This window comes from Mycobacterium sp. ABE4_509 (assembly GCF_056160785.1).
In genome coordinates, this window is record NZ_JBSWXU010000011.1 from 1 (window position 1) to 57,671 (window position 57,671).

At 65.3% G+C, this 57,671-nt stretch carries 48 protein-coding genes and 2 pseudogenes; 25 read left to right on the forward strand and 25 right to left on the reverse strand.

Annotation, left to right across the window (positions count from 1 at the left end; genetic code table 11):
• From ACXAID_RS04185 to ACXAID_RS04200, 4 genes are all read right to left on the reverse strand, one after another.
• Positions 1-162, reverse strand: a 162-nt coding sequence (locus ACXAID_RS04185) for a hypothetical protein (protein WP_475020986.1), incomplete at its 3' end; no start/stop codon positions are given.
• A gap of 324 nt (positions 163-486) precedes the next feature.
• Complete coding sequence (locus ACXAID_RS04190) at positions 487-2,709, reverse strand: hypothetical protein (protein WP_475020927.1); 2,223 nt, start codon at positions 2,707-2,709, stop codon at positions 487-489.
• Positions 2,710-3,045: 336 nt separating this feature from the next.
• On the reverse strand, positions 3,046-5,931 hold the full coding sequence (locus ACXAID_RS04195; protein ID WP_475020928.1) for an MMPL/RND family transporter: 2,886 nt from the start codon (positions 5,929-5,931) through the stop codon (positions 3,046-3,048).
• On the reverse strand, positions 5,928-6,326 hold the full coding sequence (locus ACXAID_RS04200) for an MmpS family transport accessory protein (protein WP_475020929.1): 399 nt from the start codon (positions 6,324-6,326) through the stop codon (positions 5,928-5,930). The genes ACXAID_RS04195 and ACXAID_RS04200 overlap by 4 nt, the downstream gene beginning before the upstream one ends.
• 223 nt (positions 6,327-6,549) lie before the next feature.
• Between ACXAID_RS04200 and ACXAID_RS04205 the strand changes: the two genes are divergently transcribed.
• The 9 genes from ACXAID_RS04205 (at position 6,550) to ACXAID_RS04245 (ending at position 15,001) form a co-directional block, all read left to right on the forward strand.
• Complete coding sequence (locus ACXAID_RS04205) at positions 6,550-7,218, forward strand: TetR/AcrR family transcriptional regulator (RefSeq protein ID WP_475020930.1); 669 nt, start codon at positions 6,550-6,552, stop codon at positions 7,216-7,218.
• A gap of 49 nt (positions 7,219-7,267) precedes the next feature.
• Positions 7,268-8,653 (forward strand): WS/DGAT/MGAT family O-acyltransferase, encoded by a 1,386-nt coding sequence (locus ACXAID_RS04210; RefSeq protein WP_475020931.1) that lies wholly within the window; start codon positions 7,268-7,270, stop codon positions 8,651-8,653.
• A gap of 164 nt (positions 8,654-8,817) precedes the next feature.
• Positions 8,818-9,627 (forward strand): DUF1206 domain-containing protein, encoded by an 810-nt coding sequence (locus ACXAID_RS04215; protein ID WP_475020932.1) that lies wholly within the window; start codon positions 8,818-8,820, stop codon positions 9,625-9,627.
• A 79-nt stretch (positions 9,628-9,706) separates the two neighbouring features.
• A complete protein-coding gene (locus ACXAID_RS04220; RefSeq protein WP_475020933.1) occupies positions 9,707-10,549 on the forward strand; it encodes an EspA/EspE family type VII secretion system effector in 843 nt (280 codons plus the stop codon).
• A 32-nt stretch (positions 10,550-10,581) separates the two neighbouring features.
• Positions 10,582-10,902 carry an ESX-1 secretion-associated protein gene (locus ACXAID_RS04225; RefSeq protein WP_475020934.1) on the forward strand — a complete coding sequence of 107 codons (321 nt, stop codon included), beginning with the start codon at positions 10,582-10,584 and terminating at the stop codon, positions 10,900-10,902.
• A gap of 12 nt (positions 10,903-10,914) precedes the next feature.
• Positions 10,915-11,418 (forward strand): hypothetical protein, encoded by a 504-nt coding sequence (locus tag ACXAID_RS04230; RefSeq protein ID WP_475020935.1) that lies wholly within the window; start codon positions 10,915-10,917, stop codon positions 11,416-11,418.
• A 37-nt stretch (positions 11,419-11,455) separates the two neighbouring features.
• Entirely contained in the window at positions 11,456-12,862 is a 1,407-nt protein-coding gene (locus ACXAID_RS04235) for a hypothetical protein (protein ID WP_475020936.1), read from the forward strand.
• Positions 12,828-14,234, forward strand: a complete 1,407-nt coding sequence (locus ACXAID_RS04240; protein ID WP_475020987.1) for a hypothetical protein — start codon at positions 12,828-12,830, stop codon at positions 14,232-14,234. Before ACXAID_RS04235 ends, ACXAID_RS04240 begins: the two co-directional genes overlap by 35 nt.
• A complete protein-coding gene (locus tag ACXAID_RS04245; protein WP_475020937.1) occupies positions 14,234-15,001 on the forward strand; it encodes a hypothetical protein in 768 nt (255 codons plus the stop codon). The genes ACXAID_RS04240 and ACXAID_RS04245 overlap by 1 nt, the downstream gene beginning before the upstream one ends.
• A 42-nt stretch (positions 15,002-15,043) precedes the next feature.
• On the opposite strand, the gene ACXAID_RS04250 is transcribed toward ACXAID_RS04245, so the two are convergent.
• The 4 genes from ACXAID_RS04250 to ponA2 are packed head-to-tail and all read right to left on the reverse strand — an operon-like array spanning position 15,044 to position 20,521.
• Complete coding sequence (locus ACXAID_RS04250) at positions 15,044-15,502, reverse strand: protein-tyrosine phosphatase family protein (RefSeq protein ID WP_475020938.1); 459 nt, start codon at positions 15,500-15,502, stop codon at positions 15,044-15,046.
• Positions 15,499-16,503: a hypothetical protein gene (locus ACXAID_RS04255; RefSeq protein WP_475020939.1), complete on the reverse strand. Its 1,005-nt coding sequence runs from the start codon at positions 16,501-16,503 to the stop codon at positions 15,499-15,501. The genes ACXAID_RS04250 and ACXAID_RS04255 overlap by 4 nt, the downstream gene beginning before the upstream one ends.
• Before the next feature lie 47 nt (positions 16,504-16,550).
• Positions 16,551-18,104, reverse strand: coding sequence for a GMC oxidoreductase (locus tag ACXAID_RS04260; RefSeq protein WP_475020940.1), 1,554 nt, complete (start codon positions 18,102-18,104; stop codon positions 16,551-16,553).
• Positions 18,062-20,521 (reverse strand): transglycosylase/D,D-transpeptidase PonA2, encoded by a 2,460-nt coding sequence (gene ponA2 / locus ACXAID_RS04265; RefSeq protein WP_475020941.1) that lies wholly within the window; start codon positions 20,519-20,521, stop codon positions 18,062-18,064. The genes ACXAID_RS04260 and ponA2 overlap by 43 nt, the downstream gene beginning before the upstream one ends.
• Positions 20,522-20,651: 130 nt before the next feature.
• On the opposite strand from ponA2, the gene ACXAID_RS04270 reads away from it, so the two are divergent.
• A complete protein-coding gene (locus ACXAID_RS04270; RefSeq protein ID WP_475020942.1) occupies positions 20,652-21,458 on the forward strand; it encodes a lysophospholipid acyltransferase family protein in 807 nt (268 codons plus the stop codon).
• A gap of 133 nt (positions 21,459-21,591) precedes the next feature.
• Positions 21,592-22,056: a hypothetical protein gene (locus ACXAID_RS04275; RefSeq protein WP_475020943.1), complete on the forward strand. Its 465-nt coding sequence runs from the start codon at positions 21,592-21,594 to the stop codon at positions 22,054-22,056.
• A 131-nt stretch (positions 22,057-22,187) separates the two neighbouring features.
• Here ACXAID_RS04275 and ACXAID_RS04280 read toward each other — a convergent pair whose 3' ends face one another.
• The 3 genes from ACXAID_RS04280 to ACXAID_RS04290 all read right to left on the reverse strand — a co-directional run bounded on the left by ACXAID_RS04280 (position 22,188) and on the right by ACXAID_RS04290 (position 24,624).
• Positions 22,188-23,300, reverse strand: a complete 1,113-nt coding sequence (locus ACXAID_RS04280; protein ID WP_475020944.1) for a plasmid pRiA4b ORF-3 family protein — start codon at positions 23,298-23,300, stop codon at positions 22,188-22,190.
• Positions 23,297-24,352 carry an SEC-C metal-binding domain-containing protein gene (locus ACXAID_RS04285; protein WP_475020945.1) on the reverse strand — a complete coding sequence of 352 codons (1,056 nt, stop codon included), beginning with the start codon at positions 24,350-24,352 and terminating at the stop codon, positions 23,297-23,299. The genes ACXAID_RS04280 and ACXAID_RS04285 overlap by 4 nt, the downstream gene beginning before the upstream one ends.
• A gap of 80 nt (positions 24,353-24,432) precedes the next feature.
• Entirely contained in the window at positions 24,433-24,624 is a 192-nt protein-coding gene (locus tag ACXAID_RS04290; protein WP_475020946.1) for a hypothetical protein, read from the reverse strand.
• A gap of 177 nt (positions 24,625-24,801) precedes the next feature.
• Between ACXAID_RS04290 and ACXAID_RS04295 the strand changes: the two genes are divergently transcribed.
• Positions 24,802-25,791 carry an ERCC4 domain-containing protein gene (locus ACXAID_RS04295; protein WP_475020947.1) on the forward strand — a complete coding sequence of 330 codons (990 nt, stop codon included), beginning with the start codon at positions 24,802-24,804 and terminating at the stop codon, positions 25,789-25,791.
• Between the two features lie 79 nt (positions 25,792-25,870).
• Here the strand turns inward: ACXAID_RS04295 and ACXAID_RS04300 are convergent, their stop codons facing one another.
• Positions 25,871-26,269 (reverse strand): type II toxin-antitoxin system VapC family toxin, encoded by a 399-nt coding sequence (locus tag ACXAID_RS04300; RefSeq protein WP_475020948.1) that lies wholly within the window; start codon positions 26,267-26,269, stop codon positions 25,871-25,873.
• Positions 26,266-26,535, reverse strand: coding sequence for a hypothetical protein (locus ACXAID_RS04305; protein ID WP_475020949.1), 270 nt, complete (start codon positions 26,533-26,535; stop codon positions 26,266-26,268). Before ACXAID_RS04305 ends, ACXAID_RS04300 begins: the two co-directional genes overlap by 4 nt.
• A 227-nt stretch (positions 26,536-26,762) precedes the next feature.
• Between ACXAID_RS04305 and ACXAID_RS04310 the strand changes: the two genes are divergently transcribed.
• Positions 26,763-27,548, forward strand: a complete 786-nt coding sequence (locus ACXAID_RS04310) for a hypothetical protein (RefSeq protein ID WP_475020950.1) — start codon at positions 26,763-26,765, stop codon at positions 27,546-27,548.
• 4 nt (positions 27,549-27,552) lie between these two features.
• On the opposite strand, the gene ACXAID_RS04315 is transcribed toward ACXAID_RS04310, so the two are convergent.
• Genes ACXAID_RS04315 through ACXAID_RS04325 form a run of 3 tightly spaced genes read right to left on the reverse strand, consistent with a single transcriptional unit; the run spans position 27,553 to position 29,761 of the window.
• On the reverse strand, positions 27,553-28,035 hold the full coding sequence (locus ACXAID_RS04315; protein WP_475020951.1) for a hypothetical protein: 483 nt from the start codon (positions 28,033-28,035) through the stop codon (positions 27,553-27,555).
• Positions 28,026-28,754, reverse strand: coding sequence for an SLC13 family permease (locus ACXAID_RS04320; RefSeq protein ID WP_475020952.1), 729 nt, complete (start codon positions 28,752-28,754; stop codon positions 28,026-28,028). The genes ACXAID_RS04315 and ACXAID_RS04320 overlap by 10 nt, the downstream gene beginning before the upstream one ends.
• Positions 28,661-29,761: an SLC13 family permease gene (locus ACXAID_RS04325; RefSeq protein ID WP_475020953.1), complete on the reverse strand. Its 1,101-nt coding sequence runs from the start codon at positions 29,759-29,761 to the stop codon at positions 28,661-28,663. Before ACXAID_RS04325 ends, ACXAID_RS04320 begins: the two co-directional genes overlap by 94 nt.
• Before the next feature lie 287 nt (positions 29,762-30,048).
• On the opposite strand from ACXAID_RS04325, the gene ACXAID_RS04330 reads away from it, so the two are divergent.
• The 5 genes from ACXAID_RS04330 to ACXAID_RS04350 all read left to right on the forward strand — a co-directional run bounded on the left by ACXAID_RS04330 (position 30,049) and on the right by ACXAID_RS04350 (position 40,205).
• Positions 30,049-31,911 carry a hypothetical protein gene (locus tag ACXAID_RS04330; protein ID WP_475020954.1) on the forward strand — a complete coding sequence of 621 codons (1,863 nt, stop codon included), beginning with the start codon at positions 30,049-30,051 and terminating at the stop codon, positions 31,909-31,911.
• A complete protein-coding gene (locus ACXAID_RS04335; RefSeq protein ID WP_475020955.1) occupies positions 31,908-33,185 on the forward strand; it encodes a hypothetical protein in 1,278 nt (425 codons plus the stop codon). Before ACXAID_RS04330 ends, ACXAID_RS04335 begins: the two co-directional genes overlap by 4 nt.
• Complete coding sequence (locus ACXAID_RS04340) at positions 33,182-38,242, forward strand: FtsK/SpoIIIE domain-containing protein (protein WP_475020956.1); 5,061 nt, start codon at positions 33,182-33,184, stop codon at positions 38,240-38,242. The genes ACXAID_RS04335 and ACXAID_RS04340 overlap by 4 nt, the downstream gene beginning before the upstream one ends.
• 181 nt (positions 38,243-38,423) lie before the next feature.
• On the forward strand, positions 38,424-38,885 hold the full coding sequence (locus tag ACXAID_RS04345; protein ID WP_475020957.1) for a very short patch repair endonuclease: 462 nt from the start codon (positions 38,424-38,426) through the stop codon (positions 38,883-38,885).
• A gap of 54 nt (positions 38,886-38,939) precedes the next feature.
• Complete coding sequence (locus ACXAID_RS04350; protein WP_475020958.1) at positions 38,940-40,205, forward strand: ATP-binding protein; 1,266 nt, start codon at positions 38,940-38,942, stop codon at positions 40,203-40,205.
• A gap of 16 nt (positions 40,206-40,221) precedes the next feature.
• Here the strand turns inward: ACXAID_RS04350 and ACXAID_RS04355 are convergent, their stop codons facing one another.
• Positions 40,222-42,228: a DNA cytosine methyltransferase gene (locus ACXAID_RS04355; protein ID WP_475020959.1), complete on the reverse strand. Its 2,007-nt coding sequence runs from the start codon at positions 42,226-42,228 to the stop codon at positions 40,222-40,224.
• A gap of 299 nt (positions 42,229-42,527) precedes the next feature.
• On the opposite strand from ACXAID_RS04355, the gene ACXAID_RS04360 reads away from it, so the two are divergent.
• Positions 42,528-42,773 (forward strand): hypothetical protein, encoded by a 246-nt coding sequence (locus ACXAID_RS04360; RefSeq protein WP_475020960.1) that lies wholly within the window; start codon positions 42,528-42,530, stop codon positions 42,771-42,773.
• A gap of 189 nt (positions 42,774-42,962) precedes the next feature.
• On the opposite strand, the gene ACXAID_RS04365 is transcribed toward ACXAID_RS04360, so the two are convergent.
• The 7 genes from ACXAID_RS04365 to ACXAID_RS04395 form a co-directional block, all read right to left on the reverse strand.
• Positions 42,963-43,100, reverse strand: coding sequence for a hypothetical protein (locus tag ACXAID_RS04365; RefSeq protein WP_475020961.1), 138 nt, complete (start codon positions 43,098-43,100; stop codon positions 42,963-42,965).
• Positions 43,097-44,689, reverse strand: a complete 1,593-nt coding sequence (locus ACXAID_RS04370; protein WP_475020962.1) for an MFS transporter — start codon at positions 44,687-44,689, stop codon at positions 43,097-43,099. The genes ACXAID_RS04365 and ACXAID_RS04370 overlap by 4 nt, the downstream gene beginning before the upstream one ends.
• A 36-nt stretch (positions 44,690-44,725) precedes the next feature.
• Positions 44,726-45,073: a type II toxin-antitoxin system PemK/MazF family toxin gene (locus ACXAID_RS04375; RefSeq protein ID WP_475020963.1), complete on the reverse strand. Its 348-nt coding sequence runs from the start codon at positions 45,071-45,073 to the stop codon at positions 44,726-44,728.
• Positions 45,060-45,290 carry an antitoxin gene (locus ACXAID_RS04380; protein ID WP_475020964.1) on the reverse strand — a complete coding sequence of 77 codons (231 nt, stop codon included), beginning with the start codon at positions 45,288-45,290 and terminating at the stop codon, positions 45,060-45,062. The genes ACXAID_RS04375 and ACXAID_RS04380 overlap by 14 nt, the downstream gene beginning before the upstream one ends.
• Before the next feature lie 290 nt (positions 45,291-45,580).
• Complete coding sequence (locus ACXAID_RS04385; protein WP_475020965.1) at positions 45,581-46,270, reverse strand: hypothetical protein; 690 nt, start codon at positions 46,268-46,270, stop codon at positions 45,581-45,583.
• Between the two features lie 74 nt (positions 46,271-46,344).
• Positions 46,345-47,574, reverse strand: coding sequence for a hypothetical protein (locus ACXAID_RS04390; protein WP_475020966.1), 1,230 nt, complete (start codon positions 47,572-47,574; stop codon positions 46,345-46,347).
• A gap of 399 nt (positions 47,575-47,973) precedes the next feature.
• Positions 47,974-48,546, reverse strand: coding sequence for a Uma2 family endonuclease (locus ACXAID_RS04395; protein WP_475020967.1), 573 nt, complete (start codon positions 48,544-48,546; stop codon positions 47,974-47,976).
• A 218-nt stretch (positions 48,547-48,764) separates the two neighbouring features.
• Between ACXAID_RS04395 and ACXAID_RS04400 the strand changes: the two genes are divergently transcribed.
• The 5 genes and pseudogenes from ACXAID_RS04400 to ACXAID_RS04420 all read left to right on the forward strand — a co-directional run bounded on the left by ACXAID_RS04400 (position 48,765) and on the right by ACXAID_RS04420 (position 53,369).
• Positions 48,765-49,754: a hypothetical protein gene (locus tag ACXAID_RS04400; RefSeq protein ID WP_475020968.1), complete on the forward strand. Its 990-nt coding sequence runs from the start codon at positions 48,765-48,767 to the stop codon at positions 49,752-49,754.
• Positions 49,755-49,854: 100 nt separating this feature from the next.
• A complete protein-coding gene (locus ACXAID_RS04405; RefSeq protein WP_475020969.1) occupies positions 49,855-51,615 on the forward strand; it encodes a DUF6398 domain-containing protein in 1,761 nt (586 codons plus the stop codon).
• Between the two features lie 5 nt (positions 51,616-51,620).
• Positions 51,621-52,160 (forward strand): annotated as a pseudogene (locus ACXAID_RS04410) (hypothetical protein); the annotation flags it as partial.
• A 592-nt stretch (positions 52,161-52,752) separates the two neighbouring features.
• Entirely contained in the window at positions 52,753-52,950 is a 198-nt protein-coding gene (locus ACXAID_RS04415) for an antitoxin Phd (protein WP_475020970.1), read from the forward strand.
• Complete coding sequence (locus tag ACXAID_RS04420; RefSeq protein ID WP_475020971.1) at positions 52,947-53,369, forward strand: type II toxin-antitoxin system death-on-curing family toxin; 423 nt, start codon at positions 52,947-52,949, stop codon at positions 53,367-53,369. The genes ACXAID_RS04415 and ACXAID_RS04420 overlap by 4 nt, the downstream gene beginning before the upstream one ends.
• Here ACXAID_RS04420 and ACXAID_RS04425 read toward each other — a convergent pair.
• A pseudogene (locus ACXAID_RS04425) lies at positions 53,252-55,765 on the reverse strand (SEC-C metal-binding domain-containing protein); the annotation flags it as partial. The gene ACXAID_RS04420 and the pseudogene ACXAID_RS04425 overlap by 118 nt on opposite strands.
• Positions 55,766-55,914: 149 nt before the next feature.
• On the opposite strand from ACXAID_RS04425, the gene ACXAID_RS04430 reads away from it, so the two are divergent.
• A complete protein-coding gene (locus tag ACXAID_RS04430) occupies positions 55,915-57,570 on the forward strand; it encodes a nuclease-related domain-containing DEAD/DEAH box helicase (protein WP_475020972.1) in 1,656 nt (551 codons plus the stop codon).
• Positions 57,571-57,671: the final 101 nt, after the last annotated feature.

The window sequence follows — 57,671 nt, forward strand, 5'->3', positions numbered from 1 at the left end:
GCCGGGGCCCACGTCCGCGGCGGCCAGCCCGCCGGCGATCCGCCGGGCGCGCTCGTGCACCTCGGCCCAGGACTGGCGCAGCGGCGCGTCGGGTTCGCCGGTGAAAAAGCCCCGGGTGCTGCGGTGGGCGTTGGCGTACATCGTCTGGGTGAATCGGCTCATGGCGGTCCTCTGCGTCGGCGCCGGATGGAGACGTTGGGTGAGCCGCTGGAGTTCGACTGTGTGCTGAAGCGTGGTCCCCTCTACCACTCCAGGTGGTTGTCGGGCAGTTCGACTGTACCGAGCGCGGCGTTGGCGGGGCGAGGGAACTCGCCGGCCGAGGCCTCGTGACTTGCCGGTGGGAAATGGCTGAAGGGCCCCTTGAGCCAGGGTGAGCGGGGTAGGCATTGAGCGCGTGGGTGCGGAGGCGTATGTGGACCGCATCGATACCTGGACCGTTGGTACCGCGGCGCCGGGACGTGAGCCGTCCCGGCGCCGACGGGCAACTCAGAACAACGGCGTGAAGTCGTAGATGTCGAACCACAACAGCAAGGAAGGGATGCCGGCGTACCTGGACCGGACCTGCTGTTGACGTTGCGCGATCTGCTGGATGCGTTCCCACCTGCTCACATACTTGGTGTCGGCAGGCAGCACACTGGGCAGATCGTCCAGGTCGACAAGCTGAACGGTCGGCATGTAACCCACGGGAATCTCTGATGGCAGCCCCTGCCAGCGGATCTGCAGCAGGCCGGTGGGGTGCCCGGCCGGGTCGAGCCAGTTGGCCACTCCAGGATCCTTCAGTGACAGCACGTAGGTGTATGTCCCGTCGGCGTTGGCGTACGCCTGGTCTGCTGACAGGCTCGAAGTGTGGTTTGCGTAGTTGATCGACGTGTACCAATCGGTGCCGACCTCGAAACCGAGGTATTCGGCGTCGAATTGGTCCACTGTGATCACCAGCGCCTGGTCTTCGTTGAGCGAGAAGTTGCCAACCGACGAGCTCTGGTTGGCCAACCCACCAGCGGTGGTGCTTGCCGGAGCCAGGAAGTTGGCCGGCAGCAGTCGGTAGTAGCTGGCGAACCCGTACCAGTAGGGAGCGCCGGAAACTATGTCGGCAGCGGTCTTGGCCGCCATCTCCTCGAAGGTCAGCTCCGATCCTTGTGGATCACCAGAGACGATCTCCAAGCTCAATGCGGAGGGGGCCTGGTCCCAGTCGTTGAGAGTGTCGCGGATGATGAGCTGTACGGCAGTGGGATCCAACTGCATGTAGTTCGGCTGTCCGCTGGGGGCGTCGGGTCCGAGCCACAGTTCGAAAGTACCGTCCGCGGCGATCTCCATCTGGGTGGTGTCCAGCACTGCGAGCGAACTTGGAGTCTGGCCGTTCTCGCCGTAGAAGCCGTCTGTGATCTGGAAAACGACGTACGGGGAGGTGTTCATGCTCCCGCGGATCACGTAGGTAGCGGTCGGATCGAGATTGAAGCCTCGGTAGAAGGTATCGGGGTTGTCCAAGCCGTACCGCTCACCGATGTAGGCTGCCGACGACATCACCGATCCGATGTTCTGGTTGACAACCTGCGTTGCCATGGCGTTGGCGAACTCGCGAACCACCTGGTCGAGTATTTCCCTGTTCTGTTCTGCTCCCGGCGAGGTCGTCGCAGACGGGGTGGCCGCAAGATATTCGATCGCGGATTCGATCGCTGCCTGTACTTCAGGAGTGTCGACCAGGTCGGCCGTGAGTCGCCGGATGGCGATCATGTCCGCAGTGGCGATCGGATTTGCTTCGACCACGCCGAGGTCGATGAGCAGGCCACGAGACACGGTTGCGACGGTGTACTTCACCGACTGGATCGGGTCGAAGATCATCTTGACTGGGTTGTGCAGGAAGGACGAAATCACCTGTCCGACTGCGGTAAGCGTGTAGTGCAGGGGACTCAGTTCTCGGTAATACGGCGCAAGCACGTCGCTCGTCTGTGAGTCCAGTTGGGATGTGATCGAATTGGCGACGGCGGTGAAGGATGCGCTGCTGTCGGACGTCGCAGCTGGTTCGACGGTGTCATCGGGGAGTTGAGTCCCGTCCGTGGCAGCGGTGTCAGCACTGGTGTATTCATCGCTGCGAGCCGATGCCAGTGCGCTGATGGTCGCGACGACCGCCGGGGTAGGCGCTGGGGCGTCCGGCTCGATCGGGTCGACCGACTGCGGCTCGGCTAGCTCGATGGCGGCCGTCGTTGCCGAATCGTCGGCGGAACTGTCGGTATACGGTGTTTCGACGTTTTCGTCGTGGACGAGATCAGCGGAGTCGACGTCTTCATCGTCCATGAGGTCGATGGCGTCGTCGCCTCCGTCGTCGATGTCGTCGGCGTCGTCGATGTCGTCGGCGTCGTCGGCGTCGTCCCCTTCGTCGTCGAAGTCTTCGGCGTAGCCCTCTTCGTCATCGAGGTCGTCGCTGAGTTCGTCCGATTCCGTATCTTCCGAACCTGGATCGTCGGATTCTGCTGGGTCTTGGGTGGATTTTGCCGTACCGGTGGACCCGCCCGTTGACTGCGAGTCTGCTGGGTCTGTCGAGCTGGAGGATCTGTCCTGGCTGGATGGCCCGTCGGTCGACGATGAAGCGGAGGTCGACGATGAAGCGGAGGTCGACGACGAGCCGCTCGAGCCGTCGGTGTCGGCGTCCGCTGCTGCGGCGGGCGCCGCCACGGCAGCTCCTACGCCGAGGAACAGTGCCAGCGCGCCCACGCGCCCGATGAACTTCGAGCTTCCTTCACTTCTGCGCCGGGGGCCACCATCCGGCGAGGCGCTGACTGCGCCGTGCGTAGCTCGCAAACGTACGTCGCTCCGTTGATAGTAGTGCCTCACGCGGGGTCCTTTCCCTCGATGAGTGGGTGGACAGAGGCAGCGCACCTCGCTCGAGCCTCTTTGTCATTACACTGTGTCAGTACAGTCTGACATGACAAACTGTAACGACTATTTGGCGCATGGTTGTGAGTTTTCGAAAGAATCTCGATCCTGCGGTGAACTCGGTCGAAACCTCTGCTAGACGGTCGCCGGGTCCTTCCAGAGTGCCCGCCGGGCCTATGCAGGTCTGTCTGCCGGCAGTGCGGTGTCAGCGGCAGCCCTCGGAGCAACGGGAGCGGGCCAGGGTTGGGGACGGGGACGCATTCGCACGTGCTGCGGCCACCAGAACCAGCGGCCCAGCAGCGCCGCGATCGACGGCGTCATGAACGAGCGCACCACGAACGTGTCGAACAGCAGACCGATGCCGATCGCGGTCCCGACCTGGCCGATGACGATCATGTCGCTGACCGTCATCGAGATCATCGTGAACGCGAACACCATGCCGGCGGCGGTGACGACCGAGCCGGTACCGGCCATCGCGCGGATGCTGCCGGTCTTCAGCCCGGCATGCAGCTCCTCTTTCATCCGTGAGACCAGCAGCAGGTTGTAGTCGGCGCCGACGGCCAACAGCACGATCACCGACAGCGGTAACACCATCCAGTGCAACGGAATACCGATCAGGTGCTGCCACAGCAGGACGGACAGCCCGAACGAGGTGCCCAGGCTGAGCACCACGGTGCCGACGATCACCGCCGAGGCGACCACGGCGCGGGTCAGGATCAGCATGATGACGAAGATCAGGATCAGGGCGGCGGTCGCGGCGATCAGCAGGTCGTAGTCGGCGCCGTACTGCATGTCCTTGTACAGGGCCGCGCTGCCGCCGAGGTAGATCGACGACCCGGCCAACGGGGTGCCCTTCACCGCGTCCTCGGCGGCGATCTTGAGTGCGTCGATGCGTGCGGTGCCTTCTTCGGTGAGCGGGTCACCCTGGTGGATGATGGTGAACCGCACGGCGTGGCCGTCCGGGGACAGGAACAGTTCGAGCCCGCGCTGGAATTCGTCGGTCTGGAACGCCTCGGGTGGCAGGTAGAACGAGTCGTCGTTCTGTGCGGCGTCGAACGCCTCGCCCATCGCGGTGGCGTTGTCCTGCATGGCCATGGTCTGATCCTGCTGCGCCTTCTGGATCTGGTACTGCGTCAGCATGATTTCCTTCTGGTGCTTCATGGTCTCGATCATCGGATCCATGAGCGCGACCATCTGCGGCATCAGGTCGGCCATCCGCTCGAAGTCGGGCACCATCGCGGCGAAGTCGTCGGACATCTGGCCGATGCCGTCGAGGCTCTCGAACACCGAGCGCAGCGCCCAGCACACCGGGATGTCGAAACAGTGTGGTTCCCAGTAGAAGTAGTTGCGGATCGGCCGGAAGAAATCGTCGAAGGTGGCCAGGTCGTCGCGGACCTCGGCGATGTTGGCGCTGGTGTCCTTCATCTTGTCGACCATGCTGTTGGTGATCTCGGACATCTGCTGGGTCAGCGACTTCATCTTGGTCATCGAGTCGATGCTGACCTGTATGTCGTCTGCCTGGGCGAGCACGTTGTCCAGCATCTGCTGGACGTAGTCGTTGTTCATGATCTGGCCGGTGCTGTTGGCGCTCAACGTATACGGGATCGTCGAGTGTTCGATCGGTTTGCCCTCGGGACGGGTGATGGTCTGCACCTCGGCGATGCCGCGGACGTCGACCAGCGCCTTGGCGATCTTGTCGATCACCAGGAAGTCGGCGGGGTTGCGCAGGTCGTGGTCGCTGTGCACCATCAGCAGATCGGGGTTCATCGTCGCCGACGAGAAGTGCCGGTCGGCGGCGGCGTAGCCGACGTTGGCCGAGACGTCGTCGGGCAGATAGACGCGGTCGTCGTAGATGGTGTGGTAGCCGGGCAGGGTCAGCAGTCCGACCAGACAGGCGACGATCGCGCCGGCCAGGATCGCGCCGGGCCAGCGCACCGTGGCGGTGCCGACCCGGCGCCAGCCGCGTGAGCGGGTCATCCGCTTGGGTTCGAGCACCTTCCCGAAGCGGGTGGCGATCGAGATGACCGCCGGTCCGAGCGTCAGCGCGGTGGTGACGACGAACGCCATGCCGACCGCCAGCGGGATGCCCATGGTCTGGAAGTAGGGCAGCCGGGTGAAGTACAGGCAGGCGGTGGCTCCGGCGATGGTCAACCCGGAGGCCAGGATGACGTGTGCGGTGCCACCGAACATGGTGTAGTAGGCCGACTCCCGGTCTTCGCCGGCGCGGCGGGCCTCCTGATAGCGGCCGACCAGGAAGATGCCGTAGTCGGTGGCCGCGGCGATGGCGAGGGTGACGACCATGTTGGTGGCGAAGGTGGTCAGGCCGAACACCTCGTGGTAGCCGAGCAGCGACACGACCCCTCGTGCGCCCATCAGGCCGAGGACCACCATCGACAGCACCACCGCGGTGGTGACCACCGAGCGGTACACGATCAGCAGCATGATCGTGATGACCACGAAGGTGACCATCTCGATGGTGCGCATGCTGGCGTCGCCGACGGCGCGCTGGTCGGTCGAGATCGCCGCCGGACCGGTGACGTAGGCCTGCACACCGTCGGGCGAAGGCGTCTCGGCGATCAGCGTGCGCACCGCTTCGACGGAGTCGTTGGCCAGCGTCTCGCCCTGGTCGCCGGCGATGTACACCTGAACGTAGGCGGCCTTGTTGTCGTTGCTCTGCGCGCCGGCGGCGGTCAGCGAGTCGCCCCAGAAGTCCTGGACGTGCTGGATGTGGGTGGTGTCGGCGCGCAGGTCGGCGACGATCTGGTCGTAGTAGGCGTGGGCGTCGGGGCCGAGGTCCTGGTCGCCTTCGATCACGATCATCACCGAGCTGCTGGTGTCGAACTCGTCGAACACCGCGCCGACCTGCTTGGTGGCGATCATGGCCGGTGCGCTGTTGGGGCTCATCGACACCGCGCGCATCTCGCCGACGTCTTCGAGCTGCGGTACAACGACATTGAGTGTGACGATCAGCGCGATCCAGGCCAGGATGACCGGCACGGCCAGCACGCGCAGGGCTCGGGGCAGCCAGGGGCGTCGGGTGGTGGTCGAGTGTGCGCTCATGCGGACTTCACCACGCAGGAGGTCTGGGCGTTGACGCCGGTGGAGGTGTTCTCGCGTTCGAGTTCGCCGTCGACGAGGATGCGGCAGGTGACGGTGTCGCCGTCACTCTGGGCCAGGATGTTGGCGCTGACTGCGGGCACCGTCGTGCTCAGCGTCAGCGACCAGGGCAGCGCAGCGGCCTCGACGCGTTGCGGGATGCCGTCGAGGTCGACGTAGTTGATCACGCCGGTGGTTCCGGAGCCGACGACCTCGTAGGTGACGACCTTGGGGCTGAAGGATTCGGCCTTGTCGTTCCCGGTGGGGGTGACCAGGACCGGGTCGGCGCCGAACGCCTCGCGCAGCTGGCCGACCGTGGCCGCGCCGATGACGACGGCCACCACAATCAGGACGGGCATCCAGATTCGCTTGACCAGTGCATTCACCGTGCGGCCTCGGGGTTTCCGGGCGGGCGGGCGCGGAACGGGTGGATCACGTGCGAGGCCTTTCACCAAGAATCGGCCCGCCGGGTTCCGGAGGGCGGAAGGCCGGATAGGCGACCTAACGAACTAAGTGGATAGTTCCAATCCAAATGGATGATGTCAATCCAGTTCCTCTGTGACGGTCCGTACACTCGGTGCCATGAATGCGGGCGAGTCGCAGGCGACGGGTCTGCGCAGGGATGCCGAGCGCAACCGGCGCCGGATCATCGAGGCCGCTCGCGACCTGTGTGCCGCACGGGGGCTGGAGGCCACCCTCAACGAGGTGGCCCACCACGCGGGCCTGGGTGTCGGCACCGTGTACCGCCGGTTCCCGACCAAGGAAGAGCTGTTCGAGGCGATCTTCGAGGACGGCATCGACCAGCTGGTGGCGCTGGCCGAAACGGCGTTGGAGGCCGAGGACTCCTGGGAGGGGCTGTCCTGGTGGGTGTGGCAGATGTGCGAGCTGACTGCCACCGACCGGGGTCTGCGTGAGGTGGCGTTCAGCAGGGCCTATTGCGGGGGCCGGGTCGACGCCGGCCGCACCCGGCTGGACCCGAAGCTGTCGGCGCTGGTGGAGCGCGCCAAGCGCGACGGGTATCTGCGGCCGGAGATCTCGGCAACCGACATGCCGCTGTTGGGGCTGATGGCCGGCACGGTCAGTGAGTACGCCGACGAGGTGTGTACCGGTCTGTGGCGCCGCTATGTCGCAATTCTGTTGCAGGGCATGCGGTGTCAGCCCGGCCAGGAGCGTCTGCCGGTGAGCCCGCTGAGCAAGGACGAGTTGCAGACCGCGATGCACACCTGGCCGGTAGGGGGAGCCCAGGCCTGAGCCGGCCCCGGGGTTTGACGCGAGTGTGACGTGGGGTACACCGCCGGGCATGGAACGGCTGAGTGGGCTCGATGCGGGACTGTTGTACAGCGAATCGTCCACGGTGCAGCTGAACATCTGCTCGATCGTCGAGCTGGACGCGATGACCATTCCCGGCGGCTACGACTTCGACCGCTTCGCCGAGCATCTCGCGACCCGGATTCCGGCTCTGCCGGAGCTGCGCTCCAAGCTGGCCGACAGTCAGCTCAACGTCGACCACCCGGTGTGGGTGGAGGACCCCGACTTCGACCTGTCCCGGCACCTGAACCGCATCGCGCTGCCCACCCCGGGCGGACGCGAGGAGTTGGCCGAGGTGTGCGGCCAGATCACCGGGGTGCCGCTGGACCGCGACAAGCCGCTGTGGGAGATGTGGGTGATCGAGGGGGTCGGCGGCGGTCCGCCGGCCGACACCGGGCGGCTGGCGCTGATGATGAAGGTGCATCACTGCGCGGTGGACGGGGTGTCGGCGGCCAACCTGCTCAACCAGCTGTGCGATCTCGAGCCCGAGGCCCCGGCGCCTGAGCCGGTGGACGGCCCCGGCGAGGCGTCGCGCTGGGAGATCGCCGCCGACGGGCTGGCACGTTTGGCGACCCGGCCGTGGCAGCTGACCAAGGTGATCCCGATGACGGCCTCGCTGGTGGCCAAGACGGTGAACCGGGCGGTGAGTGGTTCGGCGATGGCGGCGCCGTTCGCTGCGCCGGCGACGCGGTTCAACGCGGAGGTGACTTCGCAGCGTTGCGTGGCGATGGCGCAGCTGGAGTTGCAGGACGTCAAGAACGCCAAGAACCGGTGCGGGGCCAAGGTCAACGACGTGGTGATGGCGGTGTGCGCCGGAGCGCTGCGCGGCTACCTGGCTGATCGTGGTGAACTGCCCGACGATCCGTTGATCGCGATGGTGCCGTCCTCGGTGCACGGACTGTCCGACCGCCCGGGTCGCAACCAGCTGTCGGGACTGTTCGCCAACCTGCACACCGACATCGACGACTCGGTGCAGCGGCTGCATGCGATCGCCGAATCCTGCCTGCACGCCAAGGAGCACAGTGCCTCACTGGGGCCGACGCTGCTGGTGGACCTGGCGCAGAGCATCTCCCGGGGTACGTTCGGGGCGTTGATGGGGCTGATGGCGCGGACGCCGATGTCGCGCACGACGATCCACAACCTGATCATCTCCAACGTGGCCGGGCCCGCGGCCACGCTGTACACCGGCGGCGCGCGGCTGACCGGGCTGTATCCGATCGGTCCGATCTTTCACGGTTCCGGGCTGAACATCACCGTGACGTCGTTCGGCGACAAGCTCAACGTCGGGATCGTTTCGTGCCCGCAGCTGGCCGACGATTTGTGGGACCTCGCCGACCGGTTCCAGGCCGAGCTGGAGGAGCTGCTGAGCCGCTGCTGATTCGTCTTCGCGCGAATCGGGAAACCTTGCCGTCGTGTCAGCGACGGAAAGGATCGGCCGGTCACACCAGCCACACCGGCACCTGGCGGGTTCCGTGTGTCGTGTTCAGGATCCGATAGCGCCGGTGCTAGCGCCCTGGTGCGGCGGGAAACGGTGAACCGGCCATGAGTTTCAAGGGCGCCGTCAACTGGGCCACCGGCAGCCGCACCGCCGAGTCGATCGCGCGGGCCGGCTACCCCGTCAACGGGGTGCTGCACCTGCTCATCGCCTACATCATCATGCGCATCGCCTTCGGGCTCGGCGGCGAGGCCGACCAGACGGGTGCCCTGGCGATCCTGTCTGACCAACGCGGTGGCGAGACGTCGTTGTGGGTGGTCGCGCTCGGGCTCGTCGCGCTGGCGATGTGGCGGCTGGCCGAAACCGTCGTGGGACTACACCCCGGCGAACACACCCACGCACATCTGCGGGAATCCCCGATCATCAATCGGCTCAAGGCATTCGGTCTGGCGGTGCTCTATCTGGCGCTCGCCTTCACCGCAGCGCAGTTCGCGCTCGGAGTCGGCCGGCAGGGAAGTGACCGGGCCGAGGGGCTGAGCGCCCGGCTGATGCAGTCCGGTGGCGGCAAGGCCGTCCTGGTGGCCGTCGGCGTGGTGATCGCCGCGCTCGGCGGCTACCTGGTGTTCAAGGGGGCGTCGAGAAGGTTCTTCGGCGACCTCACGGTGCCAGGCGGGTGGGTGATCACGGTGCTGGGGGTGTGCGGTCATGTCGTCGAAGGGCTGGTGCTGTTCGCCGCCGGATTGTCGGTCATCGGTGCACCGTTGCTGCGGGACCCGAGCAAGGCCACCGGCTTGGACGCCGCGGTCAAGACCGTCGGCCAGGCCCAGTTCGGGCAGGTGATCCTGTTCGTCGCCGCAGTGGGGTTCGCGGCGTACGGGCTGTACAGCTTCGCGCTGACGCGGTATTCGCGGATGTAGTGGGCCGGCCCCCGGAATTGGTGCGTCGGCCACCTCCCGGGCTCCCTTATGCTGGTTGCTCGAGGGGGGGTGTCCTGCGGTGAGTGTGCTGGGGGAAGCACTGGATTTGCTGCGCCGGTACGGCGACGTCATCGGCATCGACTGGGACAAGGGGCCCGGCACGGTGGACGGTGTCGTCGGCTCCCGCTCCACCGTCAGCGACATCCTGAATCTCGCGGGTTCACCCATCATTGCCGCTGCACAGCTCGCCATCCACGGAATGAAGGCCACGACGGGTTCGGGGGAGCCGCAGGACGGGGCGGCGTTCAAGAAGTCCGCGGAGCTGTACGAGGAGGCCGGGAACCTTCTGATCGACGCCGCCCCGGCGGAGGATTGCTGGGATGGAACCGCGGCGCAGGCTTACGGTTCCAAGAACGACGAGCACCGTCGCCTCACCCTGGAGGTAGCCGAAGCTGAAAAAGCGATGGGGGAGGCGTTGGGCCGTCTCGCGGAGCAGGTCAGGAAGACCCGCACACACCTGCAGGAGACGTTGGAGTTCCTCGCCGACTACGACACGTCGACGTCCTGGTTGAACTTCATCCCCGGCGGTGCCGCGATCAAGGCCGCAAACGATGCAGCAGTCGCGTCGGCACAGGTGGCGAATGCGCAAGGATCGGTCGTGGCTCTGGCGGCCGAGTCGACGCTCGTCGCGAACAACATGCTCGCCCTGGTGGGCAGCTACGAGAATGCAGGGGCGCAGAAGATGCTCGACTCGGATCCCAGCAATCCGTATCCCTGTGGAGAGCCCTTCGGTGATGAGCGGACGGCCGGGACGCTTCCGATGCGTGCTGAGAATGACACCTCGTTCATCCCACCTGAGCGCTCAGGGCCTGCGGTGGAATATCCGCCTGCGACACCGTATGGGCAACCGGCGCCCCGCTGACGTGAGGTGCTCTAGGACAAGGAGTGTGGTTCATGTCGTATCTGAAGAAGAATCTCCGGGTGCTTACCGAACACATCGACGAACTCGCGAAGAAACAGACCACAGCGGCGGGGGACCTGAAGATCGCGGGCGAGACGGTCAACGAGCTGGCATCGAGCGTGTGGGCCAGTCACGGGGTGGTGTGCGGCGCCAGCAATATGGCCGTCGATGCCATCGAGGCTGCTCGAGACGCGGCAGACGCGACGCTCTGGCGAATGTCGCACGACCTGTCGGTGCGGCTGACGATGGCGTCGTCGAACTACAACGACGCCGACTGGCGCGCCAGAAAGGACATCGATTCGTGCGGCCTGTGAGCAGATTCTTCGATGCAGTCTGAAGGCCGATGGGACGACGATGATGTCGAGCTGTTGCCGGTGGCAGAAGGCTCCGGTCTCGATGCAGTGTCGCCGCATGACGGTGGGGAAGAAGGTGGTGACCACGACGACGCCTGGGATACCGGCATCTACCACCGGGCTGCCGACCAAACGCAGGTTCGTCCCGACGTATCGTTCACCGTTTCGAACCCGGCCGGGACCCTTTCGGCAACCGCAGGCCTCGGTGGCGGACTGCAGCGCGTCCATCTGACCGATGTCACACAGGTCGATGAGGCTCGTCTGGGCGAAGAGATCATCACAATGGCAGCACTGGCAAGCGAAAAGGCGCGTTCCGCACAGCATGAGGTGACCGTTGAATTGATGCGTCGACTGGGCCAGGACGGCGCTGCGGTGAGGTCGCTTCTGGTGCGCTGCGTCGGGCTGCCGACAGCGGAGTCCGCCAATTCTCGTATAGCCGAAGTCATCTCCGCTCGCTATCGGTCGTATGACGACTGACGGGCCAAAGGGCAGGCGCTCCCGGCGGCGTGGCGTCGTGACCGGGGCCGTGATCCTGCTGGTCGTGGCGGTCCTGACTGTGCTGACGCTCAGCTGGTGGCTGCCGGCGTACCGATTGAGCTCGGCCCGCGCATCCTGGCAACCGCCGCCGGAGGCGATGTTCTCGTCGTCGATGCGGCAACAGCCTGTCCCCGGCTGGGAAAGTGCCGTCGCTGACCTGGGTCTACCGCGGACCGTTGACAGTCGGTTTGCGGTGAGTAACGGTGAACGGCGCTTGCGGCCGTTCATCGGCAATGTCGGCAGTCGCGCCTACTTCCTGGCTCTCAGCGGTGCACCCGAAGAATCCCAATGGTGGCTGGTCGGGGTGGATGTCCGAGAAGGCCGGGCGCTCTTCGACGCCGTCCCACTGGGTGTTTCGACGTCGCCGCCCGGCTGTTTCCTGCACGGGCCGGACGGTATCCTCTGTGTCACAAGATTTTCCCCCTCAGCGTCAGCGTGGGTGATCGACGCGCACTCCGGGGCGGTGAAGTATAGCGGCCCCACTGATCTGCGGCTCGGATTGGGCACGTTGGTGGTCCAGCAGGTTGGGATCTACGCGGTGGCTCGGACACAGAACGAAGGGGTCTACGGCATAGGGTCGCGAGCCGAGACGACGTGGTTCATCCCCGGCGACGGACGGATAGAGGTCGAACCAGTCGTGCGAGCGGGAGCATCGGCACAAACCCTCACCGCGCAAGACGATGTCGATCCGATGTCGTGGTCGGAGACCATATTCTCGGTGGTGGACGGCAGTGTTGTAGAGCCCGATGTCGACGAGGACTCGACCCTGAACAACACGGTCTTCTACACGGGAGGATTCGCGGCCGAGGTCGACGGCCCCAGCGCCATGCGCCCGCGAGTCGTATTCTTCGATGACCGCGGGAATCGAGTCGGTGAGCACGGCGAGCGGGGAGTGCTCGAGCGCGATGCGGATCACGTCGACCTACCGGTGGTGCGGTGGGAAGAGCGCAGCGTCGTGTACTCCGCGCAGGGCCAGAAGTTGATTGACGTTCCCTCGGTAGCAATGCAGTTGGTCGGAACGACGCTGATGGTCAATGTGGGTAACAGCCGCGACTTTCCGGAGTGGCAGCAGTACGACATGCGTAACGGCGCAGCAGGTCCGGTCTGCGACTACCTCATGCACAACTACATCGGCACCGACGGGTCGACGTTGGTGTTCCGGGTCCACAACCCTGGAGCCGAGGTGCTCGCGACGGCCAGTGACCTGCATTCCTGCGAGCGGTTATGGACGATCCCGAAGAAAGTCGACTCGCTCGACCGCATCTGGCAGATCGACGGGCAACTGGTGCAATTGACCAACGAGGGAACCGAACTCATCTCGCTGGTGGCCCCGGGCGCGCACCACATTGGTGCCCGGAGCCGGGCCGCAGACGGGGCAGCGTAGCGAGGTGTTGCCATCACGCACAACGTTGCAGAGTTGGCAGCCCGATATCCTGTCTGCGTCGGCTTCTGCTGCTAGCGCGGCCGCTGAGTCAATGCACCGCGCGGTCGCAGGAATCGACGATGCGTGTGAACGGCTTCCCAAGGTCCAAGCGTGGTCGGGCCGGGCGCACGACGCGGCCAGCGCCATGTTCGGCCGCGCGGACAGGTCGGCGGAGCAGCTTTCTGACTACGCCAGCGCGGTCGCTGCCGCGCTCAGTGACGGATCCGCGTCGATCGGCAACTCGCGTCGGACGCTGCTCGACAAGGCCGACGAATTGGACGCCGGGCCGCTGAACGTGAGCGACCTGTGGGTGGTGCTGATCGATCAAGCGTATGTCTCGGAAGAGGAGATGGCCCGGCTGCAGGCGCTGTCACGACAAGAACAGGAGACGGTCAACTCCATGCTGACCGCGGTGGGCGACGCAGACGACGCAACGGCGAATGCGGTCATCGCTGCCGGGCAGAAGTATGGGTTCGTCGAACCCCATGCGCCGAAAGGCATCGACCAATTGCTGCTACCCACGGCCCAGCGGCCAGCCGACGAAGTGCCCGACCCACGAAACCCGGTGGGGGTCGCGGCTCAGGAAGCCATCCGGTCCGCCGATCAGCAACAGACCGTCCGCGAGGTGATCGAGTCCACGAACGACTTCGGCGAAGAGGTGACGACCGTGGTGAAACAGGATGGCAGCAGAGCGGTGATGACCCGCAGGGACCCCTTCGACTGGCCGAGCAGGCAGGACTTCTACGAGATGGAGGAATTCGGCGCCGATGGCGAGTTCATTGCACGAACGAGTTCATGGCATGACCTGTCGAACGATTCCGATTACACCTCGATCACGTTCGCAGACGGTTCGAACTTGACGATGTCGATGAGTTCTACCGGATACCGAACCGCGGGCTTCACCACCTCGGACGGTCGGCACAGTGCGGTGCCCGTCGAGCTGATCGACAGCATCTCCATGGGCAATGCCTCGGTGATGTCGGGCCTGGAGAAGCACATTGCTCGAGGCGGCTCGCTGCCGATGCTCACCGATGAGTCAGTGGACAAGATCGCAAGGTCGATGAAGGTCGGTGGCCCCGCGCTCGGTGCGGCGACGACGGTGTTCGACATGGTGATGGCCGACTCCGGCAGGGACCGCTGCATCGCGCTCGTAGCCGGTGCCGCCAGCGGGGCTAGTGGTTGGGGCGCCGCGGAGCTCGGAGCTGCGACGGGTCTGGCCTTCGGTCCCGGCGCTCCGGTCGCAGTGCCGGTCCTGGCGACGCTGTTCGCTCTCGCTGGTGGCTACGGTGGCGCGGAGCTGGGCGGGTTCATCGGAAAGGTGGCGTGTCCCTAGTGAAGCTCCCTGAACCTGTCGGATGGCAGGCCGCATCGGCTCGGATCGCTGTGCTCAGCACGGTATTGCTCGGCGCCGGTGCGTTCGCGTTGTTCTTCGCCGCGACCGCAGGCCTGCAGGGCAGGTACGGCCCGACGTTCGCCTGGCTGACGATGTCAGTCATGACGATGACGTGGGCCGTCGCACTCGTCCTCGTTCATGCGGGACGTACGTCGCCCCGACTCGAGCAGAGCTCTGAGGGCATGACACTTCGCCCCGACCGCCGGTTCGGCGTCCTGGTGCTCACCGGTGCTCTGGTAGGCATCGTCGCGATCCTGACGTTTTCGCTGCTCATCGCGCGGGGAGAGCTAGACACAACGATGCCGCGCACGCTGCAGATCGGGTGGATGGTCGGGGCTGCGATCGCGGTGATCGCTGTCGTGGTCGCCTCTTTCCGGGCTTGGCGGCGCGGGGCCATCGGGTGGGTCAGACTCACCGCTGAGTGCATCGACATCGCGAATATGACCTCCACCGAATCCATTCCCTGGGGCGATGTTCGAGATGTGACTGGTCACTCGGAAACACAGAAAGCAACACGCAGAGCAATCGTGCTGTCGACCTCCGAAGCCGGCGAGACGGTTCTCGACGGTGCCGACTTCTACTATCCCGCTGGCACGTCGCTGTTCTGGATGGTGCGGCACTACTGGAAGCACCCCGAGGATCGTCCAGAGTTGGCGGACGGGCGTGCTGCTGACCGGCTGCGTGATGGCCGGTTCGACGTGAGTTAGCGCGCATCCGCCCGGTGGTCCACCGAGGGAACCTAACTCATTTCACTGGTGGCCCCGAGTTGGTCGCTCGGGGAACCTCTCGCGTTCCCGGAGCAGCCGGTGCTGGGCGTCGGATTCCGGACACGGGTCGCCCGCCTTTCGGGTGCCGGCCCGCAGCTGCGCGATGCGCGCCACGGCCGAGTCGTAGTCGAGTCCGCCGTCGATGAGCAGACACCCCACCACGGTGCTGGTGCGGCCCTTGCCGCCCCAGCAGTGCAGATAGACGAGGCGCTCCGCGTCCCGCTCGTCACGGATGCGGGCGAGGATCCGGTCATAGCCGGCGTGATTGATGACACCGAAGTCCGGGATCGGGTGTGCGACGTGCTCGATGTGCCGCCCCGCCGCCTCGGCAGCGCGGCGCAGCTGCGCCTCGTACGGGGTGAGGCGGTCGTCGGGGGTGGTCAGATCGATGATGCACCCACCAGGCGTGCAACACCGCGTCGTGCGACCAGCGCTGCTCAACCATCGAACTGCGCGGCGATCATCCGGTTCGACGGATGGACCTGCCCGTGGCTGACCAGCCTGATGTCCAGGCCCGCGTGCTCGACGATGCTCAGCGCCCGGATGATCGCGTCGTCGATCCAGGCGTCGTCATTGCCGAACACACCGCCGCCGACGCGGGTGAGCAGCACGATGTCCGACGGACGGTCGACGGCGGCCAGCAGTGTCGCCTCGTACGCCGCTTCCAGCACCACCCGGGCGAACGCCTCCCAGGAAGACGGGCGTCCGCCGCCGTAGGACACCGGCAGCGCCGAGCAGAACGCCTGGGACACGGTGTGGCGCCGGCCTTCCGGCATGTCGGTGACCTCGACGCCATAGTGCGTGCCGATCGCGAGCCACCCGCGCAGCACCTCACGCACCTCGTCGCCGCCCTCGGATATCAGCCGCGTGATTGCGTCCAGCCCGGACTCGCTGCACAACGCGTAGCCGTTGCGCATCGTCCACAGCTCTGCCACCGGCCGGCCGAGACGCTCCGACAACGCCCGCCCCACGTCGGCCAACCCGTCGAGCTGGCGGTCGCGGGTCTGGCCGCACTGATCGCCGACGGGAGCGAAGTAGTTGCGGTAGACGGTGGCCGCACCGGCGGCCATCGCGCACGCCGGGCCCTGGGTGTGGTCGTCGCGGTAGCGGGTGACGCCGTGCTCGGGGGTGACGCCGGGCCCGGTCATCTCCAACAGGTTGAACTGCGAGGCGACCTGGAACATCGCCCCGGCGAGCCCGGGGTCGGCGTGCAGGGCGCGCGCGTCACCGACGACGCAGCGCACCGTGCTGCGGGGGCCGTCGGGCAGCTCGGTCTGCCTACGCAGCTTCGCCAGCGTCGGCATCGTCAGCGTGCCGATGCCGTGGCGCTTGCCGTTGACGGTCGACACCAGCTCGTCGCCGTCGACCCGAAGTCGGCGGCGGGTCTCGTCGTAGCCCATTTCCGCGAAGCCGGTCAGGGTTTCGAACCAGTCGTGTCGCACGGTCCGATGATGGCACGCAGATCCGACATCGAGCCCGCGCTGCGGCGTCAACGTCGAGCCAGGAACAGGTCGGCGACGTGGCTGGACCACGCGGCGACCGTCATCGCCGGCGGCCCACCGACCGGGCCGGGCAGCGCGGCCGCGTCGGCGACGAACAGTCCGTCGATGCCGAACACCTCGCCGCAGGAGTCGACCACCCCGCCGTCCTGGGTCTCGCCGAGGCAGGCACCGCCGGTCGGGTGCACCGTCAGCGGCCGCTGGAAGTGCAGGATCCGCTTGCCCGACGCCGCCGAGATCCGGGCGTAGGCGTCGATCAGGTCGCGGTAGATGGCGCTGCCGGACGGATCGAAGTCGATCCCCAGCCGCCCGTTCGTCCAGTGCACGGTCCCGTCCTGGGCGTCGGCGCCCATGCCGACCGCGATCGACCCGCGGATCATCTTGTTCTTCAACCATTTCGGCAGCAGCATGCCCTCGGGGCTGGGCGCGGCGGCGTCGGCGATCATCGGCCACGCGCGCCCGGGGCCGATCGGATCCTGCTGCGTCATCCGGATGAAGCCGTGCACCGGCAGCCCACGGGTCAGGTCACCCGCCTCGTCGAGGTTCCAGTAGCCGAGGAAATCGCCGTTGCCGCCGAATCGCCGACCCAGGTGCGGCATGCCGTGCAGCGTGCCGGCCGCCCGGCTGGCCAGCAGGAGCCGAAGCGTGTTCAGGGTGCCGGCGGCCAGGATCACGTGGTCGGCGTAGAAGTCGCGGCGGCGGCCCATCCGGTGGTCGAGCGCGGCTACCCGAAAACGCTGCGCTGCCCCGGAACCCAACCGCTCGATGCCGGTGACCTCGCACAGCGACTCGACCACCAGTCCCTTCCTCATCGCCCCGGCGAGCACAGCGAAGTCCAGCGTCGTCTTGGCGCCGGTGGCCGAACCGAGGAAGCCCCCGTCGCGCATGTCCGCCTCGTGGCGGGTGATGCCGTCGTCGGTGACCACCGCCGCCGGTGCACCCGGCTGCTCCGGAAAACAGAACCCCATCGCCACATCCACGGTTTCCCAGCCGCTCTCGAACACCGTGCTGTCCGCGTAGCGCTCGGCGGTGGTGTTGGGCACCCGATCGTCGGGGCGCGGCGCACGGGACCCCATGACCTCCAGCGCGCGCTGGTAGTGCGGCTCCATCGTGTGCGCGGAGATGTCGTCGGCGTGACCGTTCCAGTAGCCGTCGACGGCAGGGCGCATGTTGAGCGCGCCGTAGGCGTGGCTGCCGCCGCCCACGCTCGACGTGCAGACGACGTTGAGTCCCTTGCCGAGGTAGATGTCGAAGAGCCCCCGGCGATTCGGCGTCAGGCCGAACGGAAGCGCGGGGGTTCGCAGGGTGCGCAGGACATGCGACGCGAAGCGGCGGCCGTGGGGAAGCGGGGCGCGTTCCTCGATCCCCATCGATCGCACCGGCACCGTGTCACGCCAGGGTCCGCGTTCGAGCATCGTCACCCGCACGCCGGCCTCACACAGCCGCGCGGCGGCCGTCGACCCGCCGAAGCCGCTGCCGATGACGAGGACCTCCGCGGTCGTCACGGTGGCGGTGGCGGTGGTGGGGGAGGGGGAGCCGGCCACGGCAACACGATCGGCGGCAGTCCCGGGATCTGCAGCACGTTCGGCGGCGGCGGTGGCGGTGGCGCGTCGGGCGGCGGTGGCGGCGGAGCGTCCGGGGGCGGCGGCTGGTAGGCCGGCGCCGGGGCGATCCCGGTGCTGGTGTTGATGGTGATGATCGACCCCGGGATGGTTCTCCCCTTGGGGGTCGTGCCCACCACGGCGCCCTTGCGCGACGTGCTGTTGACCGGGGTCGGTTCCGGCGCGACCTGAAAACCGGCGTCTTCCAGTTTCTTGCGTGCCGCATCGAGCTTCAGGCCGGCCACGCTGGGCACCTCGCTGCCGGGGCCGCCCTCGACGTAGCGCGGATCGGTGGGCGGCATCGCGATCGGTCCGAAGTCGGTGGCGATCGGCTTCATGGCCAGATACCAGGTGCGGGCCGGTTCGGTTCCGCCGTAGAGGTTTCCGCTGCGGCACTTGCGCAGCGGCGACGAGCACAGACCCGACGGGGCGGGGGAGTCGTCGAAGATGTAGTTCGCCGCGGCGTACTGATTGGTGAAGCCCAGGAATGCCGAGGACCGGTGTGATTCGGTGGTGCCGGTCTTGCCGGACATCGGCAGGTCCCAGCCGACCGACCCGGCCGCGCTGGTGGCGGTTCCGCCGGTGTGGTCCTCGCCCAGCGCATTGGCCAGCGTGTTGGCCAGGCCCTCGGGGACGGCCTGCTCGCACGCAGGTGTGTCGAGTGCGACCTCACCGCCGTGGCGGTCGAAGACCTGGTCGATCGGGCTGGGTGGGCACCACATGCCGCCGGAGGCCAGCGTCGCGGCCACGTTGCTCAACTCGAGCGCGTTGAGTTCCAGCGGGCCCAGGGTGAAGGACCCGAGGTTCTGCCGCTTGACCCACTCGGCGATGCTCTCGTCGGTCCCGGGGTCATAGGACCGGGCCGACCCCGGCTCGGCGTAGGAGCGCAACCCGAGCCGGACCGCCATGTCCACCGCGCGGGGCACCCCGACCTGGGCGATCAGTTTGGCGAACGCGGTGTTGGGTGATTTCGCCAGCGCATCGGTCACGCTCATCTCGCCGGTGTACGCCCCCGCGTTCTTCACACACCAGGTCTTCGGCGGGCAGCCGGGCTCGCTGCTGTCGCCCAGGCCGGTGCCGCGGAAGGTGCGCGGAACGTCGAGCCGGGCGTCGATGCCCATCCCCATCTCCAGCGCCGCGGCCGTGGTGAAGATCTTGAAGATCGACCCGGCGCCGTCACCGACCAGGGTGAACGGCTGCGGCTGCATCGTCTGGCCGGCGTCGAGGTCCAGGCCGTAGGAGCGGCTGTCGGCCATCGCGACGACGTGGTGGGCGTCGCGGCCGGGCCTGATCACGCTCATCACGCTGGCCACACCGTCGGCGGTGGGGTCGGCCAGCTCGTCGACGGCGTTCTTGACGCTGGCCTGCACCGTCGGGTCGAGGGTGGTGCGGATCAGGTAGCCGTTGCGGGCCAGGTCCTCCTTGCTCAAGCCGGCCCGGGCCAGGTACTGCATCGCGTACTCACAGAAGAACGCTCGGTCACCCGCGGCGATGCAGCCGTGCGGCATCGGTTCGGGCTGCGGCAGCACCCCCAGCGGCTCGGCCCTGGCGGCACGCAGTTCGTCGACCCGGTCGGGCAGATTCTCGATCATGGTGTCGAGCACCAGGTTGCGGCGCTGCAGGGCGGCGTCGGGATGGGTGTACGGGTCGAGGGCGGTCGGCGAACGCACCAACCCGGCCAGCAGCGCAGCCTGCGGCCAGTCCAGGTCGGCGGCGTTGACGCCGAAGTAGGTCTTCGCGGCGTCCTGGACGCCGAAGGCACCGTTGCCGAAGGACACCAGGTTCAGGTAGCGGGCCAGGATCTCCGACTTGGGCAGCGCGGCGTTGAGTGCCAGCGCCGCGCGGATCTCGCGCAGCTTGCGGGCCGGGGTGGTCTCGACGGCGGCGCGCCGGTCGGCGTTGGTCTTCGCCAGCACCAGCAGGTTGAAGTTCTTGACGTACTGCTGCTCGATCGTCGAGCCGCCGCGGGTGGCGCGGTTGCCGGACAGGTATCCCGACAGCCCGGTCAGCGTGCCCTGCCAGTCGACGCCGTTGTGTTCGGTGAACCGCTTGTCCTCGATGGCCAGGATCGCCAGCTTCATCGCGTCGGCAATCCGGTTGCTGGGCACCACCCAACGGCGTTGCTCGTAGAGCCACGCGATGGGTTTCCCGTTGACGTCCACCATGGTGGACACCACCGGCACCTCACCGTCGAGCAGTTGCGTGGACTCGTTGCTGGCCGAGTCGGCCACCCGCATGATCGCCCAGCCGGCCCCGCCGGCGAACGGAAACATCAACGCCGCCGCCAGTATTCCGGCGAGCAGACAACAGGCCGCCAGTTTCACAGCGGCCCGCCCCCGTGCTCGACGTCGGTCGCGCATGACCTCCAGCCTAGGGCGTCGGCTGTGGCGGGTGGGCGGATTGCGCGGGACCGGCGAAACGCCTCCCCGGCGGGTCGTCGAGGGCTAGGTTGACCGGTTGTGGACGCCGCGGGTGGCGAAGTGGGAACGCATGAGCAGCAATGAATTTGACAACACCGAGATGACCAAATGGGATCCGGGGTTCGTCGGGGTGGCCGACCGGCTCATCAAGCCGGCGATGAGGTTGTACTTCCGGGCCGAGGTGCGCGGCCTGGACTTGATGCCGCCGACCGGTGGTGCGCTGATGGTGTGCAACCACTCCGGCGGTGTGCTGACCCCCGACGTGCTCGTGCTGGCGCCGGCGTTCTACGAGAAGTTCGGGCTCGACCGCCCGCTGTACACGCTGGCGCACTACGGCGTGTTCTTCACCCCGCTGGTCGAGTGGCTGCGCCGGTTCGGGGTGGTGCACGCCAACCCCGACAACGCCGCCAAGGCGCTGCACTCCGGCGGCGTGGTGATCGTCTTCCCGGGCGGGGACTACGACGCGTTCCGGCCGACGCGGCGCCGCAACGTCATCGACTTCGAGGGCCGGACCGGCTATGTGCGGGCCGCGATCGAGGCGGGGGTGCCGATCGTGCCCGTCGTGTCGATCGGCGCGCAGGAGATGCAGTGGTTCCTGACCCGCGGGGCCGGGATGGCCCGGCGGTTGGGTCTGCACCGGATCCGGATGGACATCCTGCCGCTGACCTTCGGTTTCCCGTTCGGATTGACGACGGTGTTCCCGGCGAACATGCCGCTGCCGACCAAGATCGTCACCGAGGTGCTCGAGCCCATCGACATCGCGTCCCGCTACGGCGAACACCCCGACGTCGACGAGGTCGACGCCGACGTGCGGATGGTGATGCAGCGCGCGCTCGACCGGCTGGCCGGCCAGCGCCGGTTCCCGGTCCTGGGGTGACGCGGCGAGACACCTCGCCAAAATGTGACTTCCGTCCCTTTCCCGGTGCTGGGCGCGGTGCTCTGATGGAGGTGGCGGGACGGCGTTGTTCGGACCGACGGACCGAGCCGTCCGTCGGACGGAGGTCACTGCAATGAACACGCATCAGGACCGGGACAGGACGCGGGCATTCGCCCGGGTTCTCGGCCCCTTCATCGTGATCGTCTGTGCCGCAGCCATACTGCGGTCCTCGGACATGCCGACGCTGCTGTCGGATTTCTCGGCCAATTCCGCGTGGCCGTGGGTGTCAGGTTCGTTCATCCTGATCGGCGGTCTCGTCATCGTCGCCCTGCACCAGCACTGGCACGGTGCCGCGGCGATCATCGTCTCGGTGCTGGGCTGGGTGGTCGTCGTCCGCGGCGTCTTCCTGCTCGCCTTTCCGGACACCTTCATGTCGCTGGCCGGCGACGTGATCGACGCGACGGCGTGGTGGATCGCGGTGTGTGGTGTGGCCGCGCTGGTCGGGGCGTACCTGACCTATGTCGGCTGGGCGCCCGAACACCATCCGCGGGCCGCTGACGAGGCGAACCCGAGCCGGGACGTCAGCACCGCCACATAACGGGCGGGCCTATACCGCGGCGGGGGCGACGGTGCCGGCGCCGGAGCCTGTTCCCGCCCGGTGAATTTCGTTCAGACCGCGCTCATGGCGGGGCTTACTCGCACTTTCCCGCCCTGGTTGCAGCGCCAACGTCACCTGCGGTCGGTGGCGTAGATCTCGGCGAGCATGGTGGCGCCGGGAAGCAGCGACAGAGCCGACGGGCCAAGAGTCCAGACACGCCAATCAGCATTGTCGATCAGGTCGAGCCCCTCCATGCGCCGGGACTCCTGGGCGAGCGCCGTCCGCACGTCCTGCGCGGTGATGGGTTGCCCGTCGCGCTGCCAGCCGTACCCGATCACCTCCAGCACCCGCGGCGCGAGCTCGTCGAGCGGCAGGGGGCCGTGCGCTGCGAGTATGCCGATGGCCCGTTCGGTGATCTCGGTGGCAAAGGTCTTGGGCTCGTACGCTGACCTGAGGCGGCGCACCACGTCGAGGTCGTCGCCGGCGGCGCGGGTGGGAGTCAGCACCCCGTGGCGCAGGCGCAGAAGCCTGACATCACGGAGCACGTCGTGCAGTGCCCCCAGCGGGGGCAGGTCGTCTTCGATGGACGCGGGGCCGAGGGGATACCAGTGCGGGCGGTGCTCGTGCATTTCGCGCACCACAGTTCGGGGCAGCCGCCCACCAGGAGTCAGTTTCACCCCGTCGGCGAGCAGATCCAGGAGCAGCCGCACACTCTGCGGCACCTCGCCGACCACTCGGCGCACCCGCAGATCGGTGGCGGCACGGTCGAACGGATGCAATCGGTTGCCCACCCAGCGGCGCATGTGGTCGTGTTCGGGATGGTTCGGATCGGCGAGGGTGCCGAGCAATTCGGTGTATCCGTGGGGCCCGCCGCAGTCTTCGGGCGGGCAGGCACCGTGTCCGTCGATGCAACCCGGTGTCGGGCTGCCGCGGCCGAGCACCTGCACGTGGTGGGTCCAGCCGTCGCCGAAGTCGTAGAGGTAATCGAACTCGTCGCCGAGATCGGCCAACAGAGCGTTGGTTTCGTCCTGCTCGTCGTCGGGCCCGATGTCCTCTCCGGGGATCGCCATGCCGTAGGTCGCCTTCGGTGTGACGAACTGGTGCAGATGTGAGTCGGTCCATCCGAGTGCGGCCTGCAGCAACTCGTGTAGTTCCGGCAGGGTCGCCGTCGCGGTTACGTCGATCACCCGGGTGACGGCCGGTTCGACCTCACGCAGTTCCACGTGCAGACGTGCAGTCTTCACCGTTCGGTATCCGCTGTGTCGGATGCTGTTGCTGCGCAGCATTTCTTGTACTTGCGGCCCGACCCGCACCAGCACGGGTGGTTGCAGCCGGGGGGCCAGGCGACCGTCGCGGGGTCACTGGCATTAGCCAGGTGCGCGGCGTACTCGGCTCGCGTACCGGCCGAATCGGGCTCATGGTCGTGCCCAGCACACCAGGTGGAGAACGGCGCCACCTGCACCGGGGCGATCAGCATCTTGCGCATGCCCGCAGCCTCGTAGTCGATGAGGATGCGCTGCAGTGTCCGGCAGTACTGCGGGTGCGGCACCGGCCCATCCGGTCCGGCCACCTTGTCGCTGGCGGCGAAGTCCGGCCACAACGTGACCGCCTTCTCGTAGTCGCCGGCGGGGAACCATGCGAACGCCATCGCGCTGATCCCGCCACCGCTGGGTTCAGTGGCCAGCGGGTTCGGGCGTGCCGTACGCGTATGTTGGGCTTGTTCCTGCTCGCGCAGAAATGTCGTGGCCTGGTCCTGCAGCGCGTCGGTGGGCTGGCCCAGTTGATCCAGGCACACCTTGCGGAGGTCGAAGAGCTGATCGACTAACCGCTCGGGGTCGGAGGTGCGCAGTGCCAGCTGCAGACCGTCGGTCAACCAGCCTAAAGCTGTTCGGTAGTCGCCGATGTCGGCGTACTCGAGGCCGGCGTTATTGTACAGCCACACATCGTCGGGCGTGTCGGCGCGCACCGCCGCCCAGATGGGTTCGGCTTCGGCGATGCGGCCGGTGCGCATCAGGATCTCCGCGCGCAGACACCGCGGGTCGGGGTGCATGTCCAGCCCGGCATCGACGGCTGCGTCTGCCGCGGCCAGCGCATCCTCCCACCGGCCGAGGGCCTGGTATTCGGTGGCCAACTCCAGCTGTAGGTCGGCCGGGTCGAGGGCATCGGCGGCGTCCGGATCAGTGCGGCACGTTCGGACGGCGCGTTCCAGCACTGCGATGTACCTCGCCGTATCCCTGGGATGTGTCGTGCGTGCGGCTTCCAACTCGCGCTCCAGCCGATCCGTGGCACCTGACATGGCTACGCATCCTCTCATCTGTCGGTGCGGAGGCAACGCGGTCGCGTGGCTCGCCTCCGACTGCGCTGCTGTCGGACGGCTCAATCCGAGTTTGTCGCTTGATCGAGGTCGCGGCGGAACTGGTCAGGATCGATCCGGACCCGCACGCCGGAGTTGTGTGTCAGTTCGTTGCGGCTGATGAACGTCTTCCGAACAGATTGAATGGGACGAAGCTCGGCCACCGGCGCCCCGTTGCGGGTGACGATGATCGTCGCGCGCGCCGGCCATTGCATCCATGACCTTGGCATGGTCGCTGCGCAGTTCGCGCTGGGGGATGTATCGCGCAATGCGTCCCAACGTAGCGCGCAGTGCCACGCGTCGCTGCAGGTCGTTGAGCATCGCGATCCATCGTGACCGCGTGGGAGGGTCGGGTCCCCGGGTCACGTGGCTCTTCAGGCAGACTCAGGGTCGTGGCCGAGCTGTTGATCGCGCTCAACCCGGATGAGGACTCCCGGCTGCCCTACCTGCTGCGCGTTCCGCTGCCTGGCGGCGACCTCCTGTTTCGGACTTCAGGGACCTGGCCGAGGGTCAAGGCGCTGTACTGCTATCCGGTCGGGCTGCACGAGTGGCCCACCGATGCGGAGATCGTCGAACGGCTCCCGCTGCGGTCCTGCCAGCGCCGAGGTGCAGCCATCGATGTGATCGCGCAGCGAGCGCGGGAGAACCGCTCCCAACTGGTGTTCACCACCGCGCGGGGCCGCGACGCGGTGTTCTGGCAGGCGCCACGCACCCGCAAACAGGCCCGTCCGAACGTGCGAACCCCCACCGCCCGCGCACACGGCATCGCCGAGTTGCAGATCCTCGTCGACGCCCATGAGCGTTACCCGTACCGCTTCAGCACCCAGCAGGTCTCCACTGTGCGGCGGGCGCTGCCCTGTGGTGACTACGGCGTACTCGCCGACGGCGAATTGGTCGCCAGTGTGGAACGCAAATCGCTGGCCGATCTGGTCGGCAGCCTCACCGGTGGCAAGCTGCGCTACCAGGTCGCCGATCTGGCCGCGCTGCCGCGCGCGGCAGTGGTGGTGGAGGACCGTTACTCACAGCTGTTCAAGCTCGACCGCGTCCGGCCTGCGATGATCGCCGACGGGTTGGCGGAAGTGCAGATCCGCTGGCCCAACGTCGCGATCGTCTTCTGTGAGACCCGGCCCCTCGCCGAAGAATGGACTTACCGGTTCCTCGCCGCCGCACACGACTGGGCTAACACCGAAACGGCTGCGCTGCAGCGCATGTCAGCGTCCAGAATCGATATCGCCCCCGTGATTGACACCGCCGCAACGCCGGAACCCAGCACCGCCGAGGTTCGCTCCTGGGCACGTGCTGCGGGCCTGGACGTAACCGACCGCGGGCGGCTCCGCCCCGACATCTGGCAGGCGTGGCGCGACGCCAACGCCTCGGGCTGACTACGGACTTCGTTCATACTGCAGCCAGGGCGTTCCCCACTCGAACTTCCCCGCGCTGAGCGCGGCGCCAACGCCAATATCAATCGGGCCCTTCGGCCCGCGCTACCGCCAGCCCGAGCTCATCCGCCCGGGTAGCGAGCTTTTCGTCGAAGGTCGCGATCGAGGCGCCGTGATACTCCGCGGTGTAGAGCACACAGCAGTCCGGCATTTTCAGCTGGGTGCCCGCGCGCAGCTCGCCGAGGCGACGGGCGCCTCCGGCGGGAAGATCCAGGGATTGGACGCCGAGCCGGTCGAGGAGCTGCCCCAGGCGTTCCGCCTGATTCGCGCGGGCGGCGCCGACGTAGACCTCCGCCAAGGTGACGACGCTGGCGGCAAACGGTTCCAGGGCATGCGCGGCAAGCAAATTGGTCGCCGCGTCATGGCGCGCATCGGTCGCCTCGAAGTGAGCGATCAACACGCTGGCGTCGAGCACGATCACTCGGGCCAGTCCTCGCGCAGCTCTGACAGGTAGCCGGGGCCGAATACGCCAGTCACAGCGCCGGCGGTGTCCGCGACGGCCTGCGCGCGGGCTCGCTTCAGCTCGTCCGCGTTGTGCTTAACCGTGTCTGCCCCGACGAGGATGAGCCGCCGCAATAAGGCGCCAGGCTTGTCGGCGAGGTCAGGCCACACGCGACGTGCCGCCCCGAGGGCATCGCTGATGTCCTCGGTCTCAGTGATCGCGTGGCGCCGGTGATCCGTCGGCATGGAGCTGAGTGTAACACCTTGTCGAATAGGTGTAACACTTGTTGGAGCGCGAGTGATCATTCCACAGCAACTGGTGCGCCGTGGCACTCGGGAGCTGGGGGACAATCAACTACCGTGCTGCCTTCCCGACCGACGCTGCAGAGCTGGAACCCGGACGCATTGACTGTGGGGGGCGGGATCGGGGCCTTCGGTGGAGTCGAGTTGGGCAAGTTCATCGGTGATGTCGTATGCCCGAACTGAGACTCCCCGAGCCGGGGAACTGGGCACAGACCGGCAAGGTCGCGCTACCGGTGAAAATCGCTTTGGCGGTTGCCTTCTGCTACGTCGTCGTCAGAGGGCTGATCGCTGTGTACGAGGGCAGCTACCTCACCGCGGCCGTCTGGTGGGCGACGTTGGGCACACCGTTCCTGTTGGTGGCCGCATACCTGGCCGTGGCGGTGGGCGGGGCGAGACAGCGAGGATCGAGTGACTCGTCCGGCCTGACTTTCGTACCGGACAAACGCCTCAGCGTGGCCCACTTTGTGGTGATGGCCGTGCTGGTAGCGGCGGCACCGTTGTTCGCGGCCCTGTTGTCGCGCGGTCAGCTCGACCTTTCCACAACTCGTGGCATACAGATCGCGGTGTCAGTGGCCTTTTGGGCGCTCGCCCTGCTCGCTGTCGTCGCACTGACCGCCGGAATACGCCGTCGCGGAACCGGTTATCTCAAGTTCACGCCGACGATGATCGAGATCGCAGATGTCCTCAAGACGCGTGTAGTGCAGTGGAATGACGTCGTCGACGTGCGAGATGTCGCGTCCATGACCAAGGAGAATCAAGGCGGAAAGGCGGTGGTGCTGTGCCTGCGCGGGGGCACGGAGGAAGTGGTGAGCGGCCTTCCCCTCTACGTTCCGAAAGGTGTAGCGCTGTACTGGCTGGTGCGTCACTACTGGAAACACCCCGAACACCGCGACGAACTGGTCGACGGCCGAGCGCCACGGCGTCTGGCCGAGGGGGACTTCGACCTGTCCGCCTGACGATCTACTCGAAGCGGTTCCCGTACCGGCGTGGCTTCGTATGGGTTCGTTGATTGGCGGTGGGCGGATTTGGTGGTGCTGTCGCCCGGTACCGCGTGTCCTCCGGAAGGTCGGAGGGCCGCTCGGGCAGGCCGTCCCGTGGGTGGCCGAACCACCAGATCGAATCGTCGTCGCCGGGGCTGCGGAAAGACGTCGCGGGTTGGTTCTCCTCGAAGTCCACCAAGTAGTAGTACCGGGCAGCCTCGTCGTCGTTCGCCCACGGACCGGGATCGACGACCGATTCGGTGGTGTCTCGGGCCAGCCCCCAGGTCCGGTCCGACGGCGGAGCGGTGGAGACGACGTGCAGCATCGGCCCGGCGGTCCAGGCGTGCGAGACCAGATACGGGCCGCGCCCTCCGGAGTTGGCTTTTTCGATGCGCTGCCGCAGCTTGCGCAGGGCTGCTTCGGCGAACTCCGCGTCGGCCGACGACCCCGTCGCTACGTCCATGCCTCGTTCATACCGCATTCACGGCGGCCCCCACTCGCACTTCTCCGCCGTGGGCGCGGTCTCAACGCAACGACAGCAGACCCCAGCCGACCAGGAACGCCGCGGTCAGGCACACCAGGATCAGCGGGATGCCGAAACCGCACGAACGTCGCCGTGGAATAGCCGCCGGGTTTCATCACCATCAGGTTGGACTGGTGGCTGAACGGGTTGATGAACGTGAACGAGATGCAGGTGCCGATCAGCGTCAGCAGCAGGATCGGGTCCAGCCCGGTGGTGTCGGCGACGGTCAGCGCCACCGGGGTCAGGATGGCCGCGGCGGCCGCGTTGGACACGATGTTGGTCAGGATGGTGGTGCCGGCGGCGATGACGAGCACCACCAGCGCGGTGCTGCCGGTGGACAGCGACAGGATCGCCGAGGAGATGATGTCGCCGAGGCCGCTGTTGACGACGATGACGCCCAGGCCGACCGAGCCGGCGATGATCGCCAGGATGTTCCAGTTCAGCGCCCGCACCGCCGAGCGCGGGGTCAGCACCCCGGTGACCACCATCAGGGTGGCGCCGGTGACGGCGATCAGCTCGATGGGGGCGAGGTTGAGCGCGGCGGAGGTGACCACGGCCAGCAGGATCAGCAGCGCGATCCAGGTCTTGCGGGTCTGCGGGGCCTTGCCGGCCACCTTCTGCCACAGCCCGACCAGTGGGTTGTCGGCGAGCTTGTCCACCGAGCGGGCGGTGACCAGGCACACCGCGCCGGGGCGGGCGGGGCGTCGCGCAGCAGCTTGGTGGTCTGGGCGGCGATGACCTCGATGTTGTCGTCGACCTCCAGGTCGCGCACCGACTTCTGTTCGTCGGTGGAGGTGGACACCATGTAGAGGTCCAGGGGTGCCTGGCCGAAGCGCGGGCTGGCCCACAGGGTGCGCACCCCGGATTCGGTGGCGCGGTAGACCAGCGCATCCTCGGGCTGCATCGGCTCGGACGCGTCGACCGACTCACCCCAGCGCTGGATCTCGAGCAGCTCGAAGTCCGGGGTGGTCGCGACGCCGAGCGCGGCGGCGGTGCGTCCGACGGCGTTGGAGTGCGCTGCGACGGGGATCTCGGCTCGCCACTCCAGCTTTCGTTCGGTGGGCTCGGTGGCGCCGCACAGCATCCGCGGCGCCAGGATGAACAGCACCGCCCAGCCGACCAGAGCGACCGGCACCGCGATGGGTACGAAGCTGAACATGGTCAGCTCGACACCTGCCGGGTCGGCGATGCCGGCGATCAGCAGGTTCGAGCTGGTGCCGATCAGGGTGGCTGAACCGGCCAGGGTGGTGGCGTGCGCGATGGGCAGCAGCACCCCGCGGGCCGGCACCCCGGACTGGCGTTCGAGTTCCTTGGCGGCGGGGATGAGCATCGCTACGATCGGGGTGGTGTTGATCAGCGCCGAGGCGACGCCGACCGGTGGGATAAGCCGGGCCAGGGTCTGGGTGGCGGTGCTGACCCCGTTGAGCAGGCGGTAGGTCACCCGGGTGATGACGCCGGTGTAGAGCACTCCCTTGGCGATGACCAACATCGCAGCGATGGTGATGACACCGCCGTTGGACAACCCGGCGAACAGTTCGGCCGGGGTGGCGATGCCGGCCAGCCCGGCCACCACCAGGGCGCAGATCAGCGCCAGGACCGCGGGCTGGCGGCCGGTGGTCATCACGATCAGGGTGGCGACGACGATGACCGCGGCGAGGATGGTCATGGGGAGACGGTAGCGGGACTTTGAGCTGTGGCCGATGAATGGCCTTGGTGCCCGAGGCCTGTGGCCACGCCTCGGGCTCCGCTAGCAACAGCACTTCGGCCATCGGCGACACTGCAAAGATTACCCGCTGATCTGTCGGCCACTTCTGGTAAGAAAAGATTCCGTCATGCGCGGACACTTGCGACATTGTGCAGCCTGTGGTCGCAGTTCCGCCGCAGTTAGTGCACCGGTTCACATGGCCTGTCCACACAACGCCGAGATCGGCCTCTGCGATCAAAGGGGGAGAGTTGAGTTACGCGGTTAACAACAACGTAGAACGCCTGCATAGGTATCTGCCGTTCGATGCGTCTTACGATCAGATCTACGAGGAGAACCGCCACTCGGATGACTCGCTTGAGCTCGACACCGCAGCATTGCGGTACCTCAAGGAAGTCCTTAATGAGGCGCCAAGCCTGGTATTGCTGACCGGTGACGCCGGCCACGGAAAAACACATCTCTGCAGTCGACTTATTCGTGAGTATCTCGGGCACAGCGCGGAAGCTACGCGAAAGGCGATTCGTGAATGCGGTGACGGGAGGCTTCTCGAACCCCACGAGACCCAACCCGACAGAAGAAAATTGCGGATTTTCAAAGATTTCTCGGAGTTCAATCTCAGTACGGCGCGTGAACGCTTGGCAGAAATTGCGAACGACGGGTCAAGCTCGACCAGCATCGTGTGCGTCAATGAAGGCCGTCTCAGGTCGGTACTTAGCTCGGGAGAAGACCATCGGCTCTCAGGGATACGCCGTGCCTTCAACGAATCCTTCGCCTCGGGTTTGGCGTCGCAAGATGGTCAGCTGCATATCATCAACCTCAACTTCCAGTCTGTCGCCGCGGCGCCGGACTCTCTGCTTGAGCGGGTACTATCCGGCGAGGGTAAGCGCCTCGGTTGGCTAGCTAACCGCCGGTGGGCATCTTGCGATACCTGCGCTGCGAAGACTGTGTGTCCGATACGCAAGAATGTGGCACTCCTTCAAGGCGACGCTGGCCGAGTCCGCCGAGAACGGCTTCGCGAAGTAGCCGCAGTCGCAGAACGCCTAGGCACGGTGATCACGATTCGGGAGATTCTGATGACCGCTGCGTACCTCATTACGGGTGGGCTCAGATGTCCCGAGGTGCATACTCTGCATCAGACCAAGCCCGATGGCTGGCAGCACGCCTATATGTTCTACAGCCTTCTCTTTCATGCGCCCGAGGAGATAGGCCAAGACAAACTTGCTCGCATTCCCATCCTCGCAGCAATGCGAAAACTCGATCCTGGTCAAATATCGGAACGTACGGTCGATGAACGCCTTATCAATGAGCCTGACAACTTTCCAGATGCAGAATTCGAGCTCATTTTCACAGGCGGGTTGGCAAACCGAACGCAGACCATAGACGCAAAGAACGGAATAGATGAGATCCTCGCTGATGCCCGCAACCGAATGGAACGAGATGAGGAGGCGCGCTTCACCCGAGACGTAATTCGAAGCCTGCGACGCCGTGACTTCTTCGACCACGGTGGGGCCGACCTTCAAGCGTGTCGTCTTGGCTTCCGCTACTATGATGACTTCCGCTGGCTGGTTGGCGGCCAACCAGACAGGACCCGAAGAGTCAGGATCAAGAACCAGCTGATAGCAGGGTTGCACACAATTCAAGGCCTAAGGCTGCCCAGAAATGAGAGCAATCTGCACTTTGTCGATCCTGCGTTCGGGCGAACGACTAATCATGCAGCGATTATCGCGCGCAAAATTCCTTCGAGCATGGTGAAACTCACGGCCCAATCTCAAGCGTGGGATGTTAGTGAATTGAATCAACGGTACGCGCTCTATAACGTGGTTGACTGGCTCGATAGGGCGGTTGTCCTGTCTGTCGAGACGAAGGGGGGGAATGCCGACAGTTTCTCTTTGGACCTCCTGACATTCGACTGCATCATGCGGGCGGCCTCGGGCTACCTCCCAGACGGGTTCTATGGGCACGATATTCGCAGAATTATGAACTTTCTTGCTTTGCTCGCAGAACGGCGTGGCCCTGGCTACCAAGACACGATCGATGTCATGGTTAGGGGTCGCATGCATACGGTCACGCTTGAGGAGGGGGATGTGATAGTGGTTAGCGGGGTCGAAGCGTGAAAACACCGGATATATCTCAGCAACTGTTCGGTGGCGTACTCGTTGCCGACGGCGCCGGTCAATATCCAGGGCTCGAACTACTAAATCTTGTGTACGGGTGCCAAACGGACATTCTGTCCGATGCCGAAGCTCCTACATATATTAGGACTGGGCAAGACTTCGCGCGGCGTTTGGTTTGGGATAGAGAAAACTTTGTGGAAAGAAATCTGGCTGAGAATGCCTTTGTCGGCGAGGATTCCACAAATACCCTTGGTAGCCTACTAGGTAGTCTTCAGTTGAATGTTCCCGACCGCGGTTCGAAAAATTGGGAAGCTGCTCATTTCTTCCCGTACACACGGTCTCTGATTCACTGGGATGCGCGGAAGTCGCGCAAGGAGGACAGTGAAGCAAATGCCGACATACAGCGCCGATATCTCCGTGGGGGCGGCGCGCTGGCGCACAAAGTCCTACGTCGAGATCCAGACAGTGATCGACGAGAGCTCGTCCGTGTCGGATTCCGTGAACTTATGCCTGACCGAGAATCAACTGCACTCGATACGTTGGCTGCGGCACTTGCCTCTCATGGCCACCAAACCGGTCCCGTCACTGATGATATTGAGCAAAAAGCAGAGCCGAGAAACGATGTTCTGGATGATCACTTCAGAGACGGTATTGCATCGATTTTGTCTCATGTCGGGTTGTCCTCTACCGCACGGGTCAAAGCGATCATCAATTGGACTGGCTTCTGGCTTGCGATTTGTCAAAAGGATCGTGCTGCTTCCCGATTGGGTTTCCAACCTCCGGAAGTAATCGTCGATAACGGGTCGGGCCCCAGTCAGCTGAGGAGGGAGTCTAGCCGAGCGCTGAAGGATATCGCTGCCCAATTGGGGCGAGCCGCCGCGAGCTGCCTTCCCTCGGACGAGGGGCTCAAAACTAAATCCCGTCAAGATATTGTTGGCTTCTTCACCCGTACCTGCGCTTGGGTTGGCATGCTAAATTCGTTCAAGGGGCGCAGATACTTCGTCATGAGGCTGGACCTTTTGGAATCGTTGGTGATGGCGCATGTCCCCTCAGATTCTGAACTTTCGTTTGAGGATTTTGTAGGCGTGCTATGTGGAAATTACGGCTTGGTTCTCGGCCGTGACGGTGCGGCTCGAACAGACCTCCTAAGATATTTGGATGCCAGCGTGTTCGAGGATAACGAGGAAGCTTTTGCGTCTGAGCTGCAAGCCGCCGGCCTAATGCATGCGTACTCGGACGCCACTCGTATGGTCGGAACAAGGACTCTGAAATGACAGAATCCATCGTCGCCGAACTCGCCTACGCCACGGCAAGGCAAATCCTCTCGGAACCAATGATGAGGCAGAGCGACACCAATTCGGAGCCGCCTGCGCTTCGCCTGAAAAATCTATTGAAAGGCGAGGTCGAAGCATTTCTGCGGTACTGGATGAAGCGTGCTGAATACGACGGCCTACGGTACGTTACGGTCGTATTGGCTCACGACGCAGAAATCAATTGCGACGAAAGGTTTCTTGCAGATGCAGACAAGTCGATCACTTGGTATCGAAACCATAACACGGACGGCTTGATCTATGTACAGACGAAAGTGGAGTCTGATGAGCAAGGCTTAGAGTCGATGTTCACGATCCAAGATAGGAATTATCTTGATGGGTCGATTCGAACACAGAGGTTTGACCCAGCTCGCAAAGTCATTGAAATCGCCTGGGAGCAGTCGGGCGGTCGGGCGCGTCCGATGCCAGACAGACTGACGCACCTCTTGCTGCGGGTGCGCGATGATCTCCAAGCACGCGACGTAAGTGTATCCGTCAGAAACTTTGCGGCATTTGCCCTTGCCGCTAGTGAGGCGATTCATGCCACCAGTGACTATGCTATCGATGATCTAGAGCTCCGAGCCTCCGTAGGCCGGTCGCTACCCAAGCTTGGTCTCTTCCCTGATGAGCAGTGGGACGAAGACTCAAGTCCCGGGCGCCGGCTGCAAATAAACCACCGGCTGGCGGATCTCATGGACCCTAGCGGCGTAGCCGACCAAGAGCCTGCTGAACTGCGTGTAAAGGTCGATGCCACGGACTTCGTCGACCAGCACGGTGCTGAGCTGGACGCTGAGTCGCAGGCGGACTGGCGGGATGCCTGCATTTCATTTGTGGAATCCAAGACGGAAGAGTCGCGTCGCGCTGTTCCGTTTTACATCTACCGGCAGATATTCTCGGGTGTCCGTGCCACGGGAACTCCGCTCGGAGACCGCGTGCGAGAAGAGATCACGAACCGAGACGCCTCACACCTCGGGCATTTCGATGCGTTAAATATTCAGAATGATCTCAACGCGCGCGACGCTGAATCTGCCAGAAAGCTAGTTGAAGAGCCGCCGGCGTCCACTAGTGGAGTGGCGCTGCTCGATATTCTGTCGCCGGCTACCCAGAAACTGCTAAGCAAGCTCGCGTACCCGCGCGACCGGCTTTTCGGCAATCCATTCATCGAGATCGTGGAAGCGCTGCGCAGTTTCGATGCAGATGATCTTCAAGGGGCGACGTTGGAGCTGCGGTGCGGTCTCGCGCCAGCGGAAACGGAGAAGAACCCGTCAGTAGGGCTCTTCGCGCTGCTGTACGGGCCGACTCTTGCCGACATTGTGGAACAGTCACAGATCGACAGCGCTGGTGTCACTCTTTGGGTTGATCCTGCGCTCCTTGCGATGAAGCCCGCTCCCACTGTGGGGTCGGGCGCCCCTCCCGAGGGTGAGGACGAGACGGCAAGGCCAGTTGAATGGGATGGAGTGCCGGTCGAGATTGTCATCCGCCGGAGCCATGACGACGGAGGCGCGCTGCTGGAAGCGACGACGAATCTGCGATGGTGCCCGGAAGACCTCCAGTGGCTCGCCTTCGGCTGGTTGATGATCGCGGCAGATGACGCGGTCGGTACTTCCCAGATATGGGAGTGCGAGTCCAGTGACTTCGATGGGCTTGCAAAACAAATGGCTGCGCGGCTTGTCCCGCTATCTAGTTTGGTGAAAGTTCTTGACCGTGGTACGGCCTTCACCAACCCGATAGTTTCGTCGGTGTTTGATCTTCGCCGCGACTTCCTCCGAGCTGTCGCTCAAAAGGGACTCGAGGTCCGTCATATAGACGACTACGTCGGCGAATGGACGAGACAACTGTCAGTTGCCCGTAAGGAATTTGTCCCAGGTGGGGTTAGCGATCCGCACTTGCAGAGCCTGCTCTCTCTAGATGTTCTCCATAGCATCGAGTCATCGCGTAGTGTGATGATTTTCTCCCATCCTCTTCGAATCCGTTGGTATGCAGCGTATCTGCGTGAGCAAGCTGAGCTCTGTATGAGCGCACTTGATCGCACCCTTCAGTTGAATAGCGTGAACGAGGAACGTTACTTCGATGCGCTGCAACAACTTTCACCTCATGGTCACCCGCCAATTCTCTCCAATAGAAATCGAACGCTACTCATTCCCGTGGCTGAAAATGGCCTCTCGGAGACCTTCGCGGCGATTAAGCGTGAGGGTCACGTCACGAGTCTGTGGAAGTCTGAACTGGACACCGCTGCACTTGGTGAGATTGTTGGCGAGATCAGGAGCTACTTGCGCGCCCACCCCCATAAGCGCGACGGAATCAGTCTGGTCTTCATTTTGCCGGCTGGGGGTTCAGTGCCGTTCCACATAGTCGACATGGTTCGCCGTGACGTCGAGATGCGAGATCTCCAGGTGCAGTGCCACGTCCACGCGCCACGTGAGACTTGGGACTCGCTCGTCGAGAGCTTCCAAGTGTTGGATACGGCCAGCCGTATTGTAGGAAGTAAGCGGCTCAGCCCCCCGCTGCAGCTTGAATTGTCCGATTGGAATGGTGAGCTTAAGGCGGCGGAAGCGCTCGCGGAGAAACGGTTCGATATAGCCGTTGTCCCTAACTTCTTCGGCGACAAAGTCGATGTGCACGAATATTCAGACCCGCCGCAAGACCGACCTGGTTCGTTCCACCCTCTCTACGATGAATCGACCTTCGTTGACCGCGAGATGGCTGCGGGTTCGGTGTCGATAGTCCTACGCCCTGAGAGTGCCGATCCCGTGCTGGACGATTGGTCGACAACAAACGTCAGACTCTTCCGCTCGGAGGCGATCTCACCGCAGAACCCCGATTCAGTGGACTATGTGAAGCTTCGAGTTAGGTTTGAGGAGGCCGGTGAGCTTTTTGCTGCACTCCACGAATGCTGTCACTGGGTGGTAACCCTTGATCGGTACATTGGCCGTGACCAGATTGAAAGTTTGCCCCAACGACCAGAAGTGTTGACGGTTCGGGAGCATGTGGGGCCTAGTGGGCTGTTCACTCTGATTGTATCCTCTAACGCCGGAAAAAGTTTCGTGATCCAGAGGCTGCGTCGGAAGCTCGAACGGATCTCGGGGGTGATATCCGGTCTAGACAGTCAAGCGTTGGCTGTCCGAGTCTATGATGAGATCCGCGAGGTAGCGCCAAGCCTAATCCTGCGCTCGACGGGTGTGTCACGCATAACCGAGGAAGTTCTTGGTTTGATGGTGGCGAAGCGTATGGCCGAGCGGCATCGTCCCCCTCAGGGAAATGCGATATGGATCTCACTGGACGAGCACTCCGACTGGTTCGGGGGCGACAACGCTATTCGCGCGGACCTATGCCGAATTGATCTGGTCAGAGATGCCGGCAGGCTTCAAGTTGGAGTTTTGGTGGTCGAAGGAAAGCTGCGCAAACAGTACGACGCGCATGGCAAGCAGCAAGTGACTCGGACGCTCAAGCTTATTAGTGATGCGCTGACCACCGGTGATCAAGATTCGCCGAGACCGAAGGACGCGCAGTTCTGGCGCCACGAGATACTCGCTAGTATTCGTTCAGCCGTGAGTCGTGATGTCCATGAAGGGGTCGCCGACGATGCGGCGATGATCAATGAAGTTGTCCGCGAAGAATTTCGGGCTGGCGACTTTGATATCGCCTATGTCGAAGGCCTTTACTCGATCTGTATCTATGATCGCAAAGGTCAGCATACGCTCGATAGTTCCGGCAACGTGTTCACGTACCAGTCCTCGTCGTCGGAGGTCTTGGGGCTGATCGATGACAGGCAGATTCCGGCTGAAGAAAATTACTTCGGTTCGGAGAATTCGTCCGCCTCGGAGCAGCGCACCTCACCCTCGGATGGCGGGCCGTGCCAGCACGATGCGTCGTCCGGAACAGACGCTGCGCAGGCTAGCGGTCCGATGGGAAGCGACGACCCTCAATCAGGCTCGAAGTTTTCTGGGGTCGCCAACCAGCCGTCACGGATGAGTGATCGCGACCTTATCGGTATGTATCAGAAGATCCTTGACACCCTAGCCAGCTTCGACGTGTTAGTACACTCCCCAAAGGATGACAAACCGCCATACGTCGAGGGTCCGGCTTTTGTTCAGTTCCGAATCAAGCCCGGAGCTGGCGTCGACCCCAAGAGGATTAGCGAGCGTGACGGTGCGCTGCGGCTTGCCTTGAGCCTTGACGAAGGCAAGTTGCTTCGGTTTGCGATCGGTGGGGGAACGGTCAACATCGACGTTCCAAAGACCGACGCGGACCGTTACTATGTCGGCGCGGCTGAGTTGTGGAAGCGGTGGGCAGGCCGACCGGAACGCGGACTGTCCGTTCCTCTTGGAATAAACCAGCGTGACGAGGTGGTAGATATCGATTTCTCGTCGGCGAACTCGCCGCACATGCTGATTGGGGGTACGACGGGCAGCGGAAAGTCAGAGGCGCTGAATACAATTCTTCACGGGCTCATTCATTTCTACGGGCCTGATGAACTTCGTCTCGTACTAATCGATCCGAAGCAGACCGAGTTGCTTGCCTTTGAGTCTGCCCCACATCTCTTGGGCAGTATCGGGTCGTTCGATGATGACGCAATCGAATCACTGTCCAATGCGATTGATGAGATGCAAGAGCGATATGGTCTTTTTAGGGCGCTGAGAGTGCGGAGTCTTGTGGAGTATAATGAAGCAGTTTCGCCTGAAGAGCAGTTGCCATGGCATGTGATAGTACTTGATGAATATGCTGATTTGGTGTCTGAACTGGACGCCCGACGCAAAATCGAAGGGTATGTAAAGCGTCTCTCGCAGAAGGCCCGCGCTTGTGGCATTCACCTAATTGTTGCCACTCAGAAGCCGAGCGCAGAGAATATCAGCACTACTGTCCGGTCGAATCTCCCAGCTCAGTTGGCGCTTCGGTGCCGAGGCGCATCGGAGAGTCGGGTGATTATTGATGAATCTGGCGCAGAGAGCTTGAATGGCAAAGGTGATGCATTCCTGAAGGTCGCGGATCGACTCGAGCGGATCCAATGTGCAATTGTGTAATGTTCTTAGTAGTTGAAACTGCTGGAAGGCGCTACTGATCGGCTTACGGAACCTGTGCGCCGTGACAGCGCGAGCAAGCATGCCGCGGAAACTCGACACATGTCGGCACCTAGCCCCCTGCGGCGGAGCCCTTTGCGCTTCCGAGAGCGGAAAGGGCTCGTAGATCTGAGAATTTGGTTCGATGAATATTGATCCTCCCAAGGGCGCCTCGCGCCCGACGCCTCTAAGTGCCGCGGTCAGCAAGCAAATGAAGTGCATGCCTCGTGGTGACACCGGCGTGGAGCTTGCGCTCAGACGAGAACTCCATCGCCGAGGCTTGCGATTTCGGGTACATCTCAGGGCACTTCCAGGCACACCGGATGTTGCCCTCACGAAGGTGCGCGTTGCGATATTCGTCGATGGCTGCTTCTGGCATCGTTGTCCCGAGCATGGCACGTCACCGAAGAACAACTCAGCGTGGTGGGCGGCAAAGCTGGAAGCAAACGTCGAACGCGATCGCCGAAAGGATCGCCAGCTCATCGATCTGGGCTGGACGCCTATCCATGTGTGGGAGCACGAGGACCCAGCGGCGGCGGCTGAAGGAATCTATCGAATTTGGCGGGAACGAAAGAGCGCGCCGGCGAGTCGAAATAGGTGGTGTTGATTCTTCGTGGGAACCTGGTCTCAGTGAATGAAAGGGGGCTCTGTGCCTAAGCGCATGGCTAGCGTGACTCCGTCTGCGGCTCGCCTCACCGACTCCCTACGAGACATCGGGTATGACTTCAGTTCGGCCATCGCTGACCTCGTCGACAACAGCATCACTGCCGGCGCTACGCAGGTAAATGTTCTCATCGAGTTCGACGGTGGGGCGTCCCGGGTGTTCATCGCCGACAACGGACGTGGGATGACCTTGAACGGATTGACTGAGGCCCTCCGGTTCGGTAGCCGGCGCGCCTACGGGTTGGGCGACCTCGGACGCTATGGGCTCGGCTTGAAGACCGCTTCGTTATCGCAAGGGCGCTGTCTCACCGTCGTCACTCGGACTTCGGCTGAACGACGCGTGATCCAGACACGCCAGCTCGATCTTGATCTGATCGCGGAGTTTGATGACTGGTTGATCATTGAGCCGGACCGGACCGAGATCATCGAACGGGCTCGCAATCTCCTCGAGGACACTCCCGGGACTGTCATAGTGTGGGAGAACTTGGACCGGGTAGTGCCCGCGAAGAATGCTGCCGGCGGCTGGGCGAGGCGTCGTTTCGAGACGTTGCAGCATCGCGCTGCTCAGCACTTGGCCATGGTTTTCCACAAGTTCCTCAGCGGGGAGCGGTCCGGCGAAGCTTTGGTACTCACGGTCAACGGACAAAAGCTCGTCGCCTGGGATCCCTTCGCCCGTTCCGAGCCCGAAACGCGTGAATTGGTGGAGCAGGTTTTTGAGGTTGAGCACGGCGACGCGGCGGGGCAGGTCACCCTGCGGCGCTTCGTCCTGCCTGGCCGCGACCAGTTTAGTTCTCCGGTCGAGTTTGACCGCATGTCTGGGCCGCTCAAATGGAACCGGCAGCAAGGCCTGTACACCTACCGGGCCGGCCGGCTTGTCCAGTGGGGCGGCTGGGCGGGAGTTCGGGCAATCGACGAGCACACCAAGCTAGCCCGCGCGAGTGTCGAGTTCGACACCGACCTTGACGAGGCGTTCAACATCAACGTTGCGAAGATGCGGGTCGCGCTGCCGGGGCAGCTCCGGAACATGATCGAACGCCCGATCAACGAGCTGTGTGGACTGGCGGATGACCTCTACCGGAAGTCATCCGGCTCCAAAGGTGGTGGCCGGGACCGCCCCACTAACGACAATGCGGCTGCGGGCCTGGAGGTAGGGCTGGCACTGAAAGGAGCAGCGCTCGAGGCGGGCGAGATCGGTGCCTTCAAGCGAATCGCTGCAGAACTGCGCCGTACCGAGCCCAAGATTGCCAAGGCGTTGGGCTTGTAGGGACATCACGGGGAAATCAGTACAGCGTCGGATTCGACGTCAGGTTTATCTTGCCTTCGGCGCAGTGAGCACGCAACGGGCATTCGGAACACTCGGGCTTTGCCGGACGGCACCACCTATTCGCCAACTCGATCAGGCCCAAGTGAGCATCGCGGGAGTAGGTTCCAAAACCGACCATTCTCGCGACAGCGAGGCGCCCGTCGGTGAGGCGATTGCGACGGTCGACATCATTGTTCTGAAACCTGCCGGCGACTCGCAGGATGCCCTTGGTCACCAGTACGGGTTCCTCCGGCCCCGCCTCTGCGTCTTCCCTTGTCTCGACCGGCGAAGCGAGGACCGAGATATCTGCGACCGATTCGGAGAGATCAAGCTGCGACCGCAACTGGTCAGCTGTTCCGCTCAGGGCTTCCGGAGCGCTGGCGATTCGGTCGCATAGCGCAAAGACTCGCTCCAAGCGCGACTCCCGCCCGGTGTTTTCCACCATGAACGCGAGTTCCTCCCTGAACTTCCTGCGTTTCGCCGCGGGCATCGTCCATGGCTGGTCGTTCTCCCGTAACAAATTCCATGCGTGGCGGACGAGCGGCCCGGGTGCCCGGTCGAGTAACTCCTCGGCGGCGATCACAAGCCATCGGGACGGCGCCTTCCCGCTACTGGATCGCAGCCACGGCAAAGCGCGGACATGCCTAGACCTGCGCATCCATTTCGCCATCGTCTGCGCCGTCTGCCTCGTAGGCGGGCCGGCGTCTTTCGGATCCGCGAGTGACTCTCGGATCGCCTGGCCGATCGTGAAGCCGAGTTGGGGTGGTACCGCATTACCGATTTGTCGAAAAGCGGCAGATGGTGGACCGTCGAACCTGAAGTTGTCCGGAAATGTTTGGAGGCGGGCAGCCTCACGGACCGTCAATGTTCGACTTTGGCGCGGATGGATGTACCAATAACCATCCTTCGCGATATGTGCGGTGATGGTCCGGGAGAGGTCATTTTCGTTAAGGCGGTTGTATTTGTCATCGAAGATGTCCCCGCGGTATCTCTGATGCTCCCGATTCAAGTCGGTGTATTTCGTCGCGTGCGTCATCGATTCGAAAGCTTCGCGGTCGTCGTCGCGGACGGGTCGGGTGATGTGATCGAACACCTTGTCTTGATCAGCCGAGTTGACGTTGCTGCGCATTTCGCGTTGAAACGCTGTGATTGGGCCGCAGTATGCAGACCATCCGTGTTCCCCGCCTTCGGGGCGCCACCCACCCTCGACTTCAGGCAGGTCCCCGATGGCATTCCACACGGTGACTTTCCGTGTTGTTTCCGCGGGCCACCTGAATTCCGTGTTGTTCTGCAATGCCACAAGAATGAGCCGTTGTCTGAATTGCGGTACTCCGTAACGCCAAGTATCTACCACACGTTCCTCGACCGAGTAGCCCATCTGCTCGAGTTCCTCGACCATGCTGCGCAAGATGAACATCTCACGGTCGAGCGCCATGTCGGGGACGTTCTCCATGAGCACTGCCTTGGGCCGCGAGCGGTCCACGATTTCAAGGAAGGACCTCCAGAGGTCGCGGCGTTCGTCGTGGGGATCACGGAGCCCTGACTGCACCCGATGACGGATCATGGAGCGGCCGGCTTTAGAGAACGGCTGGCACGGAGGGCCGCCTGCAATCAGATCGATTTCGGCTTCCCGCATCAGGTCACCCAGTCGGGCTACGACATCTGGATCCGAGAGGTCCCAGTCGACCGACATACCGCCGAAGTGGTGTGCGTGCGTCCGGCTGGCGAACGGCTCGTGATCCGCTCCGAACACGACTTTGAAGCCCGCCCGCTCCAGACCCAAGCTCAGGCCGCCAGCTCCGCTGAAGAAGTCGGCAGCCAGGGGCGCTCCTGTAGCCGAGCGAGTTTGCTTCGCGTACTCCACGAAGGAATCGGGATTGTCGATGTGCTCGCTATGCGCCGCCAGATTGACAAAAGGCCCTCGGACGAGGCGTACCCCGTACCCGTGCTTGGGTTTCGGGGTCTTCGACTGCTGAGACGGCACACAGAAGACCATAGCCGGACACCCTGACTTCATCGGCTCGACTGGCGCTGCAGCTGCCAGATGGCGCTGGAGTGGGCGCGCGGAGAAGCAGGTGATATTGCATCGCTAGTCCCGTTCGCTCGGCGGCCCGCTCTTCCTGTTGAAGATTGGGCCTCCCTTACGTGTGGTCTTGGTGAAGAACTCGCTCATCGCCGCGCATCCCTCTGTAGCTGCGTTCAGCGCCTGTGTGGCAGTTTGCGGAAGCTATTTCGGCCGTGTACGCACTAAGATGAGCCGCCGCCGCGTAGACCGCGCCGCCGATGACCCAAATCGTCCCCGCACTGCTCATCGCGAGGCCGTGTGTACTGGTGCGGGCGGTACTCGGTGCCGCCGTGCCGCTGCTCTTCCTCCTCGGCGAGGCGGTCCTGTTCGTCGTTCGTATGGTGGCGGCGTTGTTGGGGCGATCCGCACTGCCACGCGTGCAGGGCATCGGGCTGAGCATCGCCGGGTCTTTCGCGATCGTTATCGTGGGGGCCGTCATCTACGGGTTCTGGATTCTGCGGTGATGAACGACCCCACGACTCCGCGAACCGGGCCGGTAACTTGGCGCGGCGGCACTGGCCAACATTCTGGTGGTGCAGTTCGCCGTGTAGATCTTTCTGCCGTGGTCCACCCTCGCCATCTACGTGCTGCCGCTACTGGTCGATGAATCTCGTGGTGGCCGTGGTGCTGAGGTTGTGCCAAGGGATTCCGGGTCAGGTGGGTCGCGGCATGCTGATCGGCCTGATCGCAGCCCCCGCGACCGTGATCGTCTTCCTGCCGGCCTCATGCTCGTGCAGGCGCTCGGACTCGTCTGAGGTGAGCAGGTCGACCACCGGGGGCGAACCCGTCACCGCGCCGTGCGCACCGCGAGCAGATGATGCGACACCGACGTCCCCTCCGCCAGCCGCTCGACTGCCTGCTCGATGAGCAGGTCCTGCCCGGTGAGCCGGGTGTGGTGCTGGTGCAGATGCTCACCCCAGGACCGCACGATGAACGTCTCGACGAAGGTGTGCTCGCGTTCCATGCTGCGGTAGAGCCGCCAGCGCGCAGCCCCGGTGCGTTGCCGGGAACGCCCCAGCACGGCGATCGCCGCCAGGAACTGGTCCTCGTTCTCGGGGGCGACCTGGTACTCGGTCGTCACCAGCACCGGCCCGTCGAGCGGTTCGGGTTCGAAGATCAGCGTCGGCTCCGGCCAGTGCGTCGACGGGGTCAGGTCGATGTTCCCGGTCTTGGCGTGCAGCGGCCACCAGATCGACGACAGCGCGCACACCCCGAGCATCGCGGCACTGACCAGCAGGCTGGTGACCGGCGACGTCGCCCCGGCCAGCAGCCCCCACAGCAGCGACCCCAGCGCCTGGCCGCCCATGAAGATCAGCTGATACACCGACAGTCCGCGGGCGCGCACCCACCCCGGCAGGCTCAGCTGCATCGCGGCGTTCAGCGTCGACAGGCACAGCAGCCAGGCCACCCCACCCAACACCAATACCACCAGCACGACCGCGAAGTGGTGCACCAACGCCAGCACCGCCGTCGCCCCGCCGAACCCGACCGCGGCGACGACCAGCAGGGTGTTCTCCTCGAACCGGGCCCGCAGCCGCGACAACGCCACCGCGCCGAGCACCGCACCCAGGCCGAGCGCACCCAGCAGCACCCCGTAACCCGAGGCGGACAGGCCCAGCTGATGGTCGGCGATCACCGGCAGCAGCCCCCACAGCGCGCTGGCCGGCGCGATGAACAACGCGGTGCGCAGCAGGATGCGCCGCACGATCGGGGAGCTGCGGATGAACCGGCCGCCGGCGCTGAGCGCCGACAGCGCCCGCTCGGCGGGGAAGTTCTGCTCGGCGGCTGGGGAGCGCCACAGCACCAGCACCACGACGATGCCCAGGAACGACACCGCGTTGAGCGCGAACACCACCGTCGGCCCCGACAGCGACACCAACGCGCCGGCGATCGCCGGGCCGACCGCGCGCGCCCCGTTCATGCTCATACTGCCGAGTGCGGCGGCTGCCGGAACCTGATTGGGCGGAACGAGATCGGGTTGGATGGCCTGCCAGGCCGGCGCGGTCAGCGCCTGGCCGCAGCCGATGAGGAACAGCAGCAGCAACAGCACGGTCGGGGTGGTCAGCCCGGTGCCGGTCAGCACCGCCAGCAGACCCACCGCCGCGGCCATCGCGCCCTGGGTGGCGATCAGCAGCCGCCGGCGGTCGACCAGATCGGCCAGCACGCCCGGCGGCAACGCCAGCAGCATCACCGGCAGGGTGGTGGCGGTCTGCACCAGTGGCACCAGCACCGCCGCCCGTGGGTCGTTGACCAGCATCCACTGCGCACCGACCGTCTGCATCCAGGTGCCCAGGTTGGAGACGAACTGCGCGATCCAGAGCGCACGGAAGATCGGGGAGGCGAGCGGCGCCCACGTCGACACCGGCGTCCTGGTGGTCATGGTCTGTCTCCGGATCGCCTCACACCCGACCGCCCGTCACAGCGCGAGGTGAAGCCGTAGCGCGTCATCGAGTTCTGCGAGCTCCTGTGTCGAGACGCGGCCGACCCGTTCCACGAGGCGCTGCGCGGCGACGGATCTGACTTGTTCTGCCTGAGCCTTGGATGCGACGGACAGGCCGCTGTTCGCTACATCCAGCAGTACCTGGAACGGGTAGATCGTGTCGGTGTTGCTGGTCACCGGTACGACGGTGATCACGCTGCGGCGGCGCCTGGCGGCAGCGGCATTGGCGCGGTCATTGCTGACGATGACTGCCGGCCGGGTCTTGTCGGCTTCGCTTCCGCGAACGGGTTCCAGGTCGACCTGCCAGATCTCACCGCGGCGCATCGCCGAGGCCGTCCTGGGCCGTGGCTTCCCAGCCGTCACCGTCGGTGTCGCGGGACCAGTCGTCCCAGGCTCGCGCGTAGTCGTCTTCCAAGGTCGGGTAGCGCAGCATCTGCACCGCCTTGTGGATGGCCGCCGACCGGGAGGGCAGCCCAGCATGCTCGACGTACGCGTCGACGACTGCGACATCGGCGTCGGACAGGCTGATACTGAGTTTCATACCGCAATGCTACCCTGGTAGCAACTGCACGCCGGGTCTTGCGGGCTCGAAAGGCGGTCGGACTGCGCGGGCATCATCCGGGATCTCGTTTCACAAAGTCTGCGAACGCGCCCTGGCCACAGTGACTTCCGGCAGTTCGCCGTCGAGATCGGTGCCCTCGACCTGAAATGAACAGGAGCTCACGACCCCAGCGCGGCGCGCAATCGCTTGGCGAACCTGGCCCGCTGCCTGCCTGCGGTCCTCTCGCGCGCCGCACGGCCACATCGATACCCAATGTAGACGCCGACCCGCTACTCGGGGGCGAAGTCTTCCGACCGGAGGCGTTCCAGCGCCCGGCCGTCGGCGAGTTCGCCGCGGTTCTCCGGATGCAGCCAGTAGTGCCGGAGCATCCAGTACAGCGCCGCGCCGTTGGTTGCGTAGCCGCTGGCGCCGGTCACGACGATGGGACGCTCGGCGTCCCTGACGAAGAACGAGATCGGTTCGCGGCGGGGTTTCTGTGGGGCGGTGTCGGTGATCGCGGTGACGTCGTCCCACTCCGCTGACCGGATGTGAAAGAGCTCGGTGGTCTCGATTCCGCGGGGTGTCAACCGGAGATAACCCAAGCCATGGACCACGAGGACGCCCAACCCCAACACCATCAGCACCAGCAGTGTCGACATGTAGAGCGGCTCGTTGGCGCGGTCCGCCGAGGAGAAGGGGAGCTCCTCGCCGTCGCGGTTGCGGAACACCAGGGTCAGTGCCGATGCGACGGCGCCACCGAGGAAGCAACACGCAACGAGCCCCCCGGCGAACCGGTCGGGACGGAATGTGATCCCGGAACGCTCGACGGTTCCGACCAGCCTCCCCGAGCGCAGCCTGCCGACGGCGATGGCCGACAGCGCGCCCAGGGTGGCCAGCGCCCATCCGCCGGCGACGGCCGCGGCGAGTAGGTCGCCGCGGCCGAGCGCTCTTGCCAGCTGCACGACGCTGACAACCGCCATCGCTGCGAACAGCAGAATGCCGAATGTCGCGAGGATGACTCGCCGTGACCAATTCGAGGGCGTTGGCAGTTTCGCTACTGACAAAACTTCTCCCCGACCGTTGTGCCGACCGACCTCATCCATTCGCCAGCGCCCCAGGCGCCGATGACCGCTAAACCGGGCATGGTAACGGCCTGCGCACCCGGGATGAAGGAGCCGGCAAAGGCGCCACCCGTCGCGCCTGCGACTTCACCGACCACCCCGAAACCACCCGCGAACCCCGTCACGCAGCGGTCATACGGCGTTTCGGCCGCGGCGACGGAATAGATGGTGCTCATGATCCCGATCGCGGGTCCACCGAACTTCGCCCCCTTCCCGACGTTCTCGACGGCGTCCATGGACAGCATCGGCAGCCGTCCCCCGCGACTGATGTGCGCGTCCAGGCCGGTCAGGGCGCCGCTGGCCACCGTGGGCACCGGGCCGGTGAAGAACGGGTTGTCCGGCGGAACGATGCCGCCACGTCCGTCGGGCAGGGTGAACCCGGCTGTTCGGACACCGTCCGGTGTCTCCGTCGCGGTGAAGATCGTCCCGTCGGCCCACTCGATCTCGGTTTTCGCGATGCCCTCGAACGTCGTCCACGACTGTCCGCTCGATATCACGTCGCCGTCCGGGCCGTAGTGCGTGTGGGAGCCTGCCGGATATTCCGGCGGACCGTATTCCCAGAAGACGTGCTTACTGCCGTCCTGGATGGTGAGCGTCTTGCGGAACTCGTCGTCGTTGACGATCTCCTCGTTGGTGTCGCGCACGGTGGTGGCCATGTCCTCCCCGCGCATCACCGACTGCTGAAGCAGCCCGAGAGGTTCGCCGGGATCGGGCACGTCGTCCTGGGGTTTCTTCGCGCCGGACAGCATCATGTCGCCGAGCCCACCCGGTGTCGGCGCTGTGAAGCCGAACTCCCGCGCTGCGGCGGGCAGCGCAGCGGTCGTGCCGTCATCGGCCTCGCCGACAGCCAGGAGCAGCTCGTTGATGACGGCCTGCTCGGAAGGGATCTTCTGCATGAGTAGCGCGACCTGTTCGGCCGACAGCGGCGCCGGTTTGATCAGCACCACCCACTGGTCTGTCACGTACAGTTCGCCGAGGTCGATCTCGTCGGCTTTGGTCAACAGCGCGGTTCGCGCCGCGCCCAACGAGTCCGCGCCCTGCTGTAGCGCCTCACCGATCGCGGTGGTGGAGGCGCTGAGGCTCGACGCCACATGGTCAGCGCGAGTGAACATCTCCGACGCCGCCTGGTGCGCCTCACCTTTCCATGACCGCGTTTCGGGCATGAGTTTCAGGTTGGTGTTGATCTGGTCCACTGCGCGCTCGACAGTCCGGCCGGCAGCACCCACCGCAGGCCCTGTGAAGGACAATGAATCAGGGTTCCAGCTGGTCAGCCGGGAGCGGGAGGGAAGCACGGTCAGCGGGCTCGCGGGACACCGCTGGCCAGTGAGGTGTCCGTCGCAGTGTCACCCGAAGCGACGCCACAGGACGCATCCGAACGGCGCCCTCCCCATCGGCGTAAGCCATCGCGACAACAGAGTCGATCAGCATCATTCCTCCCCTGGTCCCACTCTCAACGTAACGGACGCCAGGCAGGGGGGATGACGCCAATCCACCGGCAGAGGGCTGATCCATCATCAGGGAAAGCGCCGTTCTCTCCGGCGCTCAGGGCAGTCAGATCGGTGTCAACGTCCGGTCAAATCGTCGATCGCGAACTCCATCGTCGCCGGGGTGCTCACCCGGACCCTGTCCCCGGACAGTGCCGTGACCCGCCGGTAGTCGTTGCCGTCGAGGCGAAAGGCGACAAAGCGATCGTCGCCCGCCGCGTCGGGGTCGACGATCCAATAGCGTTCGATGCCCGCCGCGGCGTACTCGTGCACCTTCGTCACGTGATCGGTGCCGCGAGAGCCCGGTGAGACGATCTCGACGACGAGGACGACGTGCGTCGCCGCGACTCGGGCGGGACGATTCTCGAAGACCCGGTCCGGAACCACGACGATGTCGGGGTCGCGGACACTCGGGGGGAATGCCGCGCGGGTGATCACCTCGATCTCGGGAAGTGCCTCGAGACCGTCGGGCAGATGATCGTCGAGGAGGCGGGTGAGTCTCTTGGAGATGCGCTGGTGCCAGAGGTCTGGCCGCGGCGACATGGTCAGGGTCCCCTCGTGCAGTTCCCACCGTCGCGTCGGGTCGAGTTCCAGCGCATCCCATTGCTCGAGGGTCAGCAGCCCAGGAGGGACGTGGGCGATGTCAGACATCGCGCGCCTCCTTTCGCACTTCGGTACGTGCAGATTACCCGCGACAGCGGTCGCCTCCGACTCTTGTGGGAGCCGCTTACACGAAGCGGACGCGACGGTGTGTTATCCACAGGCGCCGTCCTTCCGGTTGGGTTCGTGCGTCGACATGTCGGACCCGCGACGGACGCTCAACTGACACGGGCGCGACCCCAGTCGCGCCAGGACAGATGGGGGCCGACATGGGCAACAGGGCGAACTTCGTCGTCGTCAAGGACCAAGACTGGCAGCTGTATTACTCGCACTGGGGTGGTTGCCGCATGCTCGACGCTTTGATCGGCGGACCCGACCTTGCCGTGCGGTACGCGGACTCGCTGCGGCGCTGCGAGAAGAACGACTGGTGCGACCCGCTGTGGGCCGATGGCGGTGCGGTGGTGGATCTCGACCGTCGCCGCGTGGTGTTCTTCGGCGACGAGGTCATGGTGGGGATGAACGAGCGTCGCGCGATGCTGGAGGTGCTCGCCGCGGTGTGGCCTGGTTACGACATCTGCTGGGCGTACGACGGGACCGCCGAACTGGCCGGCTATGTCGGTGCCGAGCTGCGGCCGCAACTGTGGGATAAGGCGCCCACACTGAAGTTGGCTCGCGGACGAAACCACCTGTGCCATCTGGTATCCGTCGTCGACGCCACGGGTCAGCTGCGCTTCTGGCCGCTGTGGTGGGACCTCAGCCAGGCGTGGCACGGTCCGGCGCTGCTGGACAAGCTGCCCGGCCCGGGAATCCGGCGTATCCGGCTCGGCAAGATCCCCGAAGGCGGTGTCCACATCGACGTCCCACGAAAGACAGTGGGGGCGTGGCAGACCAACGACGTACTGGGCATATTTGCCGAGTTGGCCGAGCTGTGGCCGGGTTGGCACATCGAGTGCTGGCAAGACCGCTTCGAAGAGCACATCCGACAGTGCGACGGAGCACTGCGCGTCCCTGAATTGGACGTGGCGGCCGGAATCGAGAATGTCCAGAAGTGGATCGGCAAGCGGGTGTTCCAGCGCTTCGAAGACAGCCCGGCCGGACAGATCGTCAAACTCGCCGAGATGCTGGCGCCCGACGCGCCCGGACTGGTGGTCGCCGAGGACGCCGTGTTGAACTGTGCGGTCCGCCCCACGTCCCCCGAATGGGCGCGGTTCGTCACGGCGTGCGATCGGCTGCGGGGAGCCAACGCCAGGTCGGCCTGACAACATCGGCGCCACTATCGAGGCTGGAAATCTCGACGGGGCGATGGGGTCGTGTCCTCCGCGCCAGAATGGCGAACGGCGGCGTACTACCGTGACGGCTATGTCCAAGTCCAACCGGCAGCGCCGCGCTGCCAAGCGTCGTCCGGCGCGACGGCGCGCGAACCTCCCCCATCGCGAGCCAGCCGAGCCGGATCTGTTCACCGACGTGCGGATGGCGATCGCCGACCCAGACCCGCTGCACCTGCTGACCTACGTCAGCTCGCTGTTGGCGGCCATCGATCCGCGGGAAAGCCAACATCCGTTCGCCCGGGCCCAGGCTGAGGACACGCCGACCCGTGAAGACCTGGCCGCGATGTTCATCGACGTCGCCACCCCGGAGACCACCGCGCTAATCGCCGTCATCGCGGCCGTCTCCGGTGACGACGAGATGCTGCGTGCCCGGATCCGGCGGGAACTGGCCGGCCGCGGCCGCATCGAGCCGCAGTGGCTGACCCGGCTGGCGCAGACGTCGACGTATCGGGCGGTGCGGATGGGGCACATCCTCGGCGACGGCGACAACATCATGCTCGGGGTGCGGCTGGCCGGAAGCTACGACGTCACCGCCGTCGTCTACGTCGACCACCACCTCGGCACCCTGGTCAAGGACGCCTTCGTGGTGCCCGAACCCGTCGCGGAGATGGTGACCCAGTATCAGCGGATCGGCGACGACCCCGACTTGACCTGGGAGGAACTGAGCCTGGCCGATGCCCGCACGTGGCTGGAGGAGGCTATCGAAGTCGCCGCGGCGACCTTCCCGCCCCTGGAGACCGAGTCGTGGCCCGCATGCCGTCCGGTGCTCGAGTGGCTCATCCGCGAACTTCCCGGCGGCGGAACCGGATACGCACGCCCCCAGTGGGATCCACCCCAGCTCGCCCGGCTCGCCGACCGGTTCTTCACCTCGCGGTGGGGATCCGAACTCGACGACGCCGACAATCGCGATCTGCTCGAATCGCTGTTGTGGTACGCCACCGACTACGGACCGGGGGATCCGCTGCGATGGAGCGCGGTCAAAGCCGAGATCCTGTTGGGTGACTGGCTACCGCGCAAGGTGATTGCACCCGCTGCATATCTGGCACTGGCACCCGACCTGTTACGGGCCTTTGTCCGCTTCGCCCACGACGAGGCCGGGGTCCGCCCCGACCTGACGGACGAGACCCTGGCCGCGATCGACGCATGCAGACCGCAGTTTCGCCAGGCCATCGACTCGGCTGTTCCAGCAGGGGCGGTAGCGTTGCTGTCCGCCCTATCCGGAGGTGACGCGGATTCGTTCGAAGTGTCGCTGCTGGACCGCCTCGCGCGTGACGTCGGCGGCCGTGAACAGTTGATGGGACTGGACCCGGCACCGCTTCCGGACGAGCCGTTTCAGTGGGCCGGCATTCCCGACGACGTGTCGGCGAAAGTGGCCGAGGTCCTCGCGTTGGCCGATCAGTGTTGCACCGAACTGCTCAACGTCGAGTACCGCACCGCGTGTCGGCGCGTGCTTGCTCGGGTCGCGTCCGTCGACCCTGCGTTCTTTCGGCGGAAGGGCCGGGTGGAAACAGCTGCCGCAGCGCTGGTCTGGATTGTCGGCAAGGCTAACGGTCTCTTCGGGCGACTGCCTGGGCACGACGTTCACCTTCAGGTCAAAGATGTGACGGGCCACTTCGGCCCCGGCGCCGGCAGTGTCTCCCAGCGCGCCGCCTCGATGCTGCGCGCCGGGGGCTTCGCCGACGACACCTACGACGTCTCGCTGGGCTCGCCGGAGTTCCTGATCGCGGCCCAACGCCAGTGGCTGGTGACCCGGCGGGACCACGCTCGGCACCTGGCAATGCAACTGGGCTGATCACAATGGCGTCAAACCGTATGAACCGCGAGCAGTTCTTCCGAGTCGTGGCACCGCTCGATGACGACCGCCTGCGCAAGGCGCTGTGGAACGTGTACTGGCGTGGCACCGCGGACGTTCGCCAGCGAATCGAGGCCGAACTGGCCGGCGATGGACGTGCCCGTCCTGCACGTGCGGAGAAGGCCGCGCTCGACGCCCAAGCGATCGGGGTGGAAGTCGACACCTTCGTGTCGCTCGCGCGGGCTGGTGCCTACCTGGGCAGAGATCGGCGGGTGACGCCGCGCGAGCGGACGCGATGGCGGTTCGAGTTCAAGCGGCTCGCGACCGCCGCCGAGCGGGCGCTGCGTGCCGAAGACCCCGGCCCTGCCGAAGCGGCCCTGGAAAGTTTGATCGATCTGGCTTGCGAAACAGCCGGTTACGATTACTTCCGGTCCGACGACCCGATGGCGGCGGCCGGGTTCGTCGTCTCCGATGTGGTTTCGGTGCTGTGGACCTCGAGGCTGGAGCGCCGGGGATTTGCCGCGTTCGCCGACAGCGCGGCGCCACAGTTGATTCGATGGGAGTCCCGCTACGGATGGACCCGCCGTGGGGACGGCCCGGTGGCCGCGAAGGAAACTACGCTGGCGGTGGTGCTCGCCCGGATGTTGCGGGTCGCCGACACCTGGGAGCGTTTCGCCGAAGCCTATCTGCAGGCGCTGGACACCGCCCCGGCCGCCGGCACGCGCGGCCTCGGGCGTGGCAAGAACGAACGGGCCGATGCACTGGCGCAGTGGCACGAATTGCTGCTGGGCAATCTCGAGGACGCCGACGGCGGTGTGCTCGACCAGATCGCCGGCCACCCCGCCTTGGACGGACCGGAGCAGATTTTCCTGTCCGCCCGCCTCGCCGATCGGCGGGGCGATACCGCCCGCGCCTGCGATCTTGTCTCGCAATGTCTGCGAAGACTACCTGGTCACAGCGACTTCCGACGATTCGCCGCCGAGATCGGCGCGCCAGTTGCGCAGTGAGTGGGGCCCATATCGCCGAAACGGCGGGTGTGCCTACGTGCTGTCGCCGAGTTCGATGCCGAGGCGGGCTGCCGGCACGCTCAGCCCGGCTGGTACCGCGCACGGTACTGAAATTGGTACCTTGGCTGGCATGCCGGCTTTCAACGTCACCTTCACCGACGAAGAGATGGAGCAGCTACGCACCGCTGCCGCGTCGGCGGAACTGTCGTTGCGGGCTTTTGTGCACCGCGCCGCCCTTGACGCCGCCAGTGAGCACGCACGTCGGGTCCGCGCGGCCGCCCGCATCGTCGCCGAACGGAGCGCCGAACTCAACCGCCGCCTGGCGTGACCGAGTACCTCGATCGGGAAGACGTTCTGGTGGCCGGGGCCGCGGCCGTGGGAATCGAGGTGCGGGTCGCCGACTACGGATTGCTTGACGCTGCCGAGGCGCGGCCGCAGGCCACCGCATTCGGAGTCGACGCCTACCCCGATCTGTTCACCAAGGCCGCGGCGCTTCTGCAGTCCCTGGCCCGCAACCCTGCGCTCGTCGACGGGAACAAACCAACAGCGTGGGCCGCGGCGTGGACGTTCCTGTCCATCAACGGCATCGGACTCTCGCCCGAATTCGATGTCAATCACGCCGAGGACGCCAGCCCCAGCGCGGCGCGCAGCCGCTCCGCGTCCATCCCGACGCCGCCCTCCAGAACCGGGAACGTGTCGAGCAGGGCGATCAGGTCGCCGCGCCGGGTCGGGTCGTCGGCCGCCTGACGCGGGGTGTAGCCGTCCAGCGCCGGAATGGGCTCGTCGAGCCACGCCGCCTCGTAGCGGCGGATGGCCTCGGCCATTGCTGCGACGACCGCCGGATCGTCACGATCGACGGCGGACGACCCCGACCCGGGCATCGTGCTCGCCAGTTCGGCGACGTCGGCGGTGTCGCGCAGCGGTCGGCGGACGTCGTCGAGCACAGACATCGACGGGTCGAGATCCGCGATCGCGGCGAGCACCCGGTCCATCCGCCTCTCGCTGTTGGTCTGCACGGTCAACCTGTCCCCGTCGAGGGTCAGCGTGGCGCTGATGTGACTGTTCCCATGGGTCATGACGTGCTCGAGCCACGCCGGGGTGTCCTCCTCGACCCGGTCGAAGGCGGTGTCGAGCAGGGTTTCGATGTCTGCGTTGACGCGCAAGGTTGCCTCGCAGAGCATCAGCAGATCACCCTCGGTGTTGACCATCGTCGGCGGGGCGAAGCGACGGCTCAGAAAGTCGACCAGGTCCACCGGGTCGGGGTCGGAGTCGAGCAGGCCGATCAGCTGGTCGCGTTCGTGAAGCGCGACAGGCTCTATCCCGCCGAAGAACTCGTAGGTTTCCGACGTCGGCGTCACCCGGGTGCAGATCAGCTGCCCCGGCCTCAGCTGTCGGCTGGCTGTCCGCTCGTGAACGTCGTACACATCGCCGGTGCGGACGTCACGCACCCGGACCCGCCGGCCGGCCTCCACCTCGTGCACCTCGAACAGCGAGCGCGGTGACAGCAGCCATTGCTCGGCGAGCAGCCGCTCGTCGTCGGGCAGCAACACACCGCGGGTGGCCAGGAAGTCCGCGAACGCGCCGCCCTCGAACAGGACGGCGTCGACGAAGAGGGGATCCTCAGGAAGTTCGTCGTCCTCGCCCAGGTATGTGTCCCGCGCGTCGGCGACGTCTACGAACAGGTCACGCCATGACGTCACGAAAACGTGTTGGCATGCTTTGAAATACAGCCAACCCACGCGATCGTCCAGCGATAGCTGTTCGCGGCCCAGATGGCATTTCTTGTACTTGCGTCCCGAACCGCACCAGCAGACGTCGTTGCGTCCGAGGTCATCCCGCGCGGCGGGGCGGTGTTGTTCGAGCAGTTGTGTCAAGGGATGATCCGGCTCGGTGCCGGCCCGGCGCAACAGAGCCAACGCTCGCTCGGCGTCACCGCGGTCCGAGGCGAACCGGGCCAGATCGAACAACGTCAGGGGCCATTCGGTGTCCATCGACTCGGCGGCTAGGTACTCCCGCTCGGCCTCCTCGATCTGGCCGGTGAGCTCCAGCGCGACGGCGCGCAACCAGCGCAACGCCACCCGCGCGCTGCGCGGCACCTGCGGTTCGAGTGTCTCGGCGAACAACCCCAGTGCGGCGGGGGACCCGCCGTTGCCCACCGTCTCGTTGCGGAACAGCTCTGCGAGCAGAGGCTCGGCCAGTGCTGCACCGAACTCGGCCATCAAGTCGCCGTAACCGCTGTCATCCGCGGTGGGCGCGTCGTCCTCGACGGGTTCGTCGGGAACTTCCACGAGCCGGGTAAGCATGTCCGACATCTGGTCGTAGATCGCCATGAGCGTTCGCAGCGCCAGTGCGTCGTCGGGCTCGATGTCATGGCGCAGGGCCAGCCGGTCGCATTCGCGCTCGAAGCGCCATTGATCGAAGTCGAATTCGGGCCGCGCCACCATGCCGTGACGGCGCACCAGGCCTTGGCTGTCGAGGATCTCGGCCAGTGGGGGAGTCGGCTCGGCGAACAGCGTGGGGTCTGCCACGCAGAGCTCCAAGATCGTGGAGTCCAGGGTCGACGGCTCATCGGTGGGCAGGGATGCCGCCAGCCGTGCACCAACGTCCACCGCAGGGTGCATCGCCTCGACCGGTTCCAGGAGCAGGCCGGCGTCGGACAGCCGCACGCCGATCAGATCCCCGTGGGAGATTCCCAGCCCGCGAAGGGTTCCTGGCTCCAGCATCAACACGCCCGGCTCAGCGATGGACTCCGGGGAGATGCCTCGCTGATGCAGTAGGTCGTCGTCCCAGCCAGGAACCGCCAGAACGACAGGTGAGCCGTCGACGAGGCGCTGGTAGCGGTCGTGGTGGCACAGCTCGGTGATCGTGTCCAGATTCGGGGCGACCGGGAGTACGTCGGCGGCGATCTCGTCGGCGTCGACGCGGTGCGTGAAGATCCGGCCGGCCAGCACGGTTGGCAGCCATACCCAGCGGCCGTCGTCCATATCTAGTACCGGCTGGTTCAGTTCGTCGAGTCCCGCATTCGCGACTCTCACCGCGTCGGGGATCCCCTCGGCCTGCAGCCGCGCAACGATGTCGTCTTTGCTCAGCGGGCCGTGCTCGATGAGGACCCGTGCTACGTCGGTGATGTCGCCATCTGCCACGGTTGGAACCCTACGCGCGTTGGCTCCGGCGTTGAGGCTGCGCTAGCGGCGGGGGTTGCGCCCGGTTCGCCGCCGTGGCTGCAGCGGCAGCGATGGCAGCAGTGTCGATGCCGGCCGCTACCATCGCCCAGACGGAGGGGGACGTCCGCATGACCATCACCGTGACCGAGACACCGCGGCTGGCCAACGGCGCCGAGCGGCGGGTCTACCAGCTGCTGATCGACCAGCTCGAGCCCAACGATCTGGTCATTCCCGGCAAGCGGGTCACCGACCACCTCAAAGACCACGAGGTCGACTTCTTCGTCGCCATCGAGGGTGTCGGCATCGTCTGCATCGAGGTCAAGGGCGGTGAGGTCTGGCACGACGGGCAGACCTGGTGGGTTAAACGACGCGGGCACGAGCACAAGGCAGACCCGGTGCGGCAGGCCCGCGAGGCCTGCTACGCGCTGCGCAGCTTCGTCGAGAGCGACCCGGCCTGGACCCAGGGCCGGTTGCGCTGGGACCACGTCGTCGTGCTGCCCAACACCGACCTGCCCGAGGGGTTCGCGCTGCCCGAATGCCCCCGCTGGAAGGTCATCGACCGCACCGACCTGCCCGAGATGGTGGCCAAGCTGCGCGAGATCCTGCTCGGCCAGGAGCTCGACCGGCCGCTGCTGACCCGCGAGGGCGTCGGCGAGCTCGGTGAAGCGCTCAGCGGCCGCGGCCTGCCGCAGCGCAGCGTCGTGGCCCGAGCCCTGGAGAACGAGGACGCCGCCGACGTCCTGACCGAACACCAGTCGGTCATCCTCGACGCGGTCCGGCTGCTGAACCGCGTCGAGATCCGCGGCGGAGCCGGCAGCGGCAAGACTTTCCTGGCGATGGAGCAGGCCCGCCGGCTCACCCGCGACGGCAAGCGGGTCGCGCTGGTCTGCTACTCCCACGGCCTGGCGTCGTATCTGGAACGCATCACCGACACCTGGAACCGTCGCCAGCAGCCCGCTTACGTCGGCGAGTTCCACGACCTCGGAAAGGCCTGGGGCGCACCCGAGGGCCCCGACGAATCGCTGCGCACCGAGGCGACCGTCCAGTTCTGGGAACGCGATTTACCCGCCCAGATGGCCGACCTGGCGGCACAACTCGAACCCGGCCACCGGTTCGACGCGATCGTCGTCGACGAAGCCCAGGACTTCGCCGACGCCTGGTGGGACCCGCTGCTCGGCGCGCTCAAGGACGACGAGACCGGCGGCATCTATGTGTTCACCGACGAAGGGCAGCGGGTGTTCAACCGGTTCGGCTCACCGCCGGTACCACTGGTCCCGCTGATCCTGGACCACAACCTGCGCAACACCCGCCAGATCGCCAACGCATTCCAGCCGCTGGTCGACCACCCGATGCGGTTCCTCGGCGGCGAGGGCCCGGCGGTGCGCTACGTCGCCTGCTCTGCCGACGACCCGATGGACGCCGGCGACGACGAGGTCGAACGCCTCCTCGAGGAAGGCTGGCGCCCGGAGGACGTCGCGCTGCTGACCACCGGCTCCCGCCACCCCGAACAAAAGGAACGCCAGGCCGCCGGCAACACCGCTTACTGGGACAGCTTCTGGGACACCGAGCAGGTGTTCTACGGACACGTGCTCGGTTTCAAGGGTCTCGAGCGGCGCGCTGTGGTGCTCGTCGTCAACGAGCAGGCAGAGTTCGAGCGCTCCCGCGAACGCCTCTACGTCGGATTGTCCCGCGCCCGCGACGAACTCGTCGTTTGCGGGGACCCGGACTTTCTTCGCGACGTCGGGGGACCGGACCTGGCACGCCGGCTGAACATCGCGGGCTGACCCGGCACTTCGCTGTGGGCGTTGCCGCCATCATCGGAGCGTCGTCGACGGGTCCTGCCTGAGTTGGTCTCTACGGCCAACACTTCACTCGGGCCGCCTTG

What these genes read in the sequence shown, in the direction of transcription:
- ACXAID_RS04215 (WP_475020932.1), top strand. Translation starts at nt 8,818, where the DNA reads ATGAGTTTCAAGGGCGCCGTCAACTGGGCCACCGGCAGCCGCACCGCC.
- ACXAID_RS04205 (WP_475020930.1), top strand. Translation starts at nt 6,550, where the DNA reads ATGAATGCGGGCGAGTCGCAGGCGACGGGTCTGCGCAGGGATGCCGAG.
- ACXAID_RS04370 (WP_475020962.1), bottom strand. Translation starts at nt 44,689, where the DNA reads ATGACCACCAGGACGCCGGTGTCGACGTGGGCGCCGCTCGCCTCCCCG.
- ACXAID_RS04395 (WP_475020967.1), bottom strand. Translation starts at nt 48,546, where the DNA reads ATGTCTGACATCGCCCACGTCCCTCCTGGGCTGCTGACCCTCGAGCAA.
- ACXAID_RS04340 (WP_475020956.1), top strand. Translation starts at nt 33,182, where the DNA reads ATGACAGAATCCATCGTCGCCGAACTCGCCTACGCCACGGCAAGGCAA.
- ACXAID_RS04350 (WP_475020958.1), top strand. Translation starts at nt 38,940, where the DNA reads ATGGCTAGCGTGACTCCGTCTGCGGCTCGCCTCACCGACTCCCTACGA.
- ACXAID_RS04315 (WP_475020951.1), bottom strand. Translation starts at nt 28,035, where the DNA reads ATGGACGTAGCGACGGGGTCGTCGGCCGACGCGGAGTTCGCCGAAGCA.
- ACXAID_RS04225 (WP_475020934.1), top strand. Translation starts at nt 10,582, where the DNA reads ATGTCGTATCTGAAGAAGAATCTCCGGGTGCTTACCGAACACATCGAC.
- ACXAID_RS04405 (WP_475020969.1), top strand. Translation starts at nt 49,855, where the DNA reads ATGTCCAAGTCCAACCGGCAGCGCCGCGCTGCCAAGCGTCGTCCGGCG.
- ponA2 (WP_475020941.1), bottom strand. Translation starts at nt 20,521, where the DNA reads ATGCGCGACCGACGTCGAGCACGGGGGCGGGCCGCTGTGAAACTGGCG.
- ACXAID_RS04270 (WP_475020942.1), top strand. Translation starts at nt 20,652, where the DNA reads ATGAGCAGCAATGAATTTGACAACACCGAGATGACCAAATGGGATCCG.
- ACXAID_RS04285 (WP_475020945.1), bottom strand. Translation starts at nt 24,352, where the DNA reads ATGTCAGGTGCCACGGATCGGCTGGAGCGCGAGTTGGAAGCCGCACGC.
- ACXAID_RS04305 (WP_475020949.1), bottom strand. Translation starts at nt 26,535, where the DNA reads ATGCCGACGGATCACCGGCGCCACGCGATCACTGAGACCGAGGACATC.
- ACXAID_RS04385 (WP_475020965.1), bottom strand. Translation starts at nt 46,270, where the DNA reads ATGGCGGTTGTCAGCGTCGTGCAGCTGGCAAGAGCGCTCGGCCGCGGC.
- ACXAID_RS04400 (WP_475020968.1), top strand. Translation starts at nt 48,765, where the DNA reads ATGGGCAACAGGGCGAACTTCGTCGTCGTCAAGGACCAAGACTGGCAG.
- ACXAID_RS04200 (WP_475020929.1), bottom strand. Translation starts at nt 6,326, where the DNA reads ATGCCCGTCCTGATTGTGGTGGCCGTCGTCATCGGCGCGGCCACGGTC.
- ACXAID_RS04275 (WP_475020943.1), top strand. Translation starts at nt 21,592, where the DNA reads ATGAACACGCATCAGGACCGGGACAGGACGCGGGCATTCGCCCGGGTT.
- ACXAID_RS04230 (WP_475020935.1), top strand. Translation starts at nt 10,915, where the DNA reads ATGCAGTCTGAAGGCCGATGGGACGACGATGATGTCGAGCTGTTGCCG.
- ACXAID_RS04390 (WP_475020966.1), bottom strand. Translation starts at nt 47,574, where the DNA reads ATGCCCGAAACGCGGTCATGGAAAGGTGAGGCGCACCAGGCGGCGTCG.
- ACXAID_RS04380 (WP_475020964.1), bottom strand. Translation starts at nt 45,290, where the DNA reads ATGAAACTCAGTATCAGCCTGTCCGACGCCGATGTCGCAGTCGTCGAC.
- ACXAID_RS04195 (WP_475020928.1), bottom strand. Translation starts at nt 5,931, where the DNA reads ATGAGCGCACACTCGACCACCACCCGACGCCCCTGGCTGCCCCGAGCC.
- ACXAID_RS04325 (WP_475020953.1), bottom strand. Translation starts at nt 29,761, where the DNA reads ATGACCATCCTCGCCGCGGTCATCGTCGTCGCCACCCTGATCGTGATG.
- ACXAID_RS04430 (WP_475020972.1), top strand. Translation starts at nt 55,915, where the DNA reads ATGACCATCACCGTGACCGAGACACCGCGGCTGGCCAACGGCGCCGAG.
- ACXAID_RS04290 (WP_475020946.1), bottom strand. Translation starts at nt 24,624, where the DNA reads ATGCAATGGCCGGCGCGCGCGACGATCATCGTCACCCGCAACGGGGCG.
- ACXAID_RS04345 (WP_475020957.1), top strand. Translation starts at nt 38,424, where the DNA reads ATGAATATTGATCCTCCCAAGGGCGCCTCGCGCCCGACGCCTCTAAGT.
- ACXAID_RS04375 (WP_475020963.1), bottom strand. Translation starts at nt 45,073, where the DNA reads ATGCGCCGCGGTGAGATCTGGCAGGTCGACCTGGAACCCGTTCGCGGA.
- ACXAID_RS04310 (WP_475020950.1), top strand. Translation starts at nt 26,763, where the DNA reads ATGCCCGAACTGAGACTCCCCGAGCCGGGGAACTGGGCACAGACCGGC.
- ACXAID_RS04415 (WP_475020970.1), top strand. Translation starts at nt 52,753, where the DNA reads ATGCCGGCTTTCAACGTCACCTTCACCGACGAAGAGATGGAGCAGCTA.
- ACXAID_RS04210 (WP_475020931.1), top strand. Translation starts at nt 7,268, where the DNA reads ATGGAACGGCTGAGTGGGCTCGATGCGGGACTGTTGTACAGCGAATCG.
- ACXAID_RS04360 (WP_475020960.1), top strand. Translation starts at nt 42,528, where the DNA reads ATGACCCAAATCGTCCCCGCACTGCTCATCGCGAGGCCGTGTGTACTG.